Source organism: Actinoallomurus soli, assembly GCF_024055715.1.
Taxonomy (GTDB): Bacteria; Actinomycetota; Actinomycetes; order Streptosporangiales; family Streptosporangiaceae; genus Actinoallomurus; species Actinoallomurus soli.
In genome coordinates this window covers 344,657-400,213 of sequence record NZ_JAMXMV010000001.1, presented here as the reverse complement: position 1 = coordinate 400,213, position 55,557 = coordinate 344,657, and the positions used below count along the sequence as shown (strand labels likewise).

Sequence of the window (55,557 nt, the reverse complement as noted above, 5' to 3'; positions counted from 1 at the left end):
GACGGGCCCCGCGCAGCCGCAGACTGATGCTCGCGCTGACGCTCGTGGCCATCGCCGGGTTCCTGCTGGGCCTGGGCCTACCGGTCCATCCCTGAAGCGCGCCCGACGCGACGGGGCGTTCCCCCGAGCAGCGCCGGCCGAGAGCCGGCCACCGTCCCGACCCGAATGAAGAGCCCTTGGCCCGCAGCGGGCCAAGGGCTCCTGTCGTACCGGGGCCCCCCGTCCCGGCCGGAACCGTCACCAGTGCGGCGGCCGGTCCTCCAGGAAGCGGGCGTCATCGTCGTCGTATGAGGGGTAACCACCCCAGCCGAGCTCGGACTCGTCGCGCGTCTGGTCGGGCAGCACCACCAGATCGTCGTCGTCGGCCAGCTCCACCGGGCGCTCGTCGTCAGGGTTGCCGATCACGTCTCCCATTGTCGCGCATCGGCGCGGTGTCCGGGTCCCCGGTCCGGTGAAGTCTCGCGGTCGGCGCGAGCCGCCGGCGCGGGACCGGCGGCCCGGGTGAGCGCCGAGCCGACGCCCCTCGATGAGGCGGCGTGCAGGCCCGTCAGAGCGCCTGCTCGGCGGTACGGCGAGAACCGAGCCGACGCCCCTCGATGAGGCGGCGTGCAGGCCCGTCAGAGCGCCTGCTCGGCGGTACGGCGAGAACCGAGCCGACGCCCCTCGATGAGGCGGCGCGCGGGCCCGTCAGAGCGCCTGCTCGGCGGCGCGGAGGGGGCGGGCGAGTTCGGCGGCGGCGGCGCGCGGGTCGTCGGCCTCGGTGATCGCCCGTACGACGACGACACGGTCGGCGCCCGCGGCCAGCACCTGGTCGAGGTTGCCCGCGTCGATGCCGCCGATGGCGAACCACGGCCGGCTGAACCCGCGCCCGGCGACGTACCTGAGGAGCCCCAGCCCGGGCGCCGGGCGGCCGGGCTTGGTGGGCGTCGGCCAGGTCGGGCCGACGCAGAAGTAGTCGACGCCGGGTTCGGCCGCCGCGGCGGCGGCCTGCGCCTCCGAGTGCGTCGACCGGCCGATGAGGATGTCCTGGCCGACGATGGCCCGCGCCGCCGCGACCGGAAGGTCGTCCTGGCCAAGATGGAGGACGTCCGCGCGTACGGTGTGGGCGATGTCGGCGCGGTCGTTCACCGCCAGCAGGGCGCCGTGCTTGTCGCAGGCGGCGCGGAAGACCGAGAGGTACTCGATCTCCTGCCGCGCCTCGAGGCCCTTCTGCCGGAGCTGCACGATGTCGACTCCGCCCGCCAGCGCCGCGTCGAGGAACGCCTCGAGGTCGCCCTGCGCCTCGCGGGCGTCGGTGCAGAGGTACAGGCGGGCCCGGCCGAGCCGGGCCCGCAGGGTCACTGCGCGTTCAGAGGGCAGGTGCCTGGCCAACACGGGCCCTTCCGCCGATGGTGCCGGTGCTGAGAGGGCCCGCCGCACGTGCTCCGCGGATCAAAGGGCCAGCGCCTGGGCGCGCCGGTTGATCTCCTTGACGCGGTGCTGGGCGAGCGCCTCGATCGGGGTGCCCGGGAGGGACTCGTCCTCGGTGAACAGCCAGCGCAGCGCCTCGGCGTTGTCGAAGCCGGAGTCGGCGAGGACGGTCAGGGTGCTCTGGAGTCCCTTGAGGGGCTGATCGCCGGAGATGAAGGCCGCCGGGACGCAGAGGCCCTCGGCGCGCTGCACTCCCAGGAGCTTGTGGTCGCGGAGAAGCTGCTTCACTCGCTTGAGATCGAGGCCGAGCTTGTCGGCCACTTCGCGAAGGGTGAGCCATTCGCCCACCAGTGCGTCGGTCTGTCGGTCGATCTCGATTTCGGCAACGGTGTGCGTCACGGAACCCTGCCTACCACCTTCGGCATCTTCTGAAACCTCACTCACGAGCGGTCTCCTTGGCCGGAATGGCGGGATCCGCCAACGCTGACCGGTCGACACGCTTGTGACCTGCGATGATACGCCGCCCCTGCAGCAGATCGCGCGGCCGGTCGACCGTGAGGATCGCCACAAGCCGATCGCCGTTCAGCCAGCAGGCCGACCACCCCCCGGCGGCCGACGGGTCGCCGCGCCAGAGCATCGCGTCGGCGACCGGGTGATGCCCGGCGTACTGCACCATGTGCCCGAACTGCTCGGACCAGAAGTACGGCACGGGGTCGTAGACGCGGTCGCCGCCCAGCAGGCCTACGGCCGCGACCTCCGGTGCGTTCAGCGCGGTGTCCCAGTGTTCGACGCGCAGGCGCCGCGAGAACGTCGGCGACCACCACGCGGCGCAGTCGCCGACCGCGTACACGCCCGGACGTTCGGTGCGAAGGTGTTCGTCGACCACGACGCCGTTGTCGAGGGCCACGCCCGAGCCTTCGAGCCAGGCCGTCTCGGGGCGCACTCCCACGGCCGTCAGGACGACGTCCGCCTCGACCGACCCGCCGCCCGCCAGGTCGAGGCCGCCGCGCTCGACGGAGGCGACCTTGACGCCGGTGCGCAGCTCGATCCCCGCCTCGGCGTACCAGCCCGCCGTCTTCGCGCCGACCTCGGCGGCGACGGCGCCGGCGAGCGGCGCGTCGGCGGCCTCGACCACCGTGACGCGGCAGCCGGCCGCGGCCGCCGCCGTCGCGACCTCCGCGCCGATCCAGCCGGCGCCGACGATCGCGACCCGGGCGCCGGGGCGCAGCCCCGCGCGGAGCGCCCGGGCGTCGTCGACGGTGCGCAGCACGTGCTGCGGCCCGTCGCCCGGCAGCCGGATCGGCGAGGCTCCCGTGGCGATCACCAGGCCGTCGAAACCGAGAGGGCCCGCCGTCGTCTCCAGGACGTCGGTGAGGCCGGTCGCGCGGTGCCCGAGGAGCAGCTCGCAGTCGAGCGCCGCCCAGTCGGCGTCGAGGGTCGTGTCGTCGACGTCCCCGCGCAGGACGCCCTTGGACAGCGGCGGCCGGTCGTACGGGCGGTGGGGCTCCGCCCCGACCAGCGTCAGCGTGCCGGTGTGCCCCTGGGCCCGGAGCGCCTCGACGGTCCGGAGGCCCGAGAGCCCTCCACCTGCGACGATCACCCGTCTCATGTTCGTGACCTTATAGTCTGTTGACGTAGGCGCGGGAGTCCGGCGCACCGGGCTGAGAGGGCGGCACAGCGGCCGCCGACCGCATGAGCCCGCATCGGCGTCCGCCGACGCGGCTCTGGACCTGATCCGGATCATGCCGGCGAAGGGAGCACACGCGTGCACGTGATCATTGTTGGCGGCGGAGTGATCGGCCTCGGGATCGCGTGGCGGTCCCTGACCCGTGGCATCGAGGTCACGGTCGTCGATCCCGATCCGGCGAGCAAGGCGTCGCGCGTCGCCGCCGGCATGCTGACCCCCGTCACCGAGGTGAACTACGGTGAGGACGCGCTGCTGCGGCTCGGCATCACGTCCCGCGACCGGTACCCCTCCTTCGTCGCCGAGCTGGAGGAGGTCTCCGGCCACGACACCGCGTACCGGCGGGACGGGGTGCTGCAGGTCGCCCTCGACTCCGACGACCTGGCCGTGCTGGACGAGCTGCGCCGGTTCCAGGAGTCGCTCGGTCTCACCGCCGAGGCGCTCACCGGCCGGGAGTGCCGCCGCCGGGAGCCCATGCTGGCGCCGTCGGCGCGCGGCGGTCTGTTCGCGCCCGACGACGGCTCGGTCGATCCGCGTCGCCTGTCGGCGGCGCTGCTGGCCGCCGTCGACCGGCTCGGCGGCACCCTGATCCGGGACCGTGCGGCCGAGGTCCTCACCGACCGCGACCGGGCCGTCGGGGTGCGTCTCGCCGGCGGCGAGGCCGTCCACGCCGACCAGGTCGTGCTGGCCGCCGGGCCGTGGAGCCACGAGCTCAAGGGCCTCCCGCCGGACGCCGTCCCCCCGGTACGCCCGGTGAAGGGCCAGGTCGTGCGCCTGCGCGGCCCGTTCCCCCTCCTCGGCGGCACCGTCCGCGGCCTCGTCCGCGGTTCCTCGGTGTACCTGGTGCCCCGTGCCGACGGGGAGCTCGTCGTCGGCGCGACCCAGGAGGAGATGGGCTACGACACGACGGTCACCGCGGGCGGGGTGTGGGAGCTGCTGCGCGACGCCCACGAGCTGGTCCCCGGCGTCACCGAGCTGGCCTTCGCGGAGGTGATCGCGGGCCTGCGGCCGGGCTCCCCGGACAACGCCCCGATCCTCGGGCCGTCGGCGCTGCCCGGCCTGCTGCTCGCCACCGGCCACTTCCGCAACGGCATCCTCCTCACCCCGGTCACCGCCGACGCCATGGCGGACACCATCGCGACCGGAGAGCCGCCCGAGGTCATCCGGCCGTTCGCACCCGGAAGGTTCCGAGATTGAAGATCACCGTCAACGGCGCCGAGCGCGACACCCCCGAGGGTTCGTCCGTCGCGGGCGTCGTCGCGTCGCTGACCGAACGCCCCACCGGGGTCGCCGTCGCGCTCAACGACGAGGTCGTGCCGCGCGCCGACTGGAAGACCACGATTCTGCGCGAGGCGGACCGCATCGAGGTGCTGACCGCCGTCCAGGGAGGTTGACCATGCAGGAACAGGCCGAAGAGACCCTGACGGCGGACCGGGCCGCGGGCGGTCCGGACCCGCTCGTCATCGCGGGCGAGCGCTTCGGGTCCCGCCTGATCATGGGGACGGGCGGCGCGCCGAGCATGCACGTCCTGGAGGAGGCGCTGACCGCGTCCGGGACCGAGCTGACCACCGTGGCGATGCGCCGCGTCGGCGCCGACACCCCGGGGTCCGTCCTCGACGTGCTCCGCCGGTGCGGCATCCGGGTGCTGCCGAACACCGCGGGATGCTTCACGGCGGGCGAGGCCGTCCTCACCGCCAAGCTCGCCCGCGAGGCGCTCGGGACCAACTGGATCAAGCTCGAGGTCATCGCCGACGAGCGGACCCTGCTGCCGGATCCGATCGAGCTGGCCGACGCCGCGGAGCGGCTCGTCGACGACGGGTTCGTGGTGCTGCCGTACACCAACGACGACCCGGTGCTGGCCCGGCGCCTCGAACAGGCCGGCTGCGCCGCGGTGATGCCCCTCGGCTCCCCCATCGGCTCGGGTCTGGGCATCCGCAACCCGCACAACATCGAGCTGATCGTGGAGCAGGCCGGGGTGCCCGTGATCCTGGACGCGGGCCTGGGGACGGCCAGCGACGCCGCCCTCGCCATGGAGCTCGGCTGCGACGCCGTCCTGCTCGCCACGGCCGTCACCCGCGCCCAGTCGCCGGCCCTGATGGCCGCGGCGATGCGGCACGCGGTGGAGGGCGGCCGGCTGGCCCGCCTCGCCGGCCGGATCCCCAAGCGCCGGTACGCGCAGGCGTCCTCGCCGTGGGAGGGGCTGAGCTCCGCGGGCTGACCGTCCGGGCGCCACGATCGCAGGAGCCGGCCGGCCGTCCGACGCGGCGCCGTGAGCCCACCGGCCCGGGCGTCCGGGCGCCGCGCCCACCTTCGCGGGCCGGCCGTTCGGCGCCACGCCGCCGAGCAGGCCGTTCTTCTCGGGGACGGTATCGATCCCGCAAGGATTGATGCTTTGATCCTGAGTCAGGACGAGTATGCCCCCGAATCCCTAATACACTCCCCCTGATGGATACGACGGTTGCGGACCCCCTCGTCGGGCAGGTGCTTGACGGGCGCTACCTCGTACGGTCACGCGTCGCCCGGGGTGGCATGGCCACCGTTTACGCCGGTCACGACACCAAGCTGGACCGTACGGTGGCGCTTAAGGTCATGCACGCGAACCTCGCCATGGACGAGGAGTTCGTCCGGCGTTTCATCGGCGAGGCGAAGAGCGCGGCCGCCCTCTCCCACCCAAACGTGGTCGCGGTCTATGACCAGGGCACCGACAAGGGCTACGTGTTCCTCGCGATGGAGTACGTCCCCGGGCGCACGCTGCGCGACCTGCTGACCGAGCGCGGCCGGCTGGGCCCGCGCGAGGCGCTGCAGGTGATGCAGCCGGTGCTGTCCGCGCTGGGCGCCGCGCACCGCGCCGGGCTGATCCACCGCGACGTGAAGCCGGAGAACGTCCTGCTCACCGCCGACGGGCAGGTGAAGGTCGCCGACTTCGGCCTGGCCCGCGCCGAGACCGCGAGCAAGCAGACGAAGACCGGCATGATCATCGGCACCGTCGGCTACCTCGCGCCCGAGCAGGTCATCTCCGGCGACGCCGACGCCCGTACGGACGTGTACGCCGCCGGCATCATGCTGTTCGAGCTCCTGACCGGCCGTCAGCCGTACGACGGCGGCACGCCGCTGGCCGTCGCCTACAAGCACGTCAACGAGACGGTGCCGCTGCCCTCCAGCGTCGTCCCCGGCCTCCCGCCGCAGGTGGACGCGCTGGTGGCCAGCGCCACCAACCGCGACCCGGCGCGCCGGCCGTCCGACGCGGACCACTTCCACGCCGCGGCGGGCGAGGTGTACCGCCAGCTGCCGCCGGACGTCGACGCGACGCTGGCCGGAGTCGCGGCGGCGCCGCCGCCTCCCCCGGCTCCCCCGCTTCCCGCGCCCGTCGGCGCGACGGTCGCCGACGGCTCGACGCAGATGTTCGGCCCGCACCCCGGCGGCTACGCGCCGCCGCACTCGGGCACGCAGATGCTCAGCCCCCACACGATGGCGGTCCATCACGAGCCGCCGTCTCCGCCGACCATGCGCGACCGGCTGCTGCGGCCGCCGGGCGTGTACGGGCTCATCGCCGGGGTTCTCGCCCTCGTGCTGCTGCTCGGCGGGGTCGTCTGGTTCCAGACGGTGGGCAACAAGGAGGCCGTGCCGAAGCTGGCCGGGCTGACCGAGGAGCAGGCGCGGGTCGCCGCCGAGAAGGTCGGGCTGAAGGTCAAGGTCGGGTCGTCGCGCTACGACGCGAAGATCCCGAAGGACAAGGTCGCCGCCGTCCAGCCGCAGACGGGCACCAAGGTCGACAAGGGCACCGTGCTCACGCTGACCCTGTCCCTGGGCAAGCAGCCGGTCGCGATCCCGGACGTCAAGGGCGACCCGCTCGACCAGGCCAAGCAGAAGCTGCAGCAGGCCGGGCTCACCCCCGGTGACGTGGTCAAGCAGCCCAGCGTCTCCGTGCCGAACGGCTCGGTGATCAAGACGAGGCCCGCCGCGGGCACGAAGCAGAGCCCGGACGACCCCGTCACGCTGGTGGTCAGCAGCGGCATCCAGATGCCCAAGCTGGTCGGCCTCAAGCGCGACGCCGCCGCCCAGAAGCTGAGCAGGCTCGGCCTCAACGTGCAGTGGCAGGAGCAGGACCCGGGCGACGGGCAGCAGCCGAACACCGTCATCAACCAGGACCCGCCGGTCGGGCAGCAGCTCACCCCCGGCCAGACCGTCACCGTCACCGTGACCAAGGCCCAGAAGGACTGCGCGCCGCTCGACTTCGGCTGCATGTGGCAGCGCATGCACGGTCACGACAAGGGGGGCGACCAGCAGAACAACCAGCCGGCGCCCGTACCCGGGGTGATGGGCCAGCCGATCGCGCAGGCCGCCCAGGCGCTCATGCAGAGCGGTTTCCAGGTCCAGGTGACGAACGGCCAGCCCGGCGACCCGGTCACCGGTCAGGATCCGCCGCCCAACACCCCGCTGCCGAGGGGATCGGTCGTCAAGATCTGGCACTGAGCGTCCCGCCCGGACGCTCGACTAGGCTGGATCGGTCATGGTCAGAGCAGAAATCAACGCGATCGGCGCGCACGTCCCCGTGTCGGGCGGCCTCGCGACCGGCGGGCTCCGCTACGCCGCCGAGATCGGGGCCGAGGCCGTCCAGGTCTTCGTCAGCAATCCGCGGGGCTGGGCACGGGCGGCCGGGAAGCCCGCCGAGGACCGGCGGCTGCGGGAGTACGGCGAGGAGCACGGCCTCCCGGTGTTCGTGCACGCGCCGTACCTCATCAACCTGGGTTCGCCGAGCCCTGAGACGATCGCCAACTCGGTGGCCTCGATCCGGCACGCCCTCGAGCGCGGCGCCGTGATCGGTGCGCGGGGCGTGGTCGTGCACACCGGCTCCGCGGTGTCCCAGCCGCGTGAGGACGCGATGCGGCAGATCCGCGAGCACCTGCTGCCGCTCCTGGACGAGATCCCCGCCGACGGTCCCGACCTGCTCCTGGAGCCGATGGCCGGCCAGGGGAAGATGCTCTGCGCCACCGTGACCGACCTGGGGCCCTACCTCGACGCCGTGGACCGGCATCCGCGCGCCGGGGTCTGCCTCGACACCTGCCATGCCTTCAGCGCCGGGCACGACCTGACGGCGCCCGGAGGCGTCGCCGCGATGCTGGAGGCTCTGGCCGAGACCGTCGGGGCCGACCGGCTCCGGCTCATCCACGCGAACGACAGCAAGGACCCCTGCGGGTCCTGCCGCGACCGCCACGAGAACATCGGCGCCGGGCTGATCGGCGCGGCGCCCTTCGGCGAGTTGTTCCGTCATCCGGTCAGCCGCGGGGTGCCCCTCGTCATCGAGACCCCGGGCCGCAGCGCCGAGCCGCACCGCGCCGACATCGAGACCCTCAAGAAGCTCCGCGACGGCTGACCGCCCCCGAGAGGCCCTACGGACGGCTGACCGCCCGCGAGAGGCTCTCCTACGGGCGACCGCCCGCAAGAGGCTTCTACTCTGCCCGCAGGGGACTCCGCGACGGCTGACCGGCCCGGAGAGGCTCTGCTACGGCCGACCGGCCGCGACGGCTCTGCCACGGCCGACCGCCGTCCACCCCGGCCTTCGTTCCGGAGAACGAAAAAGGCCTGGGTGCCGCTGAACAACCCCCCGACCGTTCAGCAGCACCCAGGCGCGCCGCCTGGCGTCCACCCCCCCGAGTCGGAGCCTGGCGGCCGTCCCGAGAACGTTGCTGTGTCCGAAACCCTAGGGTCCGCACGCCCGGCCGCGAAACCCATTCCGGCCTTGCCTCGGCAAACGGTCAGTAGTGAGCGGTATACGTTCGGTAAGCGTCGGCCGAGCGGTCGCTGCGACGCGACGAACGGCCTCAGCCCGGGCCGTCCGGCCCGAGCCCCTCGGGCAGGTGCATGCGGGCCATCGCGCGCTCGGTGCGCTCGGGAACCCGATCGGGGGTGAGCAGCGACACCGTGACGGTCACCGCGAAGGCCAGCGGGACCGTGACGATCGCCGGTTGCTCGACGAGGGCCCCCAGCCAGCCGGAGCCCGGCCCGGGGTCGCCGAGAACTCGGGCCAGCCCGGCGGCGGTCGCCGGCACGCCTCCCGCGAGGATCCCGGCCGTCGCGGCGGCCGGGGTGAGGCGCCGCCACCACACCCCCAGGACGAGCAGCGGCGACAGCGACGAGGCCGCGACGGCGAACGCGACGGTCACCAGGGTCGCCGACTGCGGGCTGCAGGCCCAGGGCGCCGCCAGGAGGGGCACGGCCACGGCGACCAGGACGGCTGCGCGGAAGCCTCGCGCTCCCCCGCCGAGTCCCTGCGCGATGCTGCCCGACACGGCGACCACCACGCCGCACGAGGTGGAGGTGAAGGCGGCGAACGCGCCGGTCGCGACCAGGGCGGTGAGCAGGTCCCCGGTGACGCCGGGGACGATCCGGTGCGGCAGCAGGAGCAGCGTCGCGTCGGTCTCGCCGGTCATCAGCAGTTCCGGCGTGTAGAGCCGCCCGAGGGTGCCGAACAGCGCGGGGAACAGCGAGAACACCGCCAGCATGAGGACGACGAGCCCGGCCGTGCGCCGGGCGGTCCGGCCGCACGCGTTGGTGTAGAACCGCACCGTGATCTGCGGTAAGCCCATCGTCCCGAGGATGGTCGCGAGGAGCACGGAGTACGTCGCGGCCAGCGGGTGCTCGCGGCCGCCCGCGAAGGGCGTCGCCCAGCGGTCGCCGCGCAGGAGCGCGATCCGCGAGGTGTGCGGCACCGGCGCCCCGGCCGGGAACCGGATCCGGGTGCCGGCGCGCACCCGGTGCCGGCCCGCCGTGAGGCGCAGCCGTTCGCCGTGGTGATGGCGGCCGTCGAGGACACCGGTGACCGCGACCGCGACCGGCGCCGTCAGGTGGATGCCCGCGGACGTGTCGGCGGTGACCGTCGTGTCGCGGTGGAAGTACGGCGGCCGGGCGGCGTCGGCGTCGTTCTGCAGCCGCCAGACGGCGATGAAGACCAGCGCGGGGATGGTCACGGCCATCAGTTTCAGCCAGAACTGCACGGCCTGCACCCCGGTGATGCTGCGCACCCCGCCCGGCAGGACGAGCACGACGACCGCCGCGACCACGACGAGCCAGCCCGTCCACACGGGCAGCCCGCTGATCACCGACAGCGTCACCCCGGCGCCCTGGAACTGGGGCAGCAGGTAGAACCAGCCGATGACGAGCACGCACGTGCTGACGGCGCGACGGGCCCGCCGCGAGCCGAGCCGCCATTCGGCGAAGTCCGACACGGTGTACGCGCCGGAGCGCCGCAGCGGGGCCGTGACGAGCGCGAGCAGCACGACATGGCCGGCGGCGGCCCCGATCGGCAGCCACAGCATGTCGGCGCCGTACGCGAGGACGAGACCGGCCATGCCGAGGAAGGCCGCGGCGGAGACGTACTCACCGCTGATCGCCGAGGCGTTCCACCAGGGCGACACCTCGCGGGCGGCGGTGTAGAGGCCGGACGCCTGCGCGGGCCCACCCCGCGCGGGCACGATCGCCAGTGAGGCGATGAGCAGGGCCATCGCGAGCATCGTGATCATGTGTTCTCCTCGGCGCGGGCGCCGCTCACTCGGGCCGGGCCATGGCCGCGAAGTCACGCTCGGCCCGCTCGGCGAGGCGTACGTGACGGCGCGCGACGGCGACCCACACGACCGGGACGACCACCGAGAGCACGAGCCAGGGCAGCCGTACGCCGAGGATCCGGATCCGCGAGAGCACGGGCTCCCACGCGAACAGCAGCGGCAGGCCGCCCCCGACCAGCGCGACGATCGCGCACGTCAGCGCGGCGTGCGCCGCCTGGACGCGCATGAGCGACCGGACGGGCGCAGCGCCGGTCCCTTCCGGGTCCTGGGCCGCGCGGTGCGGGGGCCGCGCCGCGGCGCTCGGCGGGCCGGTGACGGTGACGCGTTCACTCATCGGGCGATGGCGGCTCATCCGGGGACGGCGGCTCCTCACCGGGGGACGGCGGCCGCTGCCGGAAGCGGCGGATCAGCAGGTCGCGCACCTCGCGCGTGTGACGGCGGCTCACCGGCAACTGCAGGTCCCCGATCTGCACGAGGACGCGGCCCTCGTCGAAGCGGAGTTCGGTGATGTGCGCGGCGGAGACGAGCGTCTTGCGGTGGATGCGGATGAACCCGGCGTCCCGCCAGCGCTCGGCGAGCACGGAGAGCGGCATCCGCAGGAGGTAGCCGCCCTCGGCGGTGTGCAGGCGGATGTAGTCGCCGTGCGTCTCCGCGTGCGTGACGTCGGCACGGGAGATCAGCCGGGTGCGCCCGCCCAGCTCCACCGGGATCACCTCGTCCGTCCCCGGCTCGTCGTACGGCGCGGTGTCGCGGTGGACGATCGCGTCGACGCGCCGTACGGCCTCGCCGAGGCGGTCCGGGTCGATGGGCTTCAGAAGGTAGTCGACGGCGCCGAACTCGAAGGCGGTGACGGCGAACTCGTCATGCGCGGTGACGAAGACGATGGCGGGCGGGGCGGCGAAGCCGGCGACGAGGCGTGCGAAGTCGAAGCCGTCGAGCGCCGGCATGCAGATGTCGAGGAAGACCGCGTCGAGCCGCTCCCCGCTCTTGATCATCCTGCCGATCTCGCGCAGCGCCTCGGCGGCGTCGCGGGCGGGCTTGACGTGCTCGATCCGCGGATGCCGACGGAGCAGGTAGGTGAGCTCCTCCAGCGCGGGGGCCTCATCGTCGGCGGCGAGGACGCGAAGCATGGCAGGAGACTCCCTCTTTTACGCAGAGTATGCAACTCATTTCACCAAGTAGTTGGTTTCAATACCGAGACTCGACGGCCGTCCTGCTCTTGGGCACGCGCAGGCTGACCTTCATCCCCGCGCCGACCGCCGTCTCGATGACCAGGCCGTACTCCCCTCCGTAGACCTGACGCAGGCGGCGGTCGACGTTCACCAGGCCGATGCCGCCGTGCGGCGCGCTCTCCCGCCCCTCCTCAAGGAGGGCCCGGAGCCTTCCGGGATCCATGCCGACCCCGTCGTCCTCCACGCTGATCGCCGCCTCCGCGCCGGCGTCCCGCGCCAGGATCCGTACGTGGAGCCGCTGGGTGCCGCCGCACTGCATGCCGTGGCGGATGGCGTTCTCCACGAGCGGCTGCAGCGACAGGAACGGCACCGACACCGGGAGCACCTCGGGCGCGATCTCGACGCTGAACCGCAGGCGCTCGTCGCCGAAGCGGGCCCGCTCGAGGAGGAGGTACCGGTCGATCGACCGCAGCTCCTCGGCCAGGGTCGTGAAGTCCCGCCGGTCGCGGAAGGAGTACCGCGCGAAGTCGGCGAAGTCGAGCAGCAGCTCGCGGGCGCGCTCGGGATCCGTCCGGACGAAGGACGCGATCGTGCTCAGCGAGTTGTAGACGAAGTGCGGGGAGATCTGGGCGCGCAGGGCCCGCATCTCCGCCTCCTCCAGGCGCGTCTTCGACGTCTCCAGCTCGGCGAGCTCCAACTGCCCGGAGGCCCACCGGGCGACCTCTCCGAGCGTCTGCAGGCGCTCGTCGCGGACCCCCGCGCCGTACGCGGCCAGGGCCCCGGCGACGCGGCCCTCGATGGTCAGCGGCGCGATCACCACGGCCCGTACGGGGCAGCCGGGGTCGCCGCACCCGACGAGCTCCGAGACGACCACACGCGGCCGCCCGGTGCCGAGCACCTGGGCGGCGAGCGGCACCACGGTCGCGGCGTGGGCGTCCCCGGCTCCGTCCCAGGCGAGCAGGCGGCCGGTGTCGGCGACGGCGACGGCCGGCACGTCGAGGAGCTCCCGCAGGTGACGGGCCGTCCGCCGCGCCGACTCCTCGGTCAGGCCGGTCCGCAGGGAGGCCGACGCGAGGGAGATCGTGTGCAGGACCGCGAACAGCGCCTCCCCGCCCGGCGCGCCGGGTTCGGCGCGCCGGCGCGCCGAACCCAGCGACCAGCCGGCGGCGGCCGCCATCAGCGCCGCCGTCGCGGCCAGCACGGCCTCAGCCGAAATCCCCACCATGACCACAGACCGTAATGCCATCGTCACGGAAACGCCGGTATTTCGGCAAGTCCCCCTACGCCGGAGGCTCGTCCTCCTGGTAGGAGTAGCGCTGCTCCCGCCAGGGGTCCGCGATGTTGTGGTAGCCCCGCTCCTCCCAGAAGCCCCGGCGGTTCGCGGTGAGGTACTCGATGGCGCGCACCCACTTCACGCTCTTCCACCCGTACAGGTGCGGCACCACCATCCGCAGCGGCGCGCCGTGGTCGGGAGTGAGCGGCTCACCGCCCTGATGGGTGGCCAGCAGCGTCGTCTCCTCGAGGAAGTCGGTCATCCGCAGGTTGGCGCTGTAGCCGTAGTCCGCCCACACCATGACGTGGGTCGCCTCGTCGGCCGGAGGCGCCAGCCCGACGAGCGTGGCCGTGAGGATCCCCTCCCAGCCGACGTCGGGCACGGTGAACTTCGTGACGCAGTGGAAGTCGGCGGTGACCTTCCCGCGCGGCATCGCCTGGACCTGCGGCCAGGTCCAGCGGTACTCCCGCCCCGCCTCGGTGGCGCCGTACACGCGCAGGTCCCAGCGTTCGGGACGGAACTTCGGCACCGGGCCGTAGTGCAGGACGGGCCAGCCGCGCGGAACGTACTGTCCCGGCGGGAGCCGGTCGTCAGGCCCCACCGCGTCGTCCTCGACTCTCCGAATGCCCGCTCATGGTCATCGGCCATCCTGCCATCCCCCGCGCAGGGGCCGTGCCGAACCCCTCCGAGCACGGCGCCCGGGACATCGGCTAGGCTGACCGCATGCGCAACGTCTTCGTCTTTACCTATGGCGGGCCCGGGACACGGGTGACTGCCGGAAGGACGCTGCGCTAAAAGGCAACCACCGACAGATGCCCCGGGCCCGATGGGTCCGGGGCATCTGTCGTTTCCGGCCAAGAACCGACTGTTGCGGGAAGAGGAAGCACCATGGTCGTTGTCATGTCCGCCGATGCGGAGGAAGCCGATGTCAAGGCCGTCGTCGCGGTCGTCGAGGGCGCGGGCGGCGAGGCGTTCGTCAGCCGGGGCGTCAACCGCACGATCGTCGGCCTGGTCGGCGACGTCGAGCAGTTCGGCACGCTGAACCTCCACGCGCTGCGCGGCGTCAGCGACGTCATCCGGATCTCGGTGCCGTACAAGCTGGTCAGCCGCGAGAACCACCCCGACCGCTCGGTCGTGCGCGTCGGCGGCGTGCCGATCGGCCCCGGAACCATGACGCTCATCGCCGGCCCGTGCGCGGTCGAGACGCCGGAGCAGACCCTCCAGGCCGCGCGGATGGCCCAGGCCGCGGGCGCGACCCTGCTGCGCGGCGGTGCTTTCAAGCCGCGCACCTCCCCGTACGCCTTCCAGGGACTCGGCGAGAAGGGTTTGGGCATTCTGGCCGACGTGCGCGAGGAGACCGGCCTGCCCATCGTCACCGAGGTGGTGGACGCGAACGACGTCGAGCTCGTCGCCTCGTACGCCGACATGCTCCAGGTCGGCACCCGCAACATGCAGAACTTCGCGCTGCTGCAGGCCGTCGGCGGCATCGGCAAACCCGTCATGCTCAAGCGCGGCATGAACGCCACCATCGAGGAGTGGCTGATGGCGGCCGAGTACATCGCCCAGCGCGGCAACCTCGACATCGTGCTGTGCGAGCGCGGCATCCGCACGTTCGAGAAGGCCACCCGCAACACCCTGGACATCTCGGCCGTACCGGTCGCGCAGCGGCTGTCGCACCTGCCCGTCATCGTCGACCCGTCCCACTCCGGCGGCCGGCGTGACCTGGTGCTGCCGCTCACCCGCGCGGCCATCGCCGTCGGTGCCGACGGGGTCATCATCGACGTGCACCCGAGCCCGGAGACCGCCCTGTGCGACGGCCCGCAGGCGCTCGTCGACGAGGACGTGCGGGAGCTCGCCGCCACCGCGCGCGACCTGCCGCCCATGGTCGGCCGCACCCTCACCACCGTCTGACCTGGGAGGGCGCGCCGTCGTACGCGGCGCGCCCCGCCCGGTGTCCGGCAGCCCGGACCGTACGGAGCGGGCATGCGGACGGTAGTCTTCCCGACATGGCGTACTTCACCGCCCAGCTGGGGCCGCCCCGGTTCTGACCGGGGCCACCACACCTACGCGCTCGGCGTCGCCGGGCGCCTCTCCTGACGCCGCCGCCGAGCGGCTCTTCGGCGCGCCCCGGATCTCGCGTTCGTTCGAACCGTTCGACATCTGGAGCGTTCTCCTTGACCAGCACTGAGGTCTCCTCCGCCGCGCCCGCGCGCCGGCGGCTCGGCGGGTCCGCCGACATCGTCCTGGCCGCCTCCCTGTGGGGCACGACCGGCACCGTCCGCAGTTTCGTCCACGCCAGTCCGATCGCGGTGGGCGCCGCCCGCCTCCTCATCGGCGGCGCCTTCCTGTTCGCCGTGGCCGTCCGCTGCGACGGGCTGCGGCCCCTGCTCTCCCGCGGCGCCCGCACGCGCCTGATCCTGCTCCTCGGCGCGGCGCTCGTCGCCGTGTACCAGGTGGCGTTCTTCTGCGCGGTCGCCCGCACCGGCGTCGCGACGGGCACCGTCGTCACGATCGGCAGCGGCCCCGTCTTCGCCGGCCTGCTGTCCCGGCTCCTGCGCATGGGCGCGCTGACCCCGCGCTGGCTGCTCTCCACGGCGGGGGCGGTCGCCGGGTGCGCCGCGCTCACCCTGGGCGGCCAGGCGGCCGGCGTCGAGCCCCTCGGCGTCGCGCTGGCCCTGATCTCCGGGTGCGGCTACGCGGCGTACGCCACCGTCGCGTCGTACCTCATCACCCGCGGTGAGGACAGCCGCGCGGTGCTCGGCATGCTGTTCGGCGGGTCCGGGGTACTGCTCCTGCCGGTGCTCCTCGCGATCGGCGCCGGCTGGCTGTTCACCGGGACCGGCGCGGCGGCGGCCCTCTACCTGGGCGTGATCACCACCGGGCTCGGCTACCTGTTCTACGGCCGGGGCCTGCGGACGACCCCGGTCGCCGCCGCGACCACCCTCACCCTGGCCGAACCGGCGGTCGCGGCGGTCCTGGGACTGTTCGTCCTCGGCGAGCACCTCGGCGTGCTCGCCCTCGCCGGCCTGGCCCTCCTCGCCGCCAGCCTGGTGATCCTCACCGTCCCGGCCCGCTCCCGCTGACGCCCGCGGCGACGCGGATGGTGGCCGCGCCGAGGAAGACACCGGGTTCTGATCCGCTGTTCGACGTCGTCCGCCGACTCCGGGGGCATGAGTCAGCCACCGGAGGACGACGCCTCGGGGTGGCCGCAAGCGGAGGGCCGGAGTCCGTCCATCAGGAGGTCCAGCAGGCGAGCCGCCATCGCTTCGTGCTCGGGCGAGCCGGCCACGGTGAAGATACCGATGAGAGCGGCGGCGATGTCTTCGGCGGGGACGTCGGCGCGGAGTTCCGCGCTCGTGCGGCCGGCTTCGAGGATGTCGTCGATGGCTCCGAGCAGCTCGGTCCGGGTATGGGCATGGGCGATCTCGCCCGATTCGACCATCGCGAGCAGCGTGTCGAGCATCCCGTTCTTGGTCGCGATCCACTCCCCGAACAGGTCCATCCAGCGTCGCAGCGCCGCGGGCGGATCGAGCTCGGCGAGGAGCTGACGGGCACCGGCGGTGAGCCTCGACACCTGGTCCCGGTAGACCGCGTCGACCAGCGCCTCGCGGGTGGGAAAGTGCCGGTAGAGAGTGGCGATGCCGACCCCGGCTTCGTTGGCGATCGCGCGCATCGACGGCTCGGCGTCGGCCGAAGCGAACAAACGGGTCGCCACGGCCAGCAGCTGTTCGCGGTTGCGGGCCGCGTCCGCCCGGGGTCTACGGATCTCTGCGGCGGTCAAAACGGATCACGCTCCACTTATGCTAGATTGAGCCACACAAACGGAGCATAGTCCGTTTACCTTGCTTCACGAGCCGCTCCAGGAGACAGGTGAGCATGAAAGAACCGAGCCTCAACACCTCGGCGACCACGAGCCGGGCGGTCCAGTTCGAGTCGTTCGGCGGACCGGACGCCTTGAGCGTCCGCGAGGTATCCGTGCCGCACGCCGGCTCGGGGCAGATCCGCGTGCGCGTCACCGCGGCCGGCCTGAACCCGATGGACTGGTTCATGACCTCTGACGCGGAGACCGCCGCGCGATTCGGCCTGAGCCTGCCGTGCGGGTTCGGCACCGACTATGCCGGGGTGGTCGATGAGGTCGGCGACGGCGTGAGCGAGTTCGCGGTCGGTGACCGGGTGTTCGGCGGCGCCATGTCCCGCGCGGTCGCCGACCACGTCATCGTGGACGAGGCGGGGACCATCGCGGTGGGCGGCGAGGCGCACCGTACCCCTGACGGCGTCGACGACCGCACCGCCGCCACCCTTACCATCGCGGGCTGCACGGCGGCCGCAGCTCTGGCCGTGGTCGACCCGGGCCCGGGCGACACGGTGCTCATCGGCGGCGCGGGAGGCGGAGTGGGCGTGTTCGCCGTCCAGCTCGCGCGTCTCGCGGGCGCACGAGTGATCGGCACCGGGTCGGCGACCTCGGCCGATGCCCTGCGAGCCCTGGGGGCCGAGCCGGTCGCCTATGGCGATGGCCTGGTCGACCGGGTCCGTGCGCTGGCTCCCGCCGGCGTCACTGCGGCCATGGACCTGCACGGGACGGACACGGCGCAGGCGGCACGCGAACTCGGCGTGCCGGACGAGCGCATCACCACCATCGCCGCCCAGATCGACGGGATCACGCCGGCGAACGGCGCCAACGCGGCCCCGGGCGCCATCGAGGAGATCGCCGGCCTGGTCGCGGCGGGTCGGCTCCGGGTGCCGATCGCGGCAAGCTTTCCCGTCGACCAGATCCGTACCGCGGTCGAGCTTCAGGCAGGGCGGCACGTGCACGGAAAGGTCGTCATCGACCTCTAGGAAAGGTCGGGAACACGACGCTCTTCTTCGTAGGTTCGTCCTGCGTTCCGCGACCACATGACCGGGTGATCACTCGTGGTCGTGGTCATGGTTGATCTCGTCGGTGAGGCGTCGGGCGGCTTCGGTCTCGATCGGGCCGTGCGGCTCGACGTCCTCACCGGCCGGCCGTGCGGCCATGAGCCGGATCATCGCGACCTCGATCATCGCTTCGGCATCCGCGGTCATGCGCTCGTGGTCCCGGGCCGATGAGGCCGGAGTCGACGATGTCGGCATAGCCGCAGTCCATGACCCCCCTTGAACCGGGGTGTTGCAACGACCACTAGAGCTGAAGCGCTGCCGGGGGCCTCACTCATGTCCTGTCCGTCGGGGTCAGGCGGTGGGGTCGCCGTAGGACGGGCGGTGTTCCTGGAGGTTGGCGGCGAGTTGCTCGGCCAGCTCGCCCGCGTCGAGGCGCTTCTCGATCTGGCGCAGGTCATCGATCTTGGCCCGGGTCTCGGCGCGGCGCGGGGTGAGGACGGTGCAGCAGTCCTCGTCCGGCAGCTCCGAGATGCTCAGCGTGTGGATCTTCCGCGCCTCGGCCATGATCTCGGTCTTGTCCATGCCGATGAGCGGGCGCAGGATCGGCAGCTCCACCGCGTCGTCGAGGGCCGTGATGTTCTGCATGGTCTGGCTGCTCACCTGGCCGAGCGAGTCGCCGGTGATGAGCGCGGCGCCGCCCAGGTTGTGCGCGACGACCTCGGCGGTCTTCAGCATCAGGCGGCGCTGCGCGATGATCTGCAGCCGGTCGGCCCCGGAGGACTTGATCTGCTGCTGCGCCTTGCCGAACGCCGAGACGAACAGGCGCGACCCGCCCTGGAACTTGTCCAGCTCGCGCACCAGGGCGTACGCCTTGTAGATCGACTCCGGGCCGGTGAACGGCATCCCGGAGAAGTGCAGGAAGTCGACCCGCAGCCCACGGCGCATCATGCGGTACGCGGCGACGGGCGAGTCGATGCCGCCCGACATCAGCACCAGCGCCCGGCCGCTCATGCCGACCGGCAGACCGCCGGCGCCGGGCATGCCGTCGGTGAAGACGAAAACCTCGCGCTGGTCCACCTCGATGAACACCGCCAGGTCGGGGTGCTTGAGGTTGACCGGCAGGTCGTAGCGCTCCTTGACCTTCGCGCCGACCAGGGCGTTGAGGTCGGAGGAGGTGATCGGGAAGCGCTTGTCGCGGCGCCGCGCGCGGATGGCGAACGCGCCCTTGCGGGCCAGCGCGGGGTGCTGCGCGACGAGGTCGAGGGCGGCCTGGACGGTCGCGTCGACGTCCTTGGCCACCCGCCAGGCGCGGTGCACCCATACGATGCCCATCACGTCGGTGAGCCTGCGGGCCACGGCGTCGACGTCGGCGAGCTCGCCGCTCTCGGCGCGGACGACGATGACGCCCTCGCGCTGCCAAATATTGATCTTGATGCCGAGCCCCTTCACGGCGGCCCGGATGTTGTTCTGCAGGCGCCGCTCGAACAGCTCGCGGTTCTTGCCCTTGAGGACGATCTCGCCCAGCTTGAGGAGAACGCAGGGCTCGCCGACGACGGCGGGCCGCTCGGCGTTCTGGGGCTGCGTCGCGGTTTCGAGCGTGGGCATGCGTCCAACCTCCAGCGGACACTGACGGGGTGCGAACATCCAGTGTCGCGCACGAACGCGACTGTCTGGACCGAACGCCCGGCCGACGGTCCCTGTTCCCTTCCAGTTTCACCGAATGAGCGAGGGCACCGCACGCGCGTGCGGTGCCCTCACGGTCGTACGGAGTCGCGGCGATCAGCCGAAGAAGACCTCGGCCTCTTCGTAGCGCTGGACCGGGACGGTCTTGAGCTCGTCGGTGGCGGCGCTCAGGTCGACACGGACGATCTCGGTGCCCTGCAGGCCGACCATCTTGCCGTACGCGCCGTCGTGCACCGCGTCGATGGCGTGCACGCCGAACCGGGTCGCGAGGACGCGGTCGAACGCGGTCGGGGTGCCGCCGCGCTGGATGTGGCCGAGGACCGTCGTGCGGGCCTCCTTGCCGGTGCGCTTCTCGATCTCCGCGGCGAGACGCTCGCCGATGCCGCCGAGGCGCACGTGGCCGAACGCGTCGAGCTCCTGCGTCTGCACGTCCATCTGGCCGTCCACCGGGTGCGCGCCCTCGGCGACCACGATGATCGGGGCGTACTTCGTCTTGAAGCGGCTCTCGACGTACCCGCAGACCTTCTCGATGTCGAAGGGCTTCTCCGGGATGAGGATGACGTTCGCCCCGGACGCCATGCCGGCGTGCAGCGCGATCCAGCCCGCGTGCCGGCCCATGACCTCGCAGATCAGCGCGCGGTGGTGCGACTCGGCCGTGGTGTGCAGCCGGTCGATGGCCTCCATCGCGATGTTCACCGCGGTGTCGAACCCGAAGGTGTAGTCGGTGGCGTTGAGGTCGTTGTCGATGGTCTTGGGAACGCCGACCACCTTGACGCCCCGGTCGTGCAGCTGACGCGCCACGCCGAGCGTGTCCTCGCCGCCGATGGCGATGAGCGCGTCGACGCCCAGCCCGGCGAGGTTGTCCTTGATCCGCTCGACCCCGCCCTCGATCTTGATCGGGTTCGTCCGGGACGAGCCGAGGATGGTGCCGCCGCGCGGCAGGATGCCGCGGACCGCCTGGACGTCGAGCGGCGTCGTGTCGCCCTCGAGCGGACCACGCCAGCCGTCGCGGAAGCCGACGAACTCGTATCCGTAGACCTGGATGCCCTTGCGGACAACGGCGCGGATGACGGCGTTCAGCCCGGGGCAGTCGCCGCCGCCGGTCAGCACTCCGACACGCATGCCCAACTCCTCTGTGTAACCCTGAGTTCACCCGCCAGCCTAGCGGCGCGGGTAGGACCTTTTCGAAGGCGGCGCGCCCGTGGGCACACCCTCCCGATTGGTCTAGACCATATCGGAAAGCCGCCCCTCTGATCAGCCCTTCGAGCTGTTTGATGCGCGCTCGGCACCCTGCTCTTCCGCCGGGGTGAGGTCGCCGCCCGGATCCTCCGCCGCGGTCTCGCCGCCGGTCACGGCGTCCTCCTTGACGTCCGCGGCGTACCGGTCGACGTACTCCTGGCCGGACAGCCGCATGATCGCCTGCATGATCTCGTCGGTGACCGCGCGCAGCACGACCCTGTCGTGGGCCATGCCGTAGTACCGCGAGAAGTCCAGCGGCTCGCCGAACCGCACCTCCGGGCGCGGGCGCAGCTTGGGCAGCGGCCGCCCGGCGGGCATCAGCTCGAACGTGTTGACCATGGCCATCGGGATGACCGGCGCCCGGGACTCGAGGGCGAGCCGGGCCACGCCCGTCTTGCCGCGGTAGAGCCGGTTGTCCGGCGCGCGCGTGCCCTCCGGGTAGATGCCGAGCAGCTTCCCCTCACCCAGGACCCGCAGCCCGGTCCGCAGCGCCGCCTCGCTCGCCCGGCCGCCCGTACGGTCGATGGGCACCTGCCCGACGCCGCTGAAGAACAACCGGCTGATGAGGCCCTTCAGGCCCGTTCCGGTGAAGTACTCGGCCTTGGCCAGGAACGTCACCTTGCGCGGCAGCGGCAGCGGCCCGAAGAAGTGGTCGGCGAAGGAGAGGTGGTTGCCGGCCAGGATGGCCGGACCCTGCCGCGGAACGTGCCGTGTCCCATACGCGCGCGGCCGCCAGACCAGGTAGAGAATGGGACCCAAGATGGCCTTGACGACCCAGTAGAACAACGCCCCGCCTTTCCTTACCCCCTGCCGTTCACCCGTCCGTGGGATGATAATCATCTTCCCATCTCACGCCGGACACACCCACATCCACACACGGCACGTTTTCGTCCTTGCGCGGCGCGGGGGCCGTAGGCTCATCTTTGAAGCGTCGGCCGATGGCAGTTTCGAGGGGAGGCGCCATGGCGTTGACGCCGGACGTCCGGTCGCACGCGACCGACGTGCCGCACGACGGCCTGGCCAGGATGCGACGGGAGACCGGGGTATGAGCCGACGGGGAAACGGGCTCACGGCGGACGCGTACGTCCCGCTCGCCGACCTGACTCCGCAGCTCGCCGACGCGATGCTGTCCGCTCTCCGGGAGGCGGGCATCGCGGCCTACGCCGCCCCGGCGCCGGGCACGACCGGCGGCTACCTCGACGTGCGGCTGCCCGAGGAGCCCACCGACCGGCTGTACGCCGACGCGGAGGCCAGGCAGGCGGCCGAGGACATCCTGGAGAGACGCCTCCCCGAGCTGCGCGCCGACTACGCGGCCTCGCGCGACGAGGATGAGATCTTCGCCGAGATCGTAGCGGGCTTCGACCTGCCGGCGATCGACGGCGAGACCCCATGGCCCGCCGAGGAGAACCTCGACGACGGTCCCGAGGACACCGCCGGACCGGCGCTGGAGGACTCCGGATCGGAGCGCACCGCCACGGCCCGGGTCGTCAAGCCCGCGTCCGAGGACGAGGAGGAGCACTTCGTTCCACCTCCCCCGCCGCCGCTCCCGAAGGCGGACCCGATGACGCGGTTCGCGTGGATCGCGCTGCTCGGCGGGCCGGTGTACCTGGTGCTGTCGGTGTTCCTCGGCTGGAGCGTCCCGAGCTGGGCGGCGTTCGTCGCGGTCGCGGCCTTCATCGGCGGCTTCGTCGCCCTCGTCCTCCGCATGGGCGACGATCCCCCGGACGACGACGGCGCCGTCGTCTGAGCATCGTCCAAGCGGCGCCGTCCTCTGCGCGTGCCGTCCTCTGCGCGGCGCCGCGCGGCCGTCAGATCCGCAGTTCGGCGAGGACGGGGCGGTGGTCGGTGGCCGCCGGGTAGTCGGCGAGGAGCTCGGGGTCGTCGGGCACCCCGCACCGGAGGACCTCGATGCCCTCGTCCGCGAACACGCCGTCGATCCGGCGCGCCGGGTTCGCCGCGCTGAAGGTCTCCCGGAGCCCGTACGGCGCGACCGCGCCCGCGTCCTGGAAGCGCCCGGCCAGGAGGTCCCAGGCCGCCTCTCCGGCCTCCTCGTTGACGTCCCCGGCCACGACCACCGGCGCGCCGGTCTCCGTACGGACGCGGTCGAGCTCTTCGATGATCTCCTCGGCGTGCCGGCGGCGCGGCTCGGCGGCGAGGTCGAGGTGGACGCTCGCGGCGACCAGGCGGACGCCGCGGACGTCGAACAGCGCGACCGCGAGGCCGCGCTGGTGCATGTCCGGCACGGGTGACAGCAGGCGGTGCCGCCCGTCGAGCGCGGTGGCCCGCGCCCCGGCGTACAGCTGCAGCCCGGCGACGCGACCGCGCCGCAGTGCCACCGGGCCGAGCGCCGCACGCCGGGCGAGCCAGATCCGCCGGTGCCGCCAGAACTGGAAGCGCGGAGCCTCCTGCACGCACAGGATGTCCGGCCGCAGCCGCCGGACGACGCGGACGAGCGCCGCCCGGTCGTCCCGCATCGACCGGATGTTGTAGCTGACGAGCCTGACGACCACGCCGCTAACGGGAGCGGGCCAGGTCGGCGGCGCCCACGATGCCGGCGTCCGGGCCGAGCTCGGCGATCCTGATGTCGGCGAACGTGCGGTGACCCCGGCCGGTCAGGGCGTTCTCGAAGGCCGCCCGCGTCGGTTCGAGCAGCAGGTCGCCCGCCTCCGACAGGCCGCCGCCGATGACGAACGCCCCGGGATCGAGGATGGCCGCGAGGTCGGCGAGCCCCTGCCCGACCCAGTGGGCGATCGTGCGGAAGCACTCCAGCGCCGCGCTGTCGCCCTCGCGTGCCGCCTCGGTGATCTCCGGGCCGCTGATCCCCTCGGGCCTGCCGTCGCCCAGTTCGAGCAGCCGGCCGGCGAGCGCCGGGGATACGCGGGCGATCTCACGGGCCTCGGCGACCAGGGCGTTGCCGGAGGCGTACTGCTCCCAGCAGCCGCGGTTGCCGCACCCGCAGCGCCGGCCGTCGGGGACGACCCGGTAGTGGCCGAACTCGGCGCCGATGCCGAAACGTCCTCGGTAGAGCTCGCCGCCGAGGACCAGCCCGCCGCCGATGCCGGTGCCGAGGGCGACGAGGATCATGTGGTCCTCGCCGCGGCCGGCGCCGAACTTCGCCTCGCCCCAGGCGATGGCGTTCCCGTCGTTCTCCACGACGACGGGCAGGCCGACCTCGCCCTCGACCTTCTTCTTGATGGGCTCGTCGCGCCAGGCGAGGTTCGGGGCGAAGAGCACGGTCGCGCGGCTCTCGTCCACGAACCCGGCGGCGCCGAGACCGACCGCCTCGACCTCGCCGAAGCGGCTCTTGAGGAGCTCGACGACCTCCGCGATCACCCGCGCCGTCTCGTGCGGGCTGGTCGAGGGCGTCGGGCGACGTACCTTGTCCAGGATTCGCCCACGGTCGTCGACCACGCCGGCGGCGACCTTCGTACCACCGACATCCACACCAATGGTCAGCGTCATGGACGCTTCTCCTCCGTCAACCCGTCGCCGTGCCGGCGCTCGCCGGGTCGTCGCCCGCCGCGTCGGGGCGCGGCCGCGTGCGCTCGAACCCTGCCATCGCCTCACGGACCGCCGAGTAGAGCTGCTCACCCGCCGCCATCACGTGGGAGAGGACCTCCGGGCCGGACTCGCGGGACGCCGCGATCGCCCGGCACACCGGGCAGTAGCGGCACTCCGGCGCGCCGGTCGCGAAGTGGTCGCCCCACGCCTCGCTCGTGGCCTCGCTCCACACGTCGTCCTTTGACGTGCCGCCGGCGTTGAAGCGCCGGCGGATCGTGTCGACGAGACGCACGGCCTCGTACAGCACGGATGGTGGCTGCTCACTCATTGGTCATCATCTACCTATCGTTCGGCGTGAAACCGTACCGTCTCGGAGGGGTCGCGCGCGCCACGGGGTGTCCGCGGCGGCCGGGGCCGCGCCTGCCTTCGGTGCCCGTCGCATGCCTATCCCTCGACGCGCCGCTTCAGCCCTTTGAGGGCCGTGTCGATGATGCGCTTCTCCGCCTTGCGCTTGACCATGCCGATCATGGGAAGGCGCACGTCGACGGCGAGTTCGTACGTCACCTCGGTCTCGCCGTCGTGCTCGGCGAGGCGGTAGGCGCCGGTCATGCCGGTCAGCATGGTGCCGCGCTCCGCGAGGTGCCAGTGCACCGCTTCATCGTCGTCCCAGTCGTAGGCCAGGACATAGGTGTCCTTGATCGGCCCAGCCTCCAGCGTGATCCGCACGTGTTCGGGGCGGCCGTCGTCTCCGGTGACGACGACCTCGGCCGCGGTGATCCCTTCCGCCCATTCAGGGTATTCCGCGAAATCGGCTATGACCGCCATGATCTCTGGCTTTTCCGCCTTGATGGTGATGCTGGAGCTGGTACGGTCCGCCATCGGCGTTTCCTTCTTTCGACTTTCTTCCGGGCGAGAATTGGGCGCGGCGCTTCGCCTTGAGCGGAGCGTAGTCGCTAGAACTCCAATACGTACGGAACCCCGCGCGCGCGGAAGTGCCCGACGTTGACGCATTCGGTGCGGCCGATGCGGGTGCGGCGGACGAGCGGCTGATGGACGTGGCCGAACAGCGCGTACCTCGGCTGCGTTTCCCGGATCGCGCGAAGGACCGCCTCGCTGCCGCGCTCGAACCGCCGGGCGACGGTGTCGTACAGCAGTTCGGGAACGGCCGGCGGGATGTGGCAGCACAGCACGTCGACCGCGCCGACCGCCGCGACCTTGGCGGCGAAGACCTCGTCGTCGAGCTCGTAGGGGGTGCGGTACTCCGTGCGCAGCCCGCCGCCGACGAACCCGAAGCGCAGGCCGCCGATCTCGACGGTCTCGCCGTCGAGGACCCGCTGGCCGGGCCGCAGGCTCTCCGCCCACAGCCGGGGGATGTCGACGTTGCCGTAGGTGAGGTACGCGGGCGTCGGCATCGCGCCGAACAACTCCTTGTACTGCCGGCGTACGGCGGCCTCGATGTACGGCCCGGCGTCGCCCTCCAGCGTCGCCCACATCGAGCGGGAGAACTCCCGTGCCTCGTCGAAGCGCTTCTGGGTGCGGAGTTCGATGAACGTCGAGGCGTGCTCCGCGCCGAACAGCTCGGCGAAGATGCCCTTGGCGTGGTCGTCGTAGTCGATGAACAGGACGAGGTCGCCGAGACAGACGAACGCGTCGGCGCCGTCACCCGCCACGGCGAGCGCGTCGGCCCGCCCGTGCACGTCGCTGACCACATGAACCCGCATGCGCCAACTGTAAGACCCACCGGCCGTGCGGCAGATCCCCGTGGTCCGGCGGTCGCGGTCAGTGGTCGGCCGCGGCGTCGATGAGGGTGCGCCACTCGCGGACGCGGGCCGCGTCGACCGGCGCCTGGGGCCCGCCGCCCACCGGCCGTACGGCGTCGCCGACCTGGAAGGCCCGTACTCCGGCCGCGGCGAGGGCCGGGACGTGCCGGCGCCGCAGGCCGCCCCCGACGAGCATGAGGCGCGCGTCCCGGGCGGCCCGGCGCAGCAGCGCCTCCATGCCGGCGCCCACACCGCCCGCCGCCCCGGCGCACAGGACGGAGTCGAGGCCGCGCAGCAGGCGGAGCGTGCGCCAGGCGGCCTCCGGCTCGGCGGCGTGGTCGATCGCACGGTGGAACGTCCACGGCAACGGCAGGACCGCGTCGGCGAGCCGGGCGGTCGCGGACAGGTCGACGGTGTGGTCGGCGTGCAGGAAGCCGAACACGAAGCCGTCGGCTCCGGCGTCGGCGTGGGCGTCCGCGGTCCGGCAGAGCCGTCCGAGTTCCGGCTCGGTCGTGCAGAAGCCGCTCTTGGCCCGGAGCACGACCCGGATCGGCAGGGACGTCGTCTTGCGCATCGCGGCGACGGTCTTGGGGTCCGGGGTCAGGCCGCCGGACTGCCGGTCGGCGACGGCCATGATGCGGTCGGCGCCGCCCGTCTCGGCGGCCTCGGCGTCCACCTCGTTCATCGCGACCACTTCGAGCAACGACCTCGCCTCCCCCCGCGTCGGCGCCGCGACACCCGCGGTGAGGCGTATTCTGGCCCGGCCCGTGCGCCGACGCCCCCGGTCCGGCACGTGTTTGCGCCGAAGGGACGATGTCGTTACCGATTCCTTCCCCTATCGCATGCGCGGGACCGGGCGCGAACGCGCATCAACGCGGTCGTTACACGCGTGGTAAGAAGAAATGCGAGACGTGTCACCGCGCCGAAGGCTACCGACCAGTATCTTGAAGCGGTAGCGTCCGTGCGAATGCCCGCCGTACCAGCTGAGGAGTAGTCGTGCGCGAGTACAGCGTTCCCGCACAGGTGACGATCGCCGACTCGGCCAATCTCACCGACACGATCTTCTCCCGGGCCGCCCAAGAGCCGGATCGCGTCGTCATCCGGCGCAAGTCCGGATCGGGGTGGCGGGACGTCACCGCGCGCGAGTTCGCCGACGCGGTCGGCGAGGTCGCCAGGGGTCTGGTCGCGGCCGGCATCGAGCCGGGCGACCGCGTCGCGCTCATGTCCCGCACCCGGTACGAATGGACCGTCGCCGACTACGCCATCTGGGCGGCCGGCGGCATTACCGTGCCGATCTACGAGACGTCCTCGGCCTCGCAGATCGAGTGGATCGTCGGCGACTCCGGGGCCAAGGGCGTCTTCGTCGAGACGGACGAGCACGCCAAGGCGGTCGAGACGGTCCGGGACCGCCTGCCGGAGCTGGCGAACGTCTGGCGGATGGACGACCTGCCGAGCGGCGCGGGCTCCGATGAGGACCTGACGGAGCGGCGTGAGTCGCGGGCCGCCGCGGACCTGGCCACGATCATCTACACCTCGGGCACGACCGGCCGCCCCAAGGGCTGCGAGATCACCCACTCCAACCTGCTCGCGACCGCGCGGAACGTCACCGAGGGCGCGCTGACGGAGGTGTTCGGCCTGAAGAGCGGCTCGACGCTGCTGTTCCTGCCGCTCGCCCACGTCTTCGCGCGGCTCATCCAGGTCGGCTGCGTCGAGGCCGGCGTGACGCTCGGGCACACCGCCGACATGGCGCACATCGTCGACGACCTCGCGTCGTTCGAGCCGACCTTCCTGCTCGCGGTGCCCCGCGTTTTCGAGAAGGTCTACATCGGCGCCGAGCAGAAGGCCAACGCCGACGGCAAGGGCAAGATCTTCCGGATCGCGGCGGACACCGCGATCGCCTACAGCCGGGCCGACTCCCCCGGGCTCGGGCTGCGGCTCAAGCACGCTCTGTTCGACAAGCTGGTGTACGGCAAGCTGCGCGCCGCGATCGGCGGCCGCGTCACCCACGCCGTCTCGGGCGGCGCGGCGCTCGGCGAGCGGCTCGGTCACTTCTTCGACGGCGTCGGCATCACGATCCTCGAGGGGTACGGCCTCACGGAGACGACCGCCCCGGCGGCGGTGAACCTCCCCAGCGAGAACCGCATCGGCACCGTCGGCAAGCCGATCCCCGGCACCACGGTCCGCATCGGCGACGACGGCGAGGTGCTCGTCAAGGGGCCGAACGTCTTCGCCGGCTACTGGCACAACGAGGAGGCCACCAAGGGCGCCCTCGACGAGGGCTGGTTCCACACCGGCGACGTGGGCGAGCTCGACGAGGGCGGGTACCTCCGGATCACCGGCCGCAAGAAGGAGATCATCGTCACCGCGGGCGGGAAGAACGTCGCGCCGGCGCCCCTGGAGGACCGGCTGCGCGCACACCCGCTGATCAGCCAGTGCATGGTGGTCGGCGACGCGCGGAAGTTCATCGGCTGCCTGATCACCCTGGACCCCGAGGCGCTCGAGCCGTGGAAGGAAGAGCACGGCAAGACGGGCATGTCCACCGCCGAGCTGATCAAGGACCCGGACCTCGTCAAGGAGATCGACGCGGCGGTGGCCGACGCCAACACCACGGTGTCCCGGGCCGAGGCGATCAAGAAGTACCGGATCCTCGAAGTGGACTTCACCGAGGAGTCCGGTCACCTCACCCCGACCCTGAAGGTCAAGCGGAACCTCGTCGAGAAGGACTTCGCCGACGAGATCGAGGCCCTGTACGCCTGACCCCCGGGTCGCGCGGGGGGATGGTCAGGCCGGCGTCGTACGGCCGACGGCCGAGCGGGCGAAGTCGATGAGGTGGGCGCGCATCGCGTCCTGGTCGTCGGCGTCCGGCCCCAGGACGAGCCGGGCGATCTGCGGCACGGCGTTCGACCAGCCGGCCAGACCGCACAGGGTCACGAGGGTGCGCCCGACGTCGACCGACGGCTCGGCGCCGAGGCCGCTCGCGAGGCTCTCCATCTTCGTGCGGTAGTGGGCGCGCCGGCCGTCGTCGTAGTCGCGCTGGTCGCCGTACTGCAGGGCCTCCCACAGCATCAGGCGCAGCAGGTCGGGATGCGCCCGGTGGTAGTCGTACATCCGGGCCACGTACTCGCCCGGATCGCCGAAGTCCCGCGACACCATCTCGATGACCTCGTCGAGCACCTGGCTCATGACGGCGTCGAACAGCTTCTCCTTGTTGCCGAAGTGGCCGTAGATGCGCTCCTTGTTGACGCCTGCGCGCTCGGCGATGCGGTCGACCCGCGCCCCGGCGATCCCGTGTGCGGCGAACTCCTCCCGCGCGGCGCTGAGCAGGGCTTCCTTCGTGGCGGCGGCGGTGTCTCTCGGCATGGGACGAGCTTACCCGAATCTCAATCCAACTAGTTGGTTGACACCCAACCAGTTGGTTGGCTACTGTCCCGGCCATGACGACGATGATCTTCTCCGGCCGTGCACCGGCGGTCTCCGCCACGGAAGCGAAGCCCGCGCACGCGCCCTTCGCGGCGACCCTGGTGACGTTCGTGGCGACGGCCCTGCTGGCCACCGGCCAGTTGTACGGCGTGATCCCCCTGCTGGGCGCGATGGGCCGGGAGTGGCACGCGCCGGCCTCCGCGCTGACGTGGATGGCCAGTGCGTTCGGCTTCGGGTACGCGGCCGGGTTCCTGGTGTTCGGCCCGCTGTCGGGCCGGTTCGGCCGGCGCCGGACCATCGTGACGGGCATCTCCGCCACCGCGGTGACGACCGCCCTGGTGGCCCTGGCCCCCGGACTCGGCGCGGCGATCGCCCTGAGGGTCCTGCAGGGCGTCACCACCGCCGCGTTCGCCCCCGTCGCGTTCACCTACATCGCCGAGCGCGCCGAGCCACGGCACCGCCCGACCCTGCTGTCCGCTGTGATCGGCGCGTTCCTCGCCTCCGCGGTGTTCGGCCAGCTCGCCGCGCAGGGCATCGCGACGGTGGCCGGCTGGCGTGCGGTGTTCGCCGTGTTCGCGGTGGCCTTCGCCCTCGTCGCCGCCGCGCTGCGGCGGGTGATGCTGCCCGGCGGTCCCGGCGCGGCGGCCTCTCCGCTGGACGCGTACCGCGCCATGCCGGGCCTCCTGGCCGACCGCCGGCTGGTTCCGCTGTACCTGGCGACCCCGGTCGTCCTCGGGTCGTTCGTCGCCCTCTACACCGGTCTCGCCCTCACCGGCGCGGCGGGCGGGGCCGCGGCCCTGCTCACGCTGCGGGCGGCGGCGCTGCCCGCGATCCTCGCGATCCCCTTCGTGACGCCCGCCCTGCAGCGCGTCCCCGGCGCGCGGCGCGCCACCGGAGCGCTCACGCTGTCCGTCCTGTCGGCCGCGCTGATCGGACTGGCCCACCCGGGCACCCTCGGGTTGGCGATCCTGCTGAACGTCTTCGTCGCCGGCATCGGCCTCACGGCCCCGGCCCTGATCGAGACCATCGGCGGCCGCGCCGGCGCCGCGCGGGGCACTGCGGTCTCCCTGTTCACCTTCATCCTGTTCGTCGGGGCCAGCGTCGGCCCGCAGGTCGCCGGGGCGCTGAGCGCGCACGGCCTGCCCACGCTGGCGTACGTCCTCGCGGCCCTGCTCGCCGCGGGCGCGGCGCTCACCCTGACCGCCCGCCGCTGACCGCCCCGTACGCGTCACGGGCGACCGCCGCCCCGGGTCTCCGGGGCGGCGGTCGTCCTTTCGCCGCGGATCAGCCCATGGTCTTGGCGCCGTCGAGGGCCTCGCGGATGATGTCGGCGTGGCCGGAGTGCTGCGCGGTCTCGCTGATCAGGTGCAGCAGGACCTGGCGCGCCGACCAGTGAGCGCCCGGCGCGAACCACGGCCTGTCGGGGAGCGGCTGGGAGGCGTCGAGGTCGGGCAGCGTCGCGAGCAGCTCGTCCGTACGCCGTGCCGTCTCCTCGTAGGCGTCGAGCAGCCCGGCGAGGGTCTCCCCCTCCTCCATGCGGAAAAGGGCCTCCCAGTCGGCGTCGTCCTCCATGGCGGCGGGCCCGTCGAGGATGAAGCCCGTCCACCGGCGCTCGACCACGGTGACGTGCTTGATCAGGCCGCCGAGGCACAGTTCGCTGACCGTGGTACGGCGGGCGGCCTGCTCGTCGGTCAGGTCCCGGACGGTGAACCGCAGGAAGTGCCGGGCCTTGCGCAGTCCCGCCAGCAGGTCCGCGCGCTCGCCGGTGAGGGTGGCGGTGTCGCCACTCGTCATGATCGATTCCTCCGTGGTCGGTGAAGATCCGTTGTCGCCAACGCTAGGGAGCAGAGCAGCCAGTTTCCGGCCGCAATCGACAGGTCCCGGTCAAGACTCGGTGGTGAAGGCCCGGCGGTACGCGGACGGTGACGTGCGCATCACCCGCGCGAAGTGCGAGCGGTGGGTGACGGGACCGGCGAATCCGACCACACGAGCGTCCTCGTAACCGGGCCTCGACGCATGGCGGAATCCCAGCGGTAGGTGACGTTCACGCCGCTGTCCGGCCGGAGGCGCCGTCGGCCACGATCAGCGGTATGTCCAGTGTTCTCAGCACCGCGCCCGCCTCCCCCGAGGAGGCCGCCCGCCACTTCGCCGCCCGCCTGGCCTTCGAGACCGACGTGTCCGACGTCCACGCCGACCTGGAGGCCGGCGTTCCCGGCCTGGTCGTCGTCGACTCCCGCGGCGCCGAGGCGTGGGATCAGGGCCACCTTCCCGGCGCCCTGCACCTGCCGACCGCGCTGATCGCCGAGCGGGCTCCCGCCCTGATCCCTCCCGGGACGGCCGTCGTCACCTACTGCTGGGGTCCCGGGTGCAACGGCGCCACCCGGGCCGCGCTGGCCTTCGCACGGCTGGGCTACCGGGTGAAGGAGATGATCGGCGGCTACGAGTACTGGGTGCGCGAGGGGTTCACCGTGGAGACCGCGACCGGGCGCGTCGGCACGCCCGCCGATCCCCTCACCGCGCCCGTGGCGAGCGCGTTCTGCGGCTGCTGACCCGAGGCCGCGCGCGTTCTGCGGCTGCCGAGCCGCGTCCGCGCTCGTACTGCTGATCGGCGTTCGCGCGCGGCCGGATCAGGGGCCCAGGAGGGCGGCGAAGCGGGCGGCCTGGACCTCCCAGCGCCACTCGCGCTCGACCCACGAGCGCCCGCGCTTGCCCATCGCCTGAGCCGCGGACGGGTCGCGCAGCAGGCCGATCACCGCGTCGGCGACCGCGTCGACCGAGTCGCCGTCGACCACGACGCCGGTCTCGCCGTCGAGGACGGCGTCGGGGGCGCCGCCGGAGGCCCCCGCCACCACCGGAAGACCGGTGGCGGACGCCTCGAGGTACACGATGCCCAGTCCCTCGACGTCGAGGCCGCGACGGCGGGTCCGGCAGGGCATGGCGAACACGTCGCCGGCGTCGTAGTGCGCCGGCAACTCCTCCCAGGGGACCGTGCCGGTCAGGCGCACGGCGTCGGCGACGCCCAGGTCGGCGCGGAGCCGTTCGAGCACCGGGCGGTACGGGCCGCCGCCGACGATCAGGAGGACGGCGTCCGGGACGACGCGCCGCACCCGCGGCCAGGCGCGGATCAGCGCGTCCTGTCCCTTCCGGGGGACCAGGCGGGAGACGCAGACGACGACCGGGCGGTCCGCCAGGCCGTGCCGGGCCCGGATCTCCTCTCCCCCGGCTCCGGGATGGAACACCGTCTCGTCGACGCCGGGGGCCAGCCGCCGCATCCGCGCCACCGCCGCGGGCGACAGCGCGCGGGCCATCCGGCTGCGGGTGTACTCCCCCAGGTAGGTGAGCACGTCGACCTCGTCCCCGATGCGGCGCAGCAGCCGCCGCGACCCGGGCAGTGCCGCCCAGCCCGCCTCGTGGCCGTGCGTGATCCCGACGAACCGCTCGACGCCGGCCCGCCGCAGCCGCGGCGCCAGCAGCCCGAGCGGCGCCGCCGCGCCGAAGACCACCGAGTCACAGCCCTCCGCGCGGACGATCTCGGTGGCACGCCGGAGCACCGGCGGGACCGGGAGCATGAGCGGCCTGGGGTGCCGGACCACCGGGAACGGCTGCGCGGCGTCGAACTCGGCGGCGCCCTCCCACGCGGGGGCGTACACGACGAGGGAGCCCGGCGGCCGGCGGACCGCCAGGTTGTGCACGAACGCCTGGATGCCGCCCGGCCTGGGCGGGAAGTCGTTGGTCACGACGAGCGTCTTCCTCATCGCTGCCAGGATCGCACGTGTTCCGTGATCCCTCTTACGCAGGATCGCGCGTGTTTCACGATCACTCTTACGCGGCCCCGTGACCAGAGCGAAACAGGGAGTTAATGTGGTTACGCGCGTCCTGGCCGCCCGGCCCCCGCCCGGCCTGCGAAGCATGCGAAGCGGACCTGACGAGGTACGGCGGTGAGCTTCACGACGAGGAGGAGCCACCCATGACCGAAAGCCCCCGACCCCCGACTCCGGTCTCCGCGATAGCCGATCCCGCCCCGCTCGGGCTGGCGGCGTTCGCACTGACCACCTTCCTTCTCTCCGCAAAGAACGCCGGGTGGACCGACGGCACGGACGCCTGGCTCGGATACGCGTTCGCGTACGGCGGCCTGGTCCAGCTGCTGGCCGGCATGTGGGAGTTCCGCAACCGCAACGTCTTCGGCGCGACCGCGTTCGCGACGTACGGCGGGTTCTGGATCGGCCTCGGGCTGTACGTCCGGTGGGTCGCGCCCACGGCCGCGGCGACGGCGGCGGCCACGAAGGCGAACCCGGAGGACCTGATCCAGAACGACCTCGGCTGGATCCTCCTCGCCTTCGCGATCTTCAACACGTACATGCTCCTGTGGAGCACGCAGGTGACGGCGGCGGTCTTCGGGGTGTTCCTCACCCTGGAGCTCACCGAGATCATCCTGTTCATCGGCAACTTCTCTCACAGCAGCGGCACGATCAAGTTCGGCGGCTGGGTGGGCGTCCTCACCGCCGCGGTCGCCTGGTACACCTCGGCGGCCGGCGTGGTCAACGGGATGGACGGCCGGTACTCCCTGCCGGTCGGATCGCCGTTCGGCGCGCGCCGCACCGTCGAGGCCAGCCCGGTCCCGCAGTAGCCGCCGCCCGCACCACGGGTACGCCCCTGATCGCGACCGCGGTCAGGGGCGTACGCTCGCCGGGGGCACCGGCACGTGGTGCAGGCGGGCCCACGCGCGCCCCATGGCGATGCGCTCCGGCCCGGAGGGGTGGGTGTTCCACAGCGCGTAGGCGAACGGCCCCGGGGACAGGTCGTCGAGGTTGCGGAGGCTGAGCGACCGCTGCATCGCGATGAACGTCGCCGGGTCCCGGGTGAGCGCGAGGGAGTGCGCGTCGGCCCGTGCCTCGATGTGGCGGCTGACGAGGTTCTGCACGGGCCCGGCAGCCTGGGCGAGGACGGTCACGGCGGCGAGCAGCAGCGCGGTCGACCGCGGGTCGGCCGCCGACCGGACCCCGGCCCGGCGCAGCAGGCGCGGCGAGGTCATCACCAGGTAGAGGACGCAGGCGCCGGTCGCGACCCCCAGCCCGCCGACGAGGGTGCCGGTCAGCACGTCGTTCCGCTTGGCGTGGCCGAGTTCGTGCGCGACGACGAGTTCGACCTCCTGCGGCGACTGCGACGCGAGGAGCGTGTCGTACACCACGATCCGCCGGGTCGAGCCGAACCCCGAGACGTAGGCGTTCAGCTCCGTCGTGCGCTTGGACGCGTCGGCGACGAGGACGTCGCGCACCGGCACCCCGTCCGCGCGCGCCATCCGGAGCAGGTCGGTGCGCAGCGGCCCGGCGGGCATCGAGGTGAAGTCGTTGAACAGCGGCTCCACGACCACCGGGTAGGCGTATGAGACCGCGGTGACCAGCAGGAAGCCGCCGACGGCCGCGCCCGCCCACCAGTGACGGGGGAACCGGCGGATGAGCAGGTGCAGGCCGAGCAGCGCGACGACCCAGATCACCAGGCTCACGCCGAATCCGGTGAGCCGGTCGCCGAGCCACGAGCCCCAGCCTTGGGTCGACAGGCCGTACCGCCGCAGCACCGACTCCGACCACGCGCCGAACGGCAGCGCGACCAGCTGGGTCAGCGCGGACAGCACCACCGCGACGGCGAGCAGCCGCAGGCCGTGCCGCCAGAGCCGCGGCCTCGTCTCCGAAGGGGACCGCCACCTGATGGCCGCGCCGAGGAGCCGGGCGCCCCAGGGCGTCAGACCGAGGACGAGGACCACCACCAGCCCGGCGACCAGCCCGCCGTACGCGGGGCCGTTCAGCGCGGCGCTGAAGCTCTCGCTGCGGGCGAGCTGATCCCGCGTGAAGTCCAGCGCCGGATCCGGGGCGCCCCGGCCTCCGGCCAGCGGGTGCCAGGGGGTCACCACCGCCATCACGACGACCAGCGACGCGCCCAGGACCCCGGCGGCGACGGCCGCGGTGCGGCGGGACGCCCCGTGCGGCCCCACCCGCGTGGCGGGCCGGCGCTCGGCCTCCGCGCGCAGGGGCGGCCCGGCGTCCTCCAGGCCCCCGGCCTCCGTCACGTCAGCTCCTTTCGCAGGTAGGCGCGCCACTGTGCGGCGAACCGGCTCGAATCGACGCCGAGGACGGCGCGCAGGGCCCGGTCCTCGATCCGCGGGTCTCCGGCGCTGCCGGGTTCGGCCTCGGCGGTGCGGTAGAGCCGCACCAGCCTGCCCTCACCGTAGCGTTCCGCGATCATCCGGCAGGCCAGCCACGCCTCCTCGTACGCGGCGGACAGACGCTCGCCCGATCCGGTGAACGCGCCGCGGCCGGGCGGCGACGACGGCAGGCCGCCGGAGGAGATCAGACCGGCCAGCTCGCGCCCCGCCGCGCGCGTCGAGACGCCGGAGTCCTTGTAGCCGACGTAGTCCGCGAGCCCTTCGACCAGCCACATCGGAGTGCGGCTGTCGCGGGCGCCGCCCATCGCGACGTGGACGAGCTCGTGGGTGAGCACGACGTGCCGGCCGAGCCCGTTCAGCCGGCCGAACGCGGTGGGGCTGATGACGATGCGATCCGCGCCGCCGTCCGGGTCTCCGCCGCCGCCGCTGACGGTCGCGAGCGCGGCGATGTCGCCGAGGTTGCGGACGTCCCCGGCGAGCTCCTCGGCCTGCTGCTCCGTCGCGGGCGCGAGCACCACGACCCGCCGTGACCAGTGGTCGCCCACGACCTTGGAGACGAGACCGACACCCGTGTCGAGCCGGCGGGCGATGTCGCGGAGGTCGGCGGTCCGCGTCTCCGCGCCGCCGGCGGCTCCGGTGCCGTCCCCGGCTCCCGTCCCGTTCCCGGTCGCCGAGCCGTCGCCGGCCGGGGAGCCGTCACCGACCCCCGAATTCCCTTCGGCGAGCACCAGGCTGTACCGGCCTTTGATGACGGTCAGGTCCGGTCCGTCCCAGATCTGCGGGTCGTCGCGCAGGCCGTGCGTAGAGCCGTCGCCGGACACGACCCAGCCGGTGTCCCCGTGCCGCTCGAAGGTGAGGTACTGCGTGTAGGCGACGTCTCTCGAGTCGAAGCCGCGGAGCCGGTAGGTGAGGGTCAGCCGCGCCGTCCAGCCGTCGTCGGCGGCCGCGGCGGCACGCGTGTCCGCGAGCGACTCGCGCCAGGCCGCCAGGGGCGCCTTCGCCAGGTTGTCGAACAGCGTCTGCTGCCCGGCGCGGAACGCCTGCGCCGACGGGTCGACGGTGGCGAGGAAGGCGGCGCGGTCATGGGTGAGGACGGCGCGGGAGCGGCGCTGCAGGAGGGACGCCACCGCGGCCCGGGTGGGGGCGGGCGCCGTGGTCGCGCTCCGCAGCGACGCGGCCGCGTGCCCCGTCTCGCGGTGCAGGGTGGCGTAGCCGACCGCGGTGACCAGTTGCAGCGCGATCGCCGCTCCGGTCAGCGCGGCGACCCGCCTCTGCCAGGTGCCCGCCGACGACATGGGCGTGATGGTAGCGGGCGAAACTGAGAACGCCGGGGCCGTCCGTGTGGACGGCCCCGGCGATGATCAACCGGTTCGGCCCCGGATGGCGTGCCATCACGGCGCCGGCGCGGCGTTCAGCCCGGCTCAGTAGGGGCGGGCGGCGCCATAGAACGCGTGGCGGTAGTAACTGTTGTTGTCGATCCGGACCTGCTTGATCCGCGTGCCCGTGTGCGACGCGTGAATCATGTAGATCTTGTGGCCGACGACCTTGGAGATGATCCCGGTGTGCTGGTTCCCGTTGAAGTACACCAGGTCACCCGCCGCGAGGTTCTTCCACCGCACGTGCCGCTTGATGTGGCGGTGCTGCTGGCCCGCGGTACGCGGCAGCCGGATACCGGCCTTGCGGTAGGAGTACTGCACCAGACCGGAGCAGTCGAACGTCTTGGGCCCGGCGCCCCCGTAGCGGTACCACTTGCCGATCTGCTTGCGGGCGATGGCGACCGCCTTCAGACCGACCTTGTGCCGCTGGCTCCAGGACTTGTGCTTCGGCTGCGCCTTGGCGACGGTGACGGCCGTCTGGGGGGTCGCGGCGTGCGCGGCGGTGGCCGTCAGGGCGACGGGTGCGAGGACCGCACCCGCGGCGACCATGCCTCCGGCGAGGCGGAGGCGCAGGGACGAAGCGGTCGAGGGGTTGCGAGACAGAGGTCTCTCCTTCCACTACGCCTACCGGGTTAGCTGTCGGGTTCGGGCTGGAAGACGCCCTACGGCATACCTGTGGGAGAACAGGCGCCCCGATTCACCCCCGTGAAGACCCGCGCCGTCAGGCGCGCTCGGTTCCCCGGCTCCGTGTGCCCACGGATTAGGCGCTCACGGCCATCGTCGGCCCGGTCGGGCCACTTCGGTGATGACCGTTTCTCTGCATCTCTGACAGACCGGGAGCGGCACGCCCACGCGGCGCGCACCACTACGCGCCCCGCTGACGGAGGCCCCCCGGCCGAGCGGCACATGGCGTGCGCCGCGATCCGCACCATCGGTGCGGAAGATTCGAAAGGTCTGACGCCGACAGGCCGACCGGATCCGGTCCGCGCCTCGATGCGCCGGCCGGGAGTCCGTCCCCCCGGCCTGTCGGCGTCCTTTGTTCAGTTGTCGTCCGGTCGCGTGGCGACCGTGCCGGCCGGTCTCAGAGCAGCCGGCCGCCGCCCATGAAGGTGGAGGCGTACCAGGAGTCGCTGAGGTTGGAGATCTTCACGACGTCGCCGGTGTGCGGGGCGTGCAGGAACTTGCCGTTGCCCAGGTAGAACCCGACGTGCCCCAGGTCGTGGAAGAACACCAGGTCACCGGGCTGCAGGTCGGCCTTGGAGACCCGGCGGCTGGCGTCCCACTGGTCCGGCACCCAGTGGTTGAGCTTGATGCCCACCTTGCGGTAGGCGACCATCGTGATGCCGGAGCAGTCCCAGGTGCTCGGGCCCGCGCCGCCGAAGACGTACGGCTTGCCGAGCTGGGCGCAGGCGAACTGCAGCACGATCTCGGCCTTGCCCGACGCCAGGACCGAGCAGTTCTCCTTGGAACTGCCCGGATCGATACCCGCGCCGAGCTTGTGGACCAGCTTGAGCTGCTTCTGGATGGCCGCGTTGGCCTGCTTGCGCTGCGTGTCGAGCTGGTTCTTCTTCGCCGCGAGCTGCTGGGCGGCCTGGACGCGCAGCGCCTGCTCGCGCTCCAGCCGCTGCGCGGAGGCGAGGTACTGCTGGAACTCGGCCGTACGGTTGTGCGCGAGCTCGGTGAACGCCGACATCTGCGAGAGCACGGCGTCCGGGTTGTTGGAGCCGACCAGCGTCGGGATCGAGCCGTTGTCCCCGGTCTTGTAGGCCTCGGCGGCGAGTTGCGCGACCCGCAGCCGTAGCTGCTGGAACGTCTTGCGCTCGGCCTGAACCGACTTGCTCAGCGCGTTGACCCGGCTCTGAGCGGCCTTCCAGTCGGCCTTGGTCTGGTTGTACTGGTTGCTCAGCTGGTCGACCTTGTCGTTCAGCTGCGCCAGCTGCTTCTTCGCCGCGCTCAGCGAGGCGCCGGGGTCGGCGTGCGCGGGCAGCGCGGGAAGGGCGAGCCCGGCGACGGCGAGAAACCCCACGGTCGTCATGAACCGACGGCCGGTCCTGGGCATGTTCGTACGCTCCTTGGCCATGATGATCCGTCCCTAGAGCGCGCCCGCGCCGACGTAGTGCGAGCTGTACCAGACGTTGCTCAGACTGTCGATCTTGACGTACGAGCCCGTGTGCGGCGAGTGGATGAACTTGCCGCCGCCGACGTAGATGCCGACGTGCCCGAGGTCGTCGAAGAAGACGAGGTCGCCTGGGGACAGGTTGCTTCGCTGCACCCGGCTCGTGGCGTTGTACTGGTCCGGGACGACGCGGGGGATGCTCACCCCGGCCGCCGCGTAGGCCTTCATCGTCAAGCCGGAGCAGTCGTACCGCGGGCCGGTGCCGCCGTAGAGGTAGGGGATGCCGCACTTGCTGTACGCCCACTCGAGCACGACGCGCGCCTTGCCGGTCGCCGAGCCGTGGTAGCCGCCGCTGCAGTTGCTCGCCACGGGACCGCTGTCGTCACCGCCGCCACCGCCGGAGTCCGCCGCCGGGCCCAGCTTCTTGACCAGGGCCTTCTGCTGCTCGACGGACTTCTCGATGCCTTTCTTCTTGGCGAGGAGATCCTTCTTCTTCTGCGCCAGGTCGCCGGCGGCCTGCTGGGCCTGCGCCTGCTGCCGCTGCAGCAGCTGGGAGACGTTGAGGAACTGGGTGAGCTCGGTGGAGCGGTTCTTCGACAGCGCCGTGAAGGCCGACATCTGGTCGAGCACCGTCTGGGGGTCCTTGGCCGAGAGCAGCGTGGGGATGTCGGTGCCGTCCGAGCCGTTCTTGTACGCGGACGCGGCCATCTGCGCGACGCGGACGCGGAGCGAGGCCCACGACTGGCGCTGCTGCTTGACCGAGGCGTTCAGCGCCTTCACTTTCTTGTCGGCCGCAGCCCACTGCTCCTTGGCCTTGTTGTACTCGTTGTCCTGCTTGTCGGCCTGTGAGTTCAGCTTGGCCAGCTTGGCCTTCGCCTGGCTCAGCGTCTGCTTCGGCTTCGCGTCGGCCGTACCGGCCGGCAGAGCCAGCGCCGCTGAGGCGGCGACGCACAGGGTGGCCAACACCCGGCTGCTGATCCAGCCGCTCGTCGGCCGTCCGACGGCCGTACCGTCGGCACTGCGCTGTGTTGCCACGATTCGCGGCACGCCCCTCTCCCAATGTCCGCCTACCGGGTTAGCTGACGGATTCGGGCGTGGAAGGCGCCCTACGGAGCATGCGTTGCTCCGATTCACCCCGGAAACCTGGTTCCCCGGCTCGTCGTGCCGGTGAGGATCGTACGGCCCGAACCTCGGGCGGCCTCACCGAACGTGACGACTCGGCGGAAGCCGGCGCCGTCGCCTGGGGGGCGACGAACCAGCGACCGGCTCAGCGCGTGAGACTAGTCAAGTCTCACGCTGGTAACAACCGCTTCTCCGGGAAATGCAGCAATTCACGTCATTTAAGCAACAGCGTGCGCGTGATTCGTCACGATGCGCGGTCAACGGAGATCGTCATCCACAGAGGAGGAATCAGGCCCTCCGCGGCGAGAATGCCCAGCGCGCGGCGCTCGAGCGGCCCGAGATCCAGGCCGGACTCCGGAATCACGGGCATGGTGGGAACGACGCAGTCGGCGCAGGCGACGTTGCGTAGCTCACACTTGTCGCAGTCGATGAGCACGAATTCCTCCTCGTGTCGTCGTCATCGCCAGACGTTACGAGGACCCACCGACAATTCCGCTCGGCGATCTCAGGCGGGAACGAGGAAGAGGCGACGGTCGGGTGCGCCGCGGGACCGCCGTTCGACGGGTGACCCGGAAGGGGCGGCGGCCGGAGGCGGTCCCCGGACCGGCGTTCGACAGGCGACCCGGAAGAGGCCGCGGCCGAGGGCGCCCGCGGACCGGCGTTCGACAGACGACCCGGAAGCGGCGGCGGTCAGGTGCGGCCGAGGCGGCGGAGGAGGAGCGCCGAGGGTGCCGGCCGGGCGTCGGCCCGCCGGGCCGAGTCGCAGACCTCCTGGTCGGAGGAGATGACGACCACGGCGCGCCCGCTCGGCTCGGCGCGCACGAGGTGGCCGATCAGCTCGTCGGCCGTCTGGCCGGGCGCGCTGAACAGCACGCGCACCCCGCGCGGCGCCTGCACGGCGACGGGGGCGTTCAGCTCCGCGCCGTCGAAGACGACCGTCACCTCGGCCTTGGTCTGCGCGTGCAGCACGCCCAGGCCCGAGACGAGGCGCGACCGCTGGTCGGCCAGCGGCAGGTCGCCGTACCCGGTCTTGGTGACGTTGTAGCCGTCGATGATGAGATGGACCTGCGGGAGCGTGAGCAGCTGGTCGAGGAGCGCGGGGTCGCTGTCGGCCAGCGCCCGGCCCGGCAGCGTACGGTGCCCGGGGCGGCTGGGCGTGATGCCGCCCACGCTGTCGGCCGGCCGGGTGATGCCCGGCGGCAGCGCGATCTCGTCACGGAGCCCCTTGGCGGCGTCCGTGAGAGCGTCGAGGAGGACGCGCAGACGTGCCTCGTCGACGTTGCGGCCCTCGCGGGCGGCGCGCCGGGCGCTCTCCGCGGCCGCCTCGGCGTGCGACAGGCGGCTGCGCAGCCGGCGCAGCTCCGCCTCGGCGCCGGCCGCCGCGACGGAGGCCGCCGCGCGCTCCTCCCCCAGCCGCCGGTCGAGCTCCTCCGCCCGCGCGTGCTCCCGCTTCGCCTTGCCACGCGCCTCGTGCAGCCGTTTGCGCAGCTCGGCGTTCTCAGCGCGCAGCTCCCGCAGCTCGGCGCGGAGTTTCTCGGTCTCCTCCGACCGGGTGGCCTTGGCCGCGGCGATCTGCTCGCGGAGCTCGGCGACCTCGCGGACGACCTTGGCCTCCTCGGCGGCCGCCGCCGAGCGCTCCAGCTCCCGGCGGGCGGTCTCGATGCGTTCGGCCCAGCCCGGCGGGCGCAGCAGGTACGCGAGGGCGGCGACGGTGACCGGGTCGGCGGCGGGCGGCACCGCGCCCGAGCCGACCGCCTCGCTCAGCACCGGCTCGCTCTCCCGTACGACGTCGGCGACGCGCTCGCGGAACCCACCGTCATCTTCGAGCTGGGCGGCGATCAGGGTCGCGGCCAGCCGGGCGCGGCGGCGGGGCTCGAAGCGGGCCACCCGCCGGAGCGGCGCCGGAATCTCGTCCGGCCGCAGCGCGCCGATGACGCCCGCGGCCGCCTCGACGACGCGCTGCCGGACCGCTTCGGGGAGCGGCTGGTCGAGGTGTTCGGCCGGGCCGGTGTCGATGGTCTGCTCCTCATGGTCGCGGGCGGTGCGCCGTGACGCGTGCACCGGGCTCCGTGTCGCCGTCGCTGCCCAGCGTAGACGCCCCGACTACCCGCGGTCCGCAATCCCCCCGACGAATACCACGAGGTATCCGCGCGGCCGGGCGACCGGCACCGTACCGGTCACCACCGACGGCCCCGCGCCGGGTGACGGGCGCCGACACCGGTCACCGCGCCCTGGGCCCGAGCCGGGTGACCGATGCCGATGACCGGTCATCGCGCGACGCCCCCGCCGGGTCACGGACGCCGATACCGGTTACCGCCAGGTAGCCCCGCACCGGGCCGCCGGAACGAATGTCGGTCTTCCCGCGTACCGTTCCGCCATGGCCTCCGTCGGCCCTGCGGTGCAGGGCACCCTCGATGACCTCGGCACTCCCCTGGCCGGCGTCACCTTCGTCGTCGTCGACCTCGAGACCACCGGAGGATCGGCGAAGGAGGACGCCATCACCGAGATCGGCGCCGTCAAGGTGCGCGGCGGCGAGATCGTGGGCGAGTTCGCCACCCTCGTCGACCCCGGGAGGACGATCCCCCCGTTCATCTCGGTGATCACCGGCATCACGCAGCAGATGGTCGTGGCGGCCCCCCGCATCGGCGAGGTCCTGCCGTCGTTCCTGGAGTTCGCCAGGGGCGCGGTCCTGGTCGCGCACAACGCGCCGTTCGACATGGGCTTCCTGAAGGCCGCCTGCGCCGCGCAGGAGCGTCCCTGGCCCGCGCCGCCGGTGGTGGACACCGCCGACCTCGCGCGCCGCGTCCTCACCCGCGACGAGGTCCCCAACTGCAAGCTCGCCACCCTCGCCCGCTTCTTCCGCGCCCGCATCGAGCCCTGCCACCGCGCGCTCACCGACGCCCGCGCCACCGTCGACGTCCTGCACGGCCTGCTGGAGCGCGCGGGTTCGTTCGGCGTGGAGACCCTGGAGGAGCTGACCGGCTTCCAGCGCGCGCCGACGCCGGAGCAGCGGAGCAAACGTCACCTCGCCGACGGGGTGCCCGCCGCGCCGGGCGTCTACCTCTTCGAGGACGCGCGCGGCGAGGTGCTGTACGTCGGCAAGAGCGGGCGGCTGCGCAGCCGCGTGACCTCCTACTTCACCGCGTCGGAGACCCGCCGTCACGTCCGCGAGATGATCGGGATCGCCGAGCGGGTCCGCACGATCGTGTGCGCGAGCCCTCTCGAGGCGGAGGTCCGCGAGCTGCGGCTCATCGCGGCGCACAAGCCGCGCTACAACCGCCGGTCGCGCCACCCGGAGCGGGCGGTCTGGCTGAAGCTCACCGCCGAGCCCTTCCCCCGGCTGTCGATCGTCCGGGAGGTCCGCGACGACGGCGCCACCTATCTCGGCCCGTTCGGCAGCACGCGCACGGCCGAGGAGGCCCGCGCCGCCGTGCACGACGCGGTCCCCCTGCGCCAGTGCACCCAGCGGCTCACGCTGCGGCTCATCGAGACCCGCCGCGCCGGCACCTGCGCGCTGGCCGAGCTGGGCCGCTGCGGCGCGCCCTGCGAGGGCCGGCAGGCCCCGGAGGACTACTCCCGCCACGCGTCCCTGGCCCGCCGCATCCTGGAGGGCGACGTCCGCCCGGTCGTCGCCGCCGCCCGTGCCCGCATCGACCGTCTCGCGGGTGAGCTGCGCTACGAGGAGGCCGCGGTGCAGCGCGACCGGCTGGCCGCGTTCGTGCGCGGCGCGGCGCGCTGCCAGCGCCTGTCCGCCCTGGCCGGGCTCGCGCAGTTGGTCGCGGCCCGGCCTGCCTTCGACGGCGGCTGGGAGCTGCACGTCGTGCGCCACGGGCGCCTGGCCGCCGCCGGCACCGTCCCGCCGAACGCCCACCCCGTCCCGTACGTCGAGGCGCTGGTGGCCACCGCCGAGACCGTGCGGCCCGGCGTCGGCGCCACGCCACGAGCCTCCGCCGAGGAGATGGAATGCGTGCTGCGCTGGCTCGACTCCCCCGGTGTGCGCCTGGTCGAGGTGGACGGCACGTGGACCTGTCCGCCGCACGGCGCCGAGAGCGTACGGCACTGGATCGAGAGCGCCGTCCAGCGGCCCGATTCCCGTAAGGTTGACCGCGCCGGTCGGCCGATGCAATAGGAGCAGGTGTGGCGCTGCCGCTGTACGACAACCAGCCGACGCGGCGCGCGCCCCTCGTCACCTACCTCCTCATCGCCGCGAACGTCGTCGTCTTCCTGCTGTCGCCGATCGCCTCGATCGGCCACCACGGGGAGGGGATCGACCAGCGCAGGTGCGAGCAGGCGACCTTCCTGCTGAAGTACGGCGCCGTCCCGAAGGAACTGGTCTCCGACCGGCAGAACCCGGTGCCCGAGGAGATCGACCACGCCTGCCACCCGAAGCCGTTCCACAAACGGCCGTGGCTGTCCGCCCTGTCGTCGATGTTCCTGCACGGCGGGGTCGCCCACATCCTCGGCAACATGGTCTACCTGTTCATCTTCGGCGCGGCGACCGAGGACCGCCTCGGACGGCTCCGGTTCCTGGTCTTCTACCTCGCGGTCGGCTTCATCGCGGCGTACGGCTTCGCGATCACCTATCCCGGCTCGGACACCCCGCTGGTCGGTGCCTCGGGGGCGATCGCGGGGGTGCTGGGCTCCCACCTCGTCCTCTATCCGCGGTCGCGGACGATCGCGCTGATCCTGTCGATCTTCCCGTTCCGGCTGCCCTCCTGGACGCTGCTCGCGCAGTTCTTCGTCTTCCAGTGGCTCAGCCTCGGCGACAGCCAGAGCCAGACGGCGTACGTCGCGCACATCTACGGCTTCGTCGCCGGGATGATCGTCGGCCTGCTCGTCCGGCGCGGCACCGTCGCCCGCAAGTCGGCCGCCCTCAGCTGGAACTGACTCCTCCACTAGTCTTGCGACGGCGACCCGACATCGCGCGCAACCCACGCAGGAGGCATTCCGTGATCACCGCCATCGTGCTCATCAAGGCCGACGTCTCGCGCATCCCGGAGGTCGCCGAGATCATCGCCGGTCTGGACGGGGTCAGCGAGGTCTACTCCGTGACCGGGGAGTTCGACCTGGTCGCGCTGGTGCGCGTGCGCCAGTACGAGCAGATCGCGGATGTCATCCCCGGCGGCCTGAACAAGGTCGCCGGCGTGACGCACACCGAGACCCACATCGCCTTCCGCACGTACTCCCAGCACGACCTGGAGGCCGCGTTCGCCCTCGGCCTGCCCGACGCGGACTGACCGGACCGCCAGGTCCCCGAGCCCGGCCGCGTTCGCGCTGCCCACGAACACGCGACGGCCCGCCACCCGTAATCGGGTGGCGGGCCGTACTCGCGTCGGGCGGAGGCGTCAGTGGTGGCTGATCGCCCTGCTGCCTCCGGTGCCGCCGGGCTCGACGCCGCCCGGCTGGAGCTCCTCCTCCGCGTGCGGGCTCGTGTCGTCGTGCCCCTCGTCGTGGCCGTCCGCCGGGACGTCGTCGACGGTGAAGGCGCGGTTGAGGTTCTTGCGCAGCTTGCCCAGCGGGCCACGCGCGGACGGCGACGGGATGCCGTTCTCGTCCTCGGCCTCGATCGCCAGCTCCGGCAGCGGGTCCTTGCCGGTGAGCACGGCCTTCTGCTCGTCGCTCGCCGGCTCGTGCACCTCGATGAACTCGCCGTTCGGCAGCCGCATGATGACGCCGGACTCGACACCGTGGTGGACGATGTCGGCGTCCTTCTTCTGCAGGCCGAGGCAGATCCGCTTCGTCACGTTGTACGCGATCACCGGACCGATGAAGATCGCGAACCGGAAGAACCACGTCGTCGCGTACAGGGACACGTGGAACTTGTCGGCGATGACGTCGTTACCGCCGGCCAGCCACAGCAGACCGTAGAACGTGACCGCGGTCATGCCGACGGCCGTACGGAACGGGGCGTTCCGCGGGCGGTCGGCGATGTGGTGGATCCGCTTGTCGCCGGTGGCCCACTGCTCGATGAACGGCCACAGGGCCGCGCCGGTCATGATGAGCCCCAGCGGCACGAGCGCGGGAACCAGGACGTTCCACGAGACCGTGTGACCCCACAGGTTGGTCTCCCAGTTGGGCATGATGCGAAGCGCGCCCTCGAGGAAGCCCATGTAGTAGTCCGGCTGCGAACCCGCCGTGATCGAGTCTGGCGTGTACGGGCCGAACAGCCAGATCGGGTTGATCTGGGCGAACGTCCCGAGGAACGCGATGACCGCGAAGGTGAACATGAAGAAGGCGCCGGCCTTGATCATGAACACCGGGTAGAACGGCTTGCCGATGACGTTCTTCTGCGCACGGTTCTTGCCCGGGAACTGGGTGTGCCCCTGGTGCCACAGGATCATGAAGTGCGCGCCGACCAGCGCCAGCAGGATGCCGGGGATCAGCAGGACGTGCACCGTGTACAGACGCGGGATGAAGTCGTGGCCGGGGAAGTCCCCGCCGAACGCGAAGTAGAACAGGTACGTGCCGACCAGCGGGATCGACTGCATGACGCCCTGGGTGATCCGCAGACCCGTGCCGGACAGCAGGTCGTCCGGCAGCGAGTAGCCGAACAGACCCTCCAGCAGCGCCAGCGTGAACAGGCCCAGGCCGATCAGCCAGTTGACCTCGCGCGGCTTGCGGTACGCGCCGGTGAAGAAGACGCGCAGCATGTGCACCGTGAGCGAGGCCACGAACATGACCGCCGCCCAGTGGTGGATCTGCCGCATGAGCAGGCCGCCGCGCACGTCGAAGCTGATGCGGAGCGTCGAGTTGTACGCCTCGCTCATGTGCACGCCGACGAGCTTGGTGTAGTGCCCGTTGTACACGACCTCGGACATGCTGGGCTTGAACCACAGCGTCAGGAACGTCCCGGTCGCGAGCAGGATGATGAACGAGTAGAGCGCGATCTCCCCCAGCATGAACGACCAGTGGTCGGGGAAGACCTTCTTCATCTTGCCGCGGAGGAATCCCGCGGTCCCGAAGCGCTCGTCGAGGAAGCCGATCGCGCCGTCGACGGCCTTCGGGGGTGCTTGCGTCGTCATTGGTCGCTCACCGATCCTCGCTCATCGAACCGGTCGCCGATGAGGGTTGTCATACCTTGGGCCTCCCACGCTCCCAGAAGCTGGGTCCGACCGGCTCGTGGAAGTCGCTCGTCGCGATGAGGTAGCCCTCGGAGTCGACGCCGAGGGGCAGCTGCGGCAGCGGCCGGGCCGCCGGACCGAAGATGACCTTGGCGCCGTCGAGCGCGTCGAACGTCGACTGGTGGCACGGGCACAGGATGTGGTGCGTCGTCTGCTCGTACAGCGCGGCCGGGCAGCCGACGTGCGTGCAGATCTTCGAGTAGGCGATGATGCCGCCGACGTTCCAGTTCTCCCGGCCCTTCTTGACCTTGAGCTGGTCCTCCGGAACGTTGATCAGCAGCACCGTGGCCTTCGCGAGCTCGTCGAGGTTGTCCTCGGCGCCCTCCGGGATCACCGTGATGATGCCGCCCGGGGAGTTGAAGTCGGACGGCTTCAGCGGCTGGCCGGTGCCGTCGACGACGAGCCTGGTGCCCTTCTTCCACGACGTGTGGCGGAGCTTCTTCTCCGGCAGCGGACCCAGGTCGCGCAGCAGCAGGATCGGCAGCAGGCCCAGCGGCGCGGAGGCCAGCAGCAGCGAGCGGCGCAGCAGCGGCCGCTTCGTGAGGCCGCTCTCCTCGGCGCCCTGGAGGAAGTACTCGTTGAAGACCTCGCGGTCCTCGGCCGGGGACGCCAGCTCGTGCCGCTCCTGGATGATCTCCTTGGTCGTCATCAGGTGACGGACCCAGATCGTCATCCCGACGGCCATGCCGATGAAGATCACCGTGAGCGAGGTGCCCAGGGCGTAGTTCGAGTGCATCGCCCGGACGATGTCGTCGTTGCCGACGTGGCCGGGCCAGACGGCGTAGAAGACGATGAACGCGATGCCCGCGAGGAAGGTCAGGAAGAAGAAGAACGCCGCCGCACGCTCGGCCTTGCGCGCCTTCACCGGGTCGAGCTTGTACCCGCTGCTCTCCCCGCCGTCCCCGTCGGAGGGCAGCAGGTCATGGCCCTGCACCTGCGGTGGAGTTCCGATGACGCGCTTAGGCGCCCGCTCCTCTTCCGAGGACGCTCCGTGGGTCTCGTTGGTCTCAGACATTGTGCTTCTTCTTGGGCTTCCTGGCGGTGATCCACATCGCCGCGATGATGATCAGTCCAAGTCCGACCAGCCAGCCGGCCAGGCCCTCGGCCACGGGGCCGACCCGGCCGAGACCGTTACCGCCGGGGTTCGGCTCGCTGCGGGTCTGGGTGACGTACGCGATGATCGCCCGCTTCTGCGCCGGCGTCAGCGTGGTGTCGTTGAAGACCGGCATGGCCTGCGGACCGGTGAGCATGGCCTCGTAGATCTGCTCGGGCGTCGCCTTGGTCAGCGGCGGGGCGTACTTGCCTCCGGTCAGCGCCCCGCCGGAACCGGCGAAGTTGTGGCACTGCGCGCAGTTCGCCCGGAAGAGCTTGCCGCCCATGGCCGCGTCGCCGTTGGCCGGGTCGACCTGGTCCTTCGACGGAATCGCGGGGCCGCCGCCGAGAGAGGCGATGTACGCGGCGATCTGGCGGGTCTGCTCCTCGTTGAAGACCGGCTTCTTGCGCGGAATCTGCGCGCCGAGGTTCATCGCGGGCATCCGCCCGGTGCTGACCTGGAAGTCGACCGAGGCCGCGCCGACGCCGAGCAGGCTGGGGGCGTTCTTCGTACCCTCGGCGTTGGCACCGTGGCAGCTCGAGCAGGCCTGGTTGAACAGTTGCTTGCCCTTGGCCACGTCCTGGTCCGACGCCGCCGCGGCGGCCGCCTGTGCCCGGTCAGTGCGCGGCGAAACACCGGCGTAGGCGACGCCGATGATCGCGAGCGCGGCCAGCACAACGGCGTAGCCCGCCCACGGGCGCCGTCGCCATGCGGTGATCCATTTCACGGAAGAGTCCCTCGTTCTGGGTCAGGTGAAGATCTTGTCGATCCCGTAGATGGTGAAGAACAGCCCCACCCAGACCGCATCGACAAAGTGCCAGTAGTAGGACACGACGATGGCGCTCGTCGCCTGCTCATGTGTCCAGCGCTTCGCGGCGTACGTGCGTCCCAGCATGAAGATGAACGCGATCAGTCCACCGGTCACGTGCAGGCCGTGGAAGCCCGTGGTCAGGTAGAAGACCGAGCCGTACGCGCTGCTGGAGATCGTCGTGCCCTCGTGAATGAGGTTGCGGTACTCATTCAGCTGGCCGGCCACGAAGACCGCGCCCATCAGGAAGGACAGGACGTACCACTCGCGCAGACCCCAGCGCTTGAGGTTGAAGATCGACCCCAGGCGCCTGACCTGCCCCCGTTCCGCGGCGAACACGCCCATCTGGCAGGTCACACTGGACATCAGCAGGATGAAGGTGTTGGCCGAGGCGTACGGGATGTCCAAGTGGGCCTGGGGCCACGCGCCGCCGTCCCCCTTGGTCACCGACCGGATGGTGAAGTACATCGCGAACAGCGCCGCGAAGAACATGAGCTCAGACGACAGCCACACGATCGTGCCCACGCTTACGAGGTTGGGCCGGTTGGCGTGGGACCGGGGTGCCGTTTCTGTCGCGGTTGCTGTTGCCACGGGCAGCATTATTGCGGCCCCTTCCCGGGCTCCGTGCAGGACCCCCCTGTAGAGGCGATTCGCCTCCTCACGGCAGGTCGGCCGGGCCGGAGGCGGACGGCCCTCTCCGCCGCCGCGCCATCTCCCGGTAGCATCGGGCACGTATCACGTGACCACGTAACCCATGGATGAGCCGATGAGCACCGAAGAGACCATGAAGGTCCTCGTATACAGCGACGACGCGAACACCCGCAACGAGGTGCGGCTCGCGATCGGCCGCCGCCCCGCGCCCGGCCTGCCGAAGGTCGAGTTCGTCGAGGTCGCGACGGAGCCCGCGGTTTTCGTCCACCTCGACAAGGGCGACGTCGACGTGGCGATCCTCGACGGCGAGGCCCGTCCGGCCGGCGGCATGGGCATCTGCCGGCAGGCCAAGGACGAGATCTACCACTGCCCGCCGATCATGGTCATCATCGCCCGCCGCGACGACGGCTGGCTGGCGACCTGGTCCCGTGCCGACGCCGTGGCCTCCCAGCCGATCGACCCGGTCGCGCTGGCCGAGGGCGTCGCCGACCTGATGCGCCGCCGCCTGGAAGGGCGCGTCGGCGACTCCGAGCCCCGCCTGTCCGTCCAGTAGCCGTCCGCTCGCCGCGGACGCCGGCGTACCCCGAAGAGGCACCCATGGATCCGCGCACGACGTGGCCCGCGCTCCTCAACGCTCTGATCGACGGCGAGTCGCTGTCATCGGACGAGACGGCCTGGGCGATGAACGAGATCATGTCCGGTCAGGCGACGGACGTGCAGATCGCCGGCTTCGCCGTCGCGCTGCGGGCCAAGGGCGAGACCGTCGCCGAGGTCGCGGGCCTCGCGGAGGGGATGCTCGGGCACGCTCGCCCGATCAGCCTGCCCGGGCCCGCCGTCGACCTCGTCGGCACCGGTGGCGACCGCGCGCACACGGTCAACGTCTCCACCATGGGTGCCATCGTCGCCGCGTCCGCGGGCGCGCGGATGGTCAAGCACGGCAACCGGGCGGCGTCGTCGTCCTGCGGCGCCGCCGACGTGCTCGAGGAGCTCGGCGTCGTCATCGACCTGCCGCCGGCGGCGACGGCCGAGGTCGCCGACGAGGTCGGGATCACCTTCTGCTTCGCGCCGCTCTACCATTCCGCGCTGAAGTACGCCGCGAAGACGCGCGCCGAGCTGCGCGTGCCGACCGTGTTCAACTTCCTCGGCCCGCTGACGAACCCGGCCCGGCCCTCCGCCCAGGCGGTCGGGGTCTTCCACCCGCGCATGGCGGGGATCGTCGCCGGGGTGTTCGCCGAGCGCGGCTGCTCGTCGCTCGTGTTCCGCGGCGACGACGGGCTCGACGAGCTGACGACCACGTCCACCTCCGTCATCTGGGTCGTCCGCGACGGCACCGCCACCGAGACCGTCTTCGACCCGGCCGACCTCGGCATCCCCCGCGCCACCCCGGACGACCTGCGCGGCGCCGACGCCGCGCACAACGCCGCGGTGGCCCGCGCGGTCCTGGGCGGCGAACGGGGCCCGGTGCGCGACATCGTGGGCCTCAACGCCGCCGCGGCGCTCGTCGCGGCGGAGGGAGCCCCTCCGGCCGACGCGCTCACCGAGACGCTCGCGGCGGCGTACGCCCGGGCGCTGGAGGCCATCGACTCCGGCGCGGCCACCGCTCTGCTCGACCGCTGGATCGCCGCCACCCGCCGCCGACGCGCCGCCTGAGACGGCGCCGCCCTCTCTTCTCACGGCTCGGTCACCCACCGCCGCGCCACCTGACGCCTCGTCGTGCGCTCCGCGACGCCGCCCGACGCCGCCGTCACCCCTCGCCACGCTCTCCCCCGCCGCGCCGCTGCGGGGGTCTCCGAGACTCTCGTACATCCTCTGACACGCCGAAGGCCGGCACCGCTTGCGCGGTGCCGGCCATCCGTGCGTCTGCCTCAGTGGGAGAAGTGACCCCGGTAGTACTCGAAGACGAACCCGATCGCCGCGAGGATGACACCGAGCATCCCGATGAGCATCAGCCACCAGCCGAACACGGCGCCGAGCGCGGCCGTCGCGGCGGCGAGCGCCGTGAACAGCGGCCACCAGCTGTGCGGGCTGAAGAACCCGAGCTCACCGGCACCCTCGGCGATGTCGGCGTCCTTGTCGTCCTCCGGCCGCGGGTCGATCCGCCGGCCGGTGAACAGCAGGTAGAAGCCGGTGAGGCCCGCCAGGCCGATGGTCAGCGCCAGGGCCGTCGTACCGGTCGGGTCGTGCGACCACAGCCAGTAGATCAGGTCCATCACCGCGAAGAACAGGGCACAGAAGACGAACAGGAAACCCTCGATCTTCATGTCAGTCCTCCTTCCCGGCGCCGGCCGTCACCGCGGCCTGGTCCTGGTGCGGGTAGTGCAGATCGAAGGCCGGGCGCTCCGACCGGATCCGCGGAATCGAGGTGAAGTTGTGTCGCGGCGGCGGGCAGGACGTCGCCCACTCGAGCGAGTTGCCGAAGCCCCACGGGTCGTCGACGTTGACCCGCTTGCCGCTCTTCGCCGTGATGAAGACGTTCCACAGGAACGGGATCATCGAGGTGGCGAGGATGAACGCGCCGATGGTCGAGACGACGTTCAGCGAGGTGAACTGCTTGGCGTAGTCCGGGACACGACGCTGCATGCCCTCCGCGCCGAGCCAGTGCTGGACCAGGAAGGTCGTGTGGAAGCCGATGAACAGCAGCCAGAAGTGGATCTTCCCGAGGGTCTCGTTGAGCATCTTCCCCGTCATCTTGGGCCACCAGAAGTAGAAGCCCGCGAACATCGCGAAGACCACGGTGCCGAACAGCACGTAGTGGAAGTGCGCGACGACGAAGTAGGAGTCGTTGAGCTGGAAGTCCAGCGGCGGCGAGGCCAGGATGATGCCGGTCAGGCCACCGAACAGGAACGTCACCAGGAAGCCGATCGACCAGAGCATCGGCGTCTCGAACGTCAGGTGCCCGCGCCAGATCGTGCCCACCCAGTTGAAGAACTTCACACCGGTCGGGACCGCGATCAGGAACGTCATGAACGAGAAGAACGGCAGCAGCACCTGGCCCGTCGGGAACATGTGGTGCGCCCACACCGTCACGGACAGACCCGCGATCGCGATGGTCGCGCCGACCAGACCGATGTAACCGAACACCGGCTTGCGGCTGAACACCGGCAGGATCTCGGTGATGATGCCGAAGAACGGCAGCGCGACGATGTAGACCTCTGGGTGGCCGAAGAACCAGAAGAGGTGCTGCCAGAGCATCGCTCCGCCGGTGGCCGGGTCGAACACGTGCGCGCCGAGCTTACGGTCGGCCTCCAGCGCCAGCAGCGCCGCGGCGAGCACCGGGAACGCCATCAGCACGAGGATCGACGTCAGCAGGATGTTCCACGTGAAGATCGGCATCCGGAACATCGTCATGCCCGGCGCCCGCATGCAGAAGATCGTCGTGATGAAGTTGACGCCACCGAGGATCGTGCCGAGGCCGGACAGCGTCAGGCCCATGATCCACATGTCGCCGCCGATCTCCGGCGAGCGAACGATGTCCGAGAGCGGCGTGTAGGCGTACCAGCCGAAGCTGGCGGCGCCGCCGGGGGTGAGGAACCCGGCCAGCGTGATCAGGCTGCCGAACACGAAGAAGTAGAAGCTCAGCATGTTCATGCGCGGGAACGCCACGTCCGGCGACCCGATCTGCAGCGGCATGATCACGTTGCCGAAGCCGACGAACAGCGGCGTCGCGAACATGAGCAGCATGACCGTGCCGTGCATGGTGAACAGCTGGTTGAACTGCTCGTTGCTCATGATCTGCAGGCCCGGCTTGGCCAGCTCGCTGCGCATGAACAGCGCCATGATGCCGCCGATGCCGAAGAACACGAACGACGTGATCAGGTACATGTACCCGATCACCTTGTGGTCCGTGGACGACAGCCACGACACGATGACGCGGCCCTTGCTCGGCCGCGGCCGGAACGCCGGCGCGGAGGGGGTGGAATGAGTGATGGTCGTGGTCACTGAGCGCTCCCGCTCGCCTGATGGCTCGAGATGAACTGCTGGAACTCCTGCGGCGTGACGATCTTCACCTGGAAGAGCATCCGGCTGTGGTCCACGCCACAGAACTCAGCGCAGCGTCCCTCGAACGTACCCGTCTTGGTGGGGGTGACCTCGAAGTCCTGTCCGGAGCGGGCACCGGGGATGATGTCCCGCTTGAAGATGAACGAGGGAACCCAGAAGGAGTGGATGACGTCCGTCGAGACCAGGTGGAAGCGTACCCGCTGCCCGACCGGGATGACGAGGACGGGCTTGTTCGTGCCGTCGGGGCTCGTGGGCTGACCGACGATCGGCTTGGTGTGGTACTGCGGGTAGTCGAACTGCCAGCTCCACTGGAAGGCGGTCACGTTGACGAGCGTGACCTGACCCGGATCGTTCGTCTTGCTGACCTTGTTGAGATACGTCTCGTCGCGCGCGGTGAAGTAGAACAGCACCGCGATGATGATGAACGGCACGACGGTGTACAGCATCTCGATCGGCAGGTTGTACCGGACCTGCGGCGGCAGCTGGTCAGAACGCTTGCGGTGGAACAGCACCGCCCAGATGATCAGCCCCCACACGAGCGCACCGACGGCGAACGCCGCGATCCATGACCCCTGCCACAGGGTCACGACGCGCTTGGCCTGCTCGGTGACCGGCGTCGGCAGGCCGAGACGCTTGCCTTGGCCGGAGCACGCCGTGGTGGCGAGGGCCAGCATGGAGAGCACCGCGGCGCCCTGCAGCATGCGTCGCCGCGGGCTCGGCGCTGCGGGGCGCACGGGCATGTGCCGCTTCCTACGGCGGGTCGGACTCACGGATTGCCTTCCCACGATGAAGCCCGAATCTCCGGGCGATCAGTTCGATGTTCACGCTTGTCGACCAAACATTAGCGTGAGGGTCGCGGACACCCACTTGGGACCCCCATTAGTGTCTTCTCCGTGGCCTACTTCGATGCGGCGTCCACCGAATCCCTGCATCCGGCGGCGCGGGAGGCCCTGGTCGCCGCCCTGGACGGCGGCTGGGCCGACCCGCAGCGGCTCTACGGCGGCGCGCGGCGCGCCCGCCTGCTGCTCGACCAGGCCCGGGCCAAGGTCGCCGTGGCGTTCGGCGTACGGCCCGACGAGACGTTCTTCACCTCCTCCGGCACCCAGGCGGTGCACCTGGCGATGCTGGGCGCGCTGTCGGCCCGCCGCCGGACCGGCCGCCACCTGGTCGTCGGCGCCGTCGAGCACTCCAGCGTCCTGCACACCGCCGCGCTGCACGAGCGCGAGGGCGGGAGGGTGACCACGGTCGGCGTGGACCGTACGGGGCGGGTCGACCCGGAGGAGTTCGCGGCGGCGCTGCGCCCCGACACGGCACTGGCCTGCCTGCAGTCCGCGAACCACGAGGTCGGCACGCTGCAGCCGGTCGCGGAGGTGGCCGAGGCCTGCCGGGCGGCGCGCGTCCCGCTGTTCGTCGACGCCGCGCAGTCCGCCGGCCGGGTCGAGGTGCCCGCCGGCTGGTCGCTGCTGGCCGCCAGCGCGCACAAGTGGGGCGGTCCCCCGGGTGTCGGCGTGCTCGTCATCCGGAAGAACACCCGGTGGCGGTCACCGCTCCCG

The 55,557-nt window shown here is 71.8% G+C and carries 57 protein-coding genes and 2 riboswitches (2 of these 59 only partly in view); of the genes, 20 read left to right on the top strand and 37 right to left on the bottom strand.

Going from position 1 to position 55,557, the window contains the following annotated elements; translation table 11 throughout:
* Nucleotides 1-95, top strand: the 3' portion of a protein-coding gene (locus NDW01_RS01880; protein ID WP_252815937.1) for a hypothetical protein. Its footprint begins 76 nt before the window's first position; only the last 95 of its 171 coding nucleotides appear in the window; its start codon lies beyond the left edge, outside the window; it ends in the stop codon at nt 93-95.
* A 142-nt stretch (nt 96-237) separates the two neighbouring features.
* Here the strand turns inward: NDW01_RS01880 and NDW01_RS01875 are convergent, their stop codons facing one another.
* The 4 genes from NDW01_RS01875 to NDW01_RS01860 all read right to left on the bottom strand — a co-directional run bounded on the left by NDW01_RS01875 (nt 238) and on the right by NDW01_RS01860 (nt 3,019).
* Complete coding sequence (locus tag NDW01_RS01875; protein WP_252783104.1) at nt 238-405, bottom strand: hypothetical protein; 168 nt, start codon at nt 403-405, stop codon at nt 238-240.
* Between the two features lie 282 nt (nt 406-687).
* Nucleotides 688-1,335, bottom strand: a complete 648-nt coding sequence (gene thiE / locus NDW01_RS01870) for a thiamine phosphate synthase (protein WP_252817331.1) — start codon at nt 1,333-1,335, stop codon at nt 688-690.
* Between the two features lie 96 nt (nt 1,336-1,431).
* On the bottom strand, nt 1,432-1,809 hold the full coding sequence (locus NDW01_RS01865; protein ID WP_252815935.1) for an Rv2175c family DNA-binding protein: 378 nt from the start codon (nt 1,807-1,809) through the stop codon (nt 1,432-1,434).
* Between the two features lie 37 nt (nt 1,810-1,846).
* A complete protein-coding gene (locus NDW01_RS01860) occupies nt 1,847-3,019 on the bottom strand; it encodes an NAD(P)/FAD-dependent oxidoreductase (RefSeq protein WP_252815933.1) in 1,173 nt (390 codons plus the stop codon).
* A gap of 156 nt (nt 3,020-3,175) precedes the next feature.
* Between NDW01_RS01860 and thiO the strand changes: the two genes are divergently transcribed.
* From thiO to NDW01_RS01835, 5 genes are all read left to right on the top strand, one after another.
* Nucleotides 3,176-4,291, top strand: coding sequence for a glycine oxidase ThiO (gene thiO, locus NDW01_RS01855; protein ID WP_252815931.1), 1,116 nt, complete (start codon nt 3,176-3,178; stop codon nt 4,289-4,291).
* Nucleotides 4,288-4,488: a sulfur carrier protein ThiS gene (thiS, locus tag NDW01_RS01850; protein WP_252782913.1), complete on the top strand. Its 201-nt coding sequence runs from the start codon at nt 4,288-4,290 to the stop codon at nt 4,486-4,488. The genes thiO and thiS overlap by 4 nt, the downstream gene beginning before the upstream one ends.
* 2 nt (nt 4,489-4,490) lie before the next feature.
* Nucleotides 4,491-5,312, top strand: coding sequence for a thiazole synthase (locus tag NDW01_RS01845; RefSeq protein ID WP_256510833.1), 822 nt, complete (start codon nt 4,491-4,493; stop codon nt 5,310-5,312).
* Between the two features lie 227 nt (nt 5,313-5,539).
* Nucleotides 5,540-7,567: a Stk1 family PASTA domain-containing Ser/Thr kinase gene (gene pknB / locus NDW01_RS01840; protein ID WP_252815929.1), complete on the top strand. Its 2,028-nt coding sequence runs from the start codon at nt 5,540-5,542 to the stop codon at nt 7,565-7,567.
* Between the two features lie 37 nt (nt 7,568-7,604).
* Nucleotides 7,605-8,468, top strand: a complete 864-nt coding sequence (locus tag NDW01_RS01835; protein ID WP_252815927.1) for a deoxyribonuclease IV — start codon at nt 7,605-7,607, stop codon at nt 8,466-8,468.
* Between the two features lie 448 nt (nt 8,469-8,916).
* On the opposite strand, the gene NDW01_RS01830 is transcribed toward NDW01_RS01835, so the two are convergent.
* Genes NDW01_RS01830 through NDW01_RS01810 form a run of 5 tightly spaced genes read right to left on the bottom strand, consistent with a single transcriptional unit; the run spans nt 8,917 to nt 13,702 of the window.
* The gene (locus NDW01_RS01830) at nt 8,917-10,614 is read right to left on the bottom strand and encodes a sodium/solute symporter (RefSeq protein ID WP_252815925.1); all 1,698 of its coding nucleotides are present in this window, start codon (nt 10,612-10,614) and stop codon (nt 8,917-8,919) included.
* 25 nt (nt 10,615-10,639) lie between these two features.
* Nucleotides 10,640-10,990 carry a hypothetical protein gene (locus NDW01_RS01825; protein WP_252815923.1) on the bottom strand — a complete coding sequence of 117 codons (351 nt, stop codon included), beginning with the start codon at nt 10,988-10,990 and terminating at the stop codon, nt 10,640-10,642.
* Nucleotides 10,983-11,786: a LytR/AlgR family response regulator transcription factor gene (locus NDW01_RS01820; RefSeq protein ID WP_252815921.1), complete on the bottom strand. Its 804-nt coding sequence runs from the start codon at nt 11,784-11,786 to the stop codon at nt 10,983-10,985. Before NDW01_RS01820 ends, NDW01_RS01825 begins: the two co-directional genes overlap by 8 nt.
* 58 nt (nt 11,787-11,844) lie before the next feature.
* On the bottom strand, nt 11,845-13,053 hold the full coding sequence (locus tag NDW01_RS01815; protein WP_252815919.1) for a sensor histidine kinase: 1,209 nt from the start codon (nt 13,051-13,053) through the stop codon (nt 11,845-11,847).
* A 55-nt stretch (nt 13,054-13,108) separates the two neighbouring features.
* On the bottom strand, nt 13,109-13,702 hold the full coding sequence (locus NDW01_RS01810; protein ID WP_252782903.1) for a sulfite oxidase-like oxidoreductase: 594 nt from the start codon (nt 13,700-13,702) through the stop codon (nt 13,109-13,111).
* 287 nt (nt 13,703-13,989) lie between these two features.
* Here NDW01_RS01810 and aroF point away from each other — a divergent pair, with 287 nt between their 5' ends.
* Nucleotides 13,990-15,012 (top strand): 3-deoxy-7-phosphoheptulonate synthase, encoded by a 1,023-nt coding sequence (aroF, locus tag NDW01_RS01805; RefSeq protein WP_252815917.1) that lies wholly within the window; start codon nt 13,990-13,992, stop codon nt 15,010-15,012.
* A 263-nt stretch (nt 15,013-15,275) separates the two neighbouring features.
* Nucleotides 15,276-16,184 carry a DMT family transporter gene (locus NDW01_RS01800; protein ID WP_252815915.1) on the top strand — a complete coding sequence of 303 codons (909 nt, stop codon included), beginning with the start codon at nt 15,276-15,278 and terminating at the stop codon, nt 16,182-16,184.
* A 92-nt stretch (nt 16,185-16,276) separates the two neighbouring features.
* Here the strand turns inward: NDW01_RS01800 and NDW01_RS01795 are convergent, their stop codons facing one another.
* Entirely contained in the window at nt 16,277-16,816 is a 540-nt protein-coding gene (locus NDW01_RS01795) for a TetR/AcrR family transcriptional regulator (protein ID WP_308211645.1), read from the bottom strand.
* Between the two features lie 161 nt (nt 16,817-16,977).
* Between NDW01_RS01795 and NDW01_RS01790 the strand changes: the two genes are divergently transcribed.
* Nucleotides 16,978-17,937: an NADP-dependent oxidoreductase gene (locus tag NDW01_RS01790; protein ID WP_252815909.1), complete on the top strand. Its 960-nt coding sequence runs from the start codon at nt 16,978-16,980 to the stop codon at nt 17,935-17,937.
* A 69-nt stretch (nt 17,938-18,006) separates the two neighbouring features.
* Here the strand turns inward: NDW01_RS01790 and NDW01_RS01785 are convergent, their stop codons facing one another.
* The 4 genes from NDW01_RS01785 to NDW01_RS01770 form a co-directional block, all read right to left on the bottom strand.
* Nucleotides 18,007-18,162, bottom strand: coding sequence for a hypothetical protein (locus NDW01_RS01785; protein ID WP_252815908.1), 156 nt, complete (start codon nt 18,160-18,162; stop codon nt 18,007-18,009).
* Between the two features lie 144 nt (nt 18,163-18,306).
* A complete protein-coding gene (gene thiI, locus NDW01_RS01780; RefSeq protein WP_252815907.1) occupies nt 18,307-19,560 on the bottom strand; it encodes a tRNA uracil 4-sulfurtransferase ThiI in 1,254 nt (417 codons plus the stop codon).
* Nucleotides 19,561-19,734: 174 nt separating this feature from the next.
* Complete coding sequence (locus NDW01_RS01775; protein WP_252782888.1) at nt 19,735-20,760, bottom strand: 6-phosphofructokinase; 1,026 nt, start codon at nt 20,758-20,760, stop codon at nt 19,735-19,737.
* A 132-nt stretch (nt 20,761-20,892) separates the two neighbouring features.
* Complete coding sequence (locus tag NDW01_RS01770; RefSeq protein ID WP_252815906.1) at nt 20,893-21,663, bottom strand: lysophospholipid acyltransferase family protein; 771 nt, start codon at nt 21,661-21,663, stop codon at nt 20,893-20,895.
* 259 nt (nt 21,664-21,922) lie between these two features.
* On the opposite strand from NDW01_RS01770, the gene NDW01_RS01765 reads away from it, so the two are divergent.
* Nucleotides 21,923-22,624, top strand: coding sequence for a hypothetical protein (locus tag NDW01_RS01765; RefSeq protein WP_252815904.1), 702 nt, complete (start codon nt 21,923-21,925; stop codon nt 22,622-22,624).
* A 61-nt stretch (nt 22,625-22,685) separates the two neighbouring features.
* Here NDW01_RS01765 and NDW01_RS01760 read toward each other — a convergent pair whose 3' ends face one another.
* From NDW01_RS01760 to NDW01_RS01735, 6 genes are all read right to left on the bottom strand, one after another.
* Entirely contained in the window at nt 22,686-23,387 is a 702-nt protein-coding gene (locus NDW01_RS01760) for an endonuclease/exonuclease/phosphatase family protein (RefSeq protein WP_252815902.1), read from the bottom strand.
* A gap of 4 nt (nt 23,388-23,391) precedes the next feature.
* Nucleotides 23,392-24,339 carry an ROK family glucokinase gene (locus NDW01_RS01755; RefSeq protein WP_252782881.1) on the bottom strand — a complete coding sequence of 316 codons (948 nt, stop codon included), beginning with the start codon at nt 24,337-24,339 and terminating at the stop codon, nt 23,392-23,394.
* A gap of 16 nt (nt 24,340-24,355) precedes the next feature.
* On the bottom strand, nt 24,356-24,706 hold the full coding sequence (locus NDW01_RS01750; RefSeq protein WP_252815901.1) for a hypothetical protein: 351 nt from the start codon (nt 24,704-24,706) through the stop codon (nt 24,356-24,358).
* A 116-nt stretch (nt 24,707-24,822) separates the two neighbouring features.
* Nucleotides 24,823-25,257, bottom strand: coding sequence for an SRPBCC family protein (locus NDW01_RS01745; RefSeq protein WP_252815900.1), 435 nt, complete (start codon nt 25,255-25,257; stop codon nt 24,823-24,825).
* Between the two features lie 74 nt (nt 25,258-25,331).
* Nucleotides 25,332-26,099, bottom strand: coding sequence for a metallophosphoesterase family protein (locus NDW01_RS01740; protein WP_252815898.1), 768 nt, complete (start codon nt 26,097-26,099; stop codon nt 25,332-25,334).
* 58 nt (nt 26,100-26,157) lie between these two features.
* A complete protein-coding gene (locus NDW01_RS01735) occupies nt 26,158-26,832 on the bottom strand; it encodes a copper homeostasis protein CutC (protein ID WP_252817328.1) in 675 nt (224 codons plus the stop codon).
* Between the two features lie 302 nt (nt 26,833-27,134).
* On the opposite strand from NDW01_RS01735, the gene NDW01_RS01730 reads away from it, so the two are divergent.
* Nucleotides 27,135-28,895 (top strand): AMP-dependent synthetase/ligase, encoded by a 1,761-nt coding sequence (locus NDW01_RS01730; RefSeq protein ID WP_252815896.1) that lies wholly within the window; start codon nt 27,135-27,137, stop codon nt 28,893-28,895.
* A gap of 24 nt (nt 28,896-28,919) precedes the next feature.
* Here NDW01_RS01730 and NDW01_RS01725 read toward each other — a convergent pair whose 3' ends face one another.
* Nucleotides 28,920-29,498, bottom strand: coding sequence for a TetR/AcrR family transcriptional regulator (locus tag NDW01_RS01725; protein WP_252815894.1), 579 nt, complete (start codon nt 29,496-29,498; stop codon nt 28,920-28,922).
* 74 nt (nt 29,499-29,572) lie between these two features.
* Between NDW01_RS01725 and NDW01_RS01720 the strand changes: the two genes are divergently transcribed.
* On the top strand, nt 29,573-30,772 hold the full coding sequence (locus NDW01_RS01720) for an MFS transporter (protein WP_252815892.1): 1,200 nt from the start codon (nt 29,573-29,575) through the stop codon (nt 30,770-30,772).
* A gap of 70 nt (nt 30,773-30,842) precedes the next feature.
* On the opposite strand, the gene NDW01_RS01715 is transcribed toward NDW01_RS01720, so the two are convergent.
* Nucleotides 30,843-31,352 (bottom strand): DinB family protein, encoded by a 510-nt coding sequence (locus NDW01_RS01715; protein WP_252815890.1) that lies wholly within the window; start codon nt 31,350-31,352, stop codon nt 30,843-30,845.
* Between the two features lie 296 nt (nt 31,353-31,648).
* Between NDW01_RS01715 and NDW01_RS01710 the strand changes: the two genes are divergently transcribed.
* Nucleotides 31,649-32,107 (top strand): rhodanese-like domain-containing protein, encoded by a 459-nt coding sequence (locus NDW01_RS01710; RefSeq protein ID WP_252815888.1) that lies wholly within the window; start codon nt 31,649-31,651, stop codon nt 32,105-32,107.
* Between the two features lie 78 nt (nt 32,108-32,185).
* Here the strand turns inward: NDW01_RS01710 and NDW01_RS01705 are convergent, their stop codons facing one another.
* Entirely contained in the window at nt 32,186-33,313 is a 1,128-nt protein-coding gene (locus tag NDW01_RS01705; protein ID WP_252815883.1) for a glycosyltransferase family 4 protein, read from the bottom strand.
* 212 nt (nt 33,314-33,525) lie between these two features.
* Between NDW01_RS01705 and NDW01_RS01700 the strand changes: the two genes are divergently transcribed.
* Nucleotides 33,526-34,185 carry an acetate uptake transporter gene (locus NDW01_RS01700; protein ID WP_252815879.1) on the top strand — a complete coding sequence of 220 codons (660 nt, stop codon included), beginning with the start codon at nt 33,526-33,528 and terminating at the stop codon, nt 34,183-34,185.
* 42 nt (nt 34,186-34,227) lie between these two features.
* On the opposite strand, the gene NDW01_RS01695 is transcribed toward NDW01_RS01700, so the two are convergent.
* The 7 genes from NDW01_RS01695 to NDW01_RS01665 form a co-directional block, all read right to left on the bottom strand.
* Entirely contained in the window at nt 34,228-35,622 is a 1,395-nt protein-coding gene (locus NDW01_RS01695; RefSeq protein WP_252815876.1) for a M48 family metallopeptidase, read from the bottom strand.
* Nucleotides 35,619-37,013: a hypothetical protein gene (locus NDW01_RS01690; protein ID WP_252815873.1), complete on the bottom strand. Its 1,395-nt coding sequence runs from the start codon at nt 37,011-37,013 to the stop codon at nt 35,619-35,621. The genes NDW01_RS01695 and NDW01_RS01690 overlap by 4 nt, the downstream gene beginning before the upstream one ends.
* A 126-nt stretch (nt 37,014-37,139) precedes the next feature.
* Nucleotides 37,140-37,643, bottom strand: coding sequence for a C40 family peptidase (locus NDW01_RS01685; RefSeq protein WP_252815871.1), 504 nt, complete (start codon nt 37,641-37,643; stop codon nt 37,140-37,142).
* A 57-nt stretch (nt 37,644-37,700) separates the two neighbouring features.
* A riboswitch (cyclic di-AMP (ydaO/yuaA leader) is annotated at nt 37,701-37,871 on the bottom strand.
* A gap of 304 nt (nt 37,872-38,175) precedes the next feature.
* Nucleotides 38,176-39,153: a C40 family peptidase gene (locus NDW01_RS01680; RefSeq protein WP_252815870.1), complete on the bottom strand. Its 978-nt coding sequence runs from the start codon at nt 39,151-39,153 to the stop codon at nt 38,176-38,178.
* A 33-nt stretch (nt 39,154-39,186) separates the two neighbouring features.
* On the bottom strand, nt 39,187-40,257 hold the full coding sequence (locus NDW01_RS43660) for a C40 family peptidase (RefSeq protein ID WP_252815869.1): 1,071 nt from the start codon (nt 40,255-40,257) through the stop codon (nt 39,187-39,189).
* A gap of 1 nt (nt 40,258) precedes the next feature.
* Nucleotides 40,259-40,390, bottom strand: a riboswitch (cyclic di-AMP (ydaO/yuaA leader).
* A gap of 186 nt (nt 40,391-40,576) precedes the next feature.
* Nucleotides 40,577-40,768 carry a hypothetical protein gene (locus NDW01_RS01670; protein ID WP_252815868.1) on the bottom strand — a complete coding sequence of 64 codons (192 nt, stop codon included), beginning with the start codon at nt 40,766-40,768 and terminating at the stop codon, nt 40,577-40,579.
* Nucleotides 40,769-41,022: 254 nt separating this feature from the next.
* Entirely contained in the window at nt 41,023-42,393 is a 1,371-nt protein-coding gene (locus NDW01_RS01665; RefSeq protein ID WP_252815867.1) for an NYN domain-containing protein, read from the bottom strand.
* A gap of 316 nt (nt 42,394-42,709) precedes the next feature.
* Here NDW01_RS01665 and NDW01_RS01660 point away from each other — a divergent pair, with 316 nt between their 5' ends.
* The 3 genes from NDW01_RS01660 to NDW01_RS01650 all read left to right on the top strand — a co-directional run bounded on the left by NDW01_RS01660 (nt 42,710) and on the right by NDW01_RS01650 (nt 45,569).
* Entirely contained in the window at nt 42,710-44,461 is a 1,752-nt protein-coding gene (locus NDW01_RS01660) for a DEDD exonuclease domain-containing protein (protein ID WP_252815866.1), read from the top strand.
* Between the two features lie 8 nt (nt 44,462-44,469).
* Nucleotides 44,470-45,219, top strand: a complete 750-nt coding sequence (locus tag NDW01_RS01655; protein WP_252782847.1) for a rhomboid family intramembrane serine protease — start codon at nt 44,470-44,472, stop codon at nt 45,217-45,219.
* Between the two features lie 62 nt (nt 45,220-45,281).
* A complete protein-coding gene (locus NDW01_RS01650; protein ID WP_252782845.1) occupies nt 45,282-45,569 on the top strand; it encodes an Lrp/AsnC family transcriptional regulator in 288 nt (95 codons plus the stop codon).
* A 108-nt stretch (nt 45,570-45,677) separates the two neighbouring features.
* Here NDW01_RS01650 and qcrB read toward each other — a convergent pair whose 3' ends face one another.
* Genes qcrB through ctaE form a run of 4 tightly spaced genes read right to left on the bottom strand, consistent with a single transcriptional unit; the run spans nt 45,678 to nt 49,954 of the window.
* On the bottom strand, nt 45,678-47,354 hold the full coding sequence (qcrB, locus tag NDW01_RS01645; protein WP_252815865.1) for a cytochrome bc1 complex cytochrome b subunit: 1,677 nt from the start codon (nt 47,352-47,354) through the stop codon (nt 45,678-45,680).
* Nucleotides 47,355-47,403: 49 nt separating this feature from the next.
* Nucleotides 47,404-48,468 (bottom strand): cytochrome bc1 complex Rieske iron-sulfur subunit, encoded by a 1,065-nt coding sequence (gene qcrA / locus NDW01_RS01640; protein ID WP_252815863.1) that lies wholly within the window; start codon nt 48,466-48,468, stop codon nt 47,404-47,406.
* Nucleotides 48,461-49,273 carry a cytochrome bc1 complex diheme cytochrome c subunit gene (gene qcrC, locus NDW01_RS01635; protein ID WP_252782838.1) on the bottom strand — a complete coding sequence of 271 codons (813 nt, stop codon included), beginning with the start codon at nt 49,271-49,273 and terminating at the stop codon, nt 48,461-48,463. The genes qcrA and qcrC overlap by 8 nt, the downstream gene beginning before the upstream one ends.
* Nucleotides 49,274-49,294: 21 nt before the next feature.
* Nucleotides 49,295-49,954 carry an aa3-type cytochrome oxidase subunit III gene (gene ctaE / locus NDW01_RS01630; RefSeq protein ID WP_256510830.1) on the bottom strand — a complete coding sequence of 220 codons (660 nt, stop codon included), beginning with the start codon at nt 49,952-49,954 and terminating at the stop codon, nt 49,295-49,297.
* 166 nt (nt 49,955-50,120) lie between these two features.
* Here ctaE and NDW01_RS01625 point away from each other — a divergent pair, with 166 nt between their 5' ends.
* Entirely contained in the window at nt 50,121-50,558 is a 438-nt protein-coding gene (locus tag NDW01_RS01625) for a hypothetical protein (RefSeq protein ID WP_252815861.1), read from the top strand.
* A 44-nt stretch (nt 50,559-50,602) separates the two neighbouring features.
* Nucleotides 50,603-51,655, top strand: a complete 1,053-nt coding sequence (gene trpD / locus NDW01_RS01620) for an anthranilate phosphoribosyltransferase (RefSeq protein WP_252815860.1) — start codon at nt 50,603-50,605, stop codon at nt 51,653-51,655.
* Between the two features lie 215 nt (nt 51,656-51,870).
* On the opposite strand, the gene NDW01_RS01615 is transcribed toward trpD, so the two are convergent.
* The 3 genes from NDW01_RS01615 to ctaC are packed head-to-tail and all read right to left on the bottom strand — an operon-like array spanning nt 51,871 to nt 54,744.
* Nucleotides 51,871-52,266 (bottom strand): cytochrome c oxidase subunit 4, encoded by a 396-nt coding sequence (locus tag NDW01_RS01615; protein WP_252782830.1) that lies wholly within the window; start codon nt 52,264-52,266, stop codon nt 51,871-51,873.
* Between the two features lies 1 nt (nt 52,267).
* Nucleotides 52,268-53,944, bottom strand: coding sequence for an aa3-type cytochrome oxidase subunit I (ctaD, locus tag NDW01_RS01610; protein WP_406567674.1), 1,677 nt, complete (start codon nt 53,942-53,944; stop codon nt 52,268-52,270).
* Nucleotides 53,941-54,744 carry an aa3-type cytochrome oxidase subunit II gene (gene ctaC, locus NDW01_RS01605; RefSeq protein ID WP_252815858.1) on the bottom strand — a complete coding sequence of 268 codons (804 nt, stop codon included), beginning with the start codon at nt 54,742-54,744 and terminating at the stop codon, nt 53,941-53,943. Before ctaC ends, ctaD begins: the two co-directional genes overlap by 4 nt.
* Nucleotides 54,745-54,897: 153 nt before the next feature.
* On the opposite strand from ctaC, the gene NDW01_RS01600 reads away from it, so the two are divergent.
* Nucleotides 54,898-55,557: the 5' portion of a cysteine desulfurase family protein gene (locus NDW01_RS01600; RefSeq protein ID WP_252815856.1), read on the top strand. The gene runs 477 nt beyond the window's last position; the window shows 660 of its 1,137 coding nt (coding positions 1-660); it begins with the start codon at nt 54,898-54,900; its stop codon lies beyond the right edge, outside the window.

Coding starts and splice junctions, on each gene's coding strand:
- NDW01_RS01860 (WP_252815933.1), bottom strand. CDS start 3,019: ATGAGACGGGTGATCGTCGCAGGTGGAGGGCTCTCGGGCCTCCGGACC.
- NDW01_RS01845 (WP_256510833.1), top strand. CDS start 4,491: ATGCAGGAACAGGCCGAAGAGACCCTGACGGCGGACCGGGCCGCGGGC.
- pknB (WP_252815929.1), top strand. CDS start 5,540: ATGGATACGACGGTTGCGGACCCCCTCGTCGGGCAGGTGCTTGACGGG.
- NDW01_RS01835 (WP_252815927.1), top strand. CDS start 7,605: ATGGTCAGAGCAGAAATCAACGCGATCGGCGCGCACGTCCCCGTGTCG.
- NDW01_RS01830 (WP_252815925.1), bottom strand. CDS start 10,614: ATGATCACGATGCTCGCGATGGCCCTGCTCATCGCCTCACTGGCGATC.
- NDW01_RS01825 (WP_252815923.1), bottom strand. CDS start 10,990: ATGAGTGAACGCGTCACCGTCACCGGCCCGCCGAGCGCCGCGGCGCGG.
- NDW01_RS01820 (WP_252815921.1), bottom strand. CDS start 11,786: ATGCTTCGCGTCCTCGCCGCCGACGATGAGGCCCCCGCGCTGGAGGAG.
- NDW01_RS01815 (WP_252815919.1), bottom strand. CDS start 13,053: ATGGTGGGGATTTCGGCTGAGGCCGTGCTGGCCGCGACGGCGGCGCTG.
- aroF (WP_252815917.1), top strand. CDS start 13,990: ATGGTCGTTGTCATGTCCGCCGATGCGGAGGAAGCCGATGTCAAGGCC.
- NDW01_RS01790 (WP_252815909.1), top strand. CDS start 16,978: ATGAAAGAACCGAGCCTCAACACCTCGGCGACCACGAGCCGGGCGGTC.
- NDW01_RS01785 (WP_252815908.1), bottom strand. CDS start 18,162: ATGACCGCGGATGCCGAAGCGATGATCGAGGTCGCGATGATCCGGCTC.
- thiI (WP_252815907.1), bottom strand. CDS start 19,560: ATGCCCACGCTCGAAACCGCGACGCAGCCCCAGAACGCCGAGCGGCCC.
- NDW01_RS01775 (WP_252782888.1), bottom strand. CDS start 20,760: ATGCGTGTCGGAGTGCTGACCGGCGGCGGCGACTGCCCCGGGCTGAAC.
- NDW01_RS01765 (WP_252815904.1), top strand. CDS start 21,923: ATGAGCCGACGGGGAAACGGGCTCACGGCGGACGCGTACGTCCCGCTC.
- NDW01_RS01755 (WP_252782881.1), bottom strand. CDS start 24,339: ATGACGCTGACCATTGGTGTGGATGTCGGTGGTACGAAGGTCGCCGCC.
- NDW01_RS01750 (WP_252815901.1), bottom strand. CDS start 24,706: ATGAGTGAGCAGCCACCATCCGTGCTGTACGAGGCCGTGCGTCTCGTC.
- NDW01_RS01745 (WP_252815900.1), bottom strand. CDS start 25,257: ATGGCGGACCGTACCAGCTCCAGCATCACCATCAAGGCGGAAAAGCCA.
- NDW01_RS01740 (WP_252815898.1), bottom strand. CDS start 26,099: ATGCGGGTTCATGTGGTCAGCGACGTGCACGGGCGGGCCGACGCGCTC.
- NDW01_RS01725 (WP_252815894.1), bottom strand. CDS start 29,498: ATGCCGAGAGACACCGCCGCCGCCACGAAGGAAGCCCTGCTCAGCGCC.
- NDW01_RS01720 (WP_252815892.1), top strand. CDS start 29,573: ATGACGACGATGATCTTCTCCGGCCGTGCACCGGCGGTCTCCGCCACG.
- NDW01_RS01715 (WP_252815890.1), bottom strand. CDS start 31,352: ATGACGAGTGGCGACACCGCCACCCTCACCGGCGAGCGCGCGGACCTG.
- NDW01_RS01710 (WP_252815888.1), top strand. CDS start 31,649: ATGTCCAGTGTTCTCAGCACCGCGCCCGCCTCCCCCGAGGAGGCCGCC.
- NDW01_RS01705 (WP_252815883.1), bottom strand. CDS start 33,313: ATGAGGAAGACGCTCGTCGTGACCAACGACTTCCCGCCCAGGCCGGGC.
- NDW01_RS01700 (WP_252815879.1), top strand. CDS start 33,526: ATGACCGAAAGCCCCCGACCCCCGACTCCGGTCTCCGCGATAGCCGAT.
- NDW01_RS01690 (WP_252815873.1), bottom strand. CDS start 37,013: ATGTCGTCGGCGGGCACCTGGCAGAGGCGGGTCGCCGCGCTGACCGGA.
- NDW01_RS01685 (WP_252815871.1), bottom strand. CDS start 37,643: ATGGTCGCCGCGGGTGCGGTCCTCGCACCCGTCGCCCTGACGGCCACC.
- NDW01_RS01680 (WP_252815870.1), bottom strand. CDS start 39,153: ATGCCCAGGACCGGCCGTCGGTTCATGACGACCGTGGGGTTTCTCGCC.
- NDW01_RS01660 (WP_252815866.1), top strand. CDS start 42,710: ATGGCCTCCGTCGGCCCTGCGGTGCAGGGCACCCTCGATGACCTCGGC.
- qcrB (WP_252815865.1), bottom strand. CDS start 47,354: ATGACGACGCAAGCACCCCCGAAGGCCGTCGACGGCGCGATCGGCTTC.
- qcrA (WP_252815863.1), bottom strand. CDS start 48,468: ATGTCTGAGACCAACGAGACCCACGGAGCGTCCTCGGAAGAGGAGCGG.
- ctaE (WP_256510830.1), bottom strand. CDS start 49,954: ATGCTGCCCGTGGCAACAGCAACCGCGACAGAAACGGCACCCCGGTCC.
- NDW01_RS01625 (WP_252815861.1), top strand. CDS start 50,121: ATGAGCACCGAAGAGACCATGAAGGTCCTCGTATACAGCGACGACGCG.
- trpD (WP_252815860.1), top strand. CDS start 50,603: ATGGATCCGCGCACGACGTGGCCCGCGCTCCTCAACGCTCTGATCGAC.
- NDW01_RS01615 (WP_252782830.1), bottom strand. CDS start 52,266: ATGAAGATCGAGGGTTTCCTGTTCGTCTTCTGTGCCCTGTTCTTCGCG.
- ctaC (WP_252815858.1), bottom strand. CDS start 54,744: ATGCCCGTGCGCCCCGCAGCGCCGAGCCCGCGGCGACGCATGCTGCAG.